This is a genomic window from Methylobacterium sp. 2A (assembly GCF_009806555.1).
In the GTDB taxonomy this organism is placed as follows: Bacteria; Pseudomonadota; Alphaproteobacteria; order Rhizobiales; family Beijerinckiaceae; genus Methylobacterium.
On sequence record NZ_VUOK01000005.1, the window covers coordinates 111,430 to 166,303 of the forward strand.

A 54,874-nucleotide genomic window follows, 5' to 3' on the forward strand; every position below is an offset into this window, starting at 1 on the left:
CCCGGATCGCGGGGATGAGCTCCTGCCCCAGGTCGGTCAGGGCGTAGTCCACGCTCGGCGGGGTCGTCGGCCGCACCGTCCGTGACAGCACGCCGCGCTCTTCCAGATCCTTCAGGCGCGCGCTCATCACCTTCGCCGAGACCGCCGGCGTCGCCCGACGCAGCTCGGAGAAGCGGCGCGGCCCCTCGCTCAGGTTCCAGATGATCTCCGGCGTCCAGATTCCGCCGAGCAGACTCATGCAGGCCGACATCGGACATCCGGGGGGCGGGGCGACCTTGCGCCTTTGCTTCAGCACCGTGACACGCTCCCGCTCTCTCCGCGGCGACTTGGTTTCCGGCAAGATACCAGAAAGCGTCGGTCACCGGAAGTTACCGGGTTTCTCAGGGTAACGATCCAGCCTACCAGGGCATCGCCTCACAACAGGAGACATCCCGTGAAGCTCTTCTACGCCGCCGGCGCCTGCTCGCTCTCCCCCCATATCGTCTTGCGTGAGTTGGGGCTGCCCTTCTCTCTCGAATCCGTCGATCTCAAGACCAGGACGACGGCCTCGGGTGCTGACTTTACCGCGATCAACCCCAAGGGTTACGTTCCCGCGCTCCAGCTTGACGATGGCGAAATCCTGACCGAGGGCGCGGCCATCGTCCAATACCTTGCGGATGCTCACGCGCCCGGGAGGCTGGCGCCGGCGGCCGGCACGACCGCACGAGCCCAGCTCGACGCGCATCTCACCTTCATCTCGGCCGAACTGCACAAGGGCTTCAGCCCGCTGTTCAACCCGGCGCTCGCCCCCGAGGCGCGCGCGGCAGCCGTCGCCAACCTCAACCGCAGGCTGGACGTCGTCGAGACGGCGCTCGCGGATGGCCGCACCTTCCTCACCGGCTCGGACTTTTCGATCGCCGACGCCTACCTGTTCGTCGTGCTGAGCTGGGCCAAACCCCTCGGCCTCGATCTGACCGAAAGGCCCGGCCTCGCCGCGTTCAGCGCGCGTGTCCGCGCCCGCGACGCCGTGCAGGCGGCTCTGGCCGCGGAAGGTCTGCCGATGGCGGCGTGAGACCGTCCGGGCGCCCCCGGATCGCGGCAGGGCCGCGGGGCGCACCGGGTCCCCCTCACTCCACCACCTGATCGTCCCCCGCGAAGGCCAGCCGGCGGAGCCGGCGCAGGGCCGCGGCCAGATCGTCGGGCGACGGCACCGCCAAAGCGAGGCGGACCGCGTTCGGCGCGTGGCCGGGCGCGACCGCGAAGGCCGGGGCCGGGATCAGCGCGATCCCCTGGCGCAGGGCCGCCGCCGCAAAAGCCTCCGCCCGCCACGTCTCGGGCAGTTCCAGCCACAGGTGATAGGCCTGTGGGTCGCCGACCACGCGCAGATCCGCGAGCGCCGCCCGGGCGATGACCTGCCGGGACGCGGCGTCCCGGCGCTTGGCCGCGGCGAGCGCGGAGGCCGCGTCCCCCGCCATCCAGTGCATGCCGGCCGCGAGCGGCAGGCCGAGCGCCGTCCAGGCGCCCTGGCGGATCGAGGCCGCGAGCCGGTCGGTCAGGGGCGGGGGCGCGGCCACGAGGCCGAGTGTCAGCGAGGGCATCACCCGCTTCGACAGGCTGTCCACCAGGATCACCCGGTCGGGCGCGAGGCAGGCGAGCGGCCGGGTCTCGGCCAGGAAGCTGTAGACGGCATCCTCGATCGCGATGAGCCCGGTCCGCTCCAGCACGGCGGCGAGGTCGGCGCGCCGGCCCGGCCCCATCGTGGCGCCGAGCGGGTTGTGCAGGGTCGGCTGGAGGTAGACGCCGCTCAGCGGGTTCGCCCGGTGGGCCTGGAGCAGCGCGTCGGGGCACATCCCCTCCGCGTCCATGGCGACCGGCACCAGCGTGATGCCGAGCCGGGCCGCGATGGCCTTCACCATCGGGTAGGTCAGGGGCTCGCAGGCGATCCGCTCCCCCGGCGCCGCCAGTGCGGCGAGCGCCGCCGCGAGCGCCTGCCGCCCGTTGCCGGTGAACAGGAGGTCGGCGGGGTCGGGCGCATGGCCGTCCCGGGCGAGGAACGCCGCCGCGACCGCCTGCACCTGCGGCGTGCCCAGGGGTCCGTACTGGCCGAACGCCATCTCGCCGCCGCTGCCGGCCAGCGCCGCGAGCGTCTCGGCCAGCAGGACCTCCTGCTCGGGCAGCCGCGAATGGGTCCGCTGGAGATCGATGGAGGCGGGCGGCGGCTCCGGCTGGAGCGGCTCGACCCGGCCCGGCTCGGACCGGACATAGGTGCCGCGCCCAACCTCGCCGGTCACGAGCCCCCGGCGGGCGAGTTCCGCATAGACCCGGCTCGCCGTCGAGACCGCGATGCCCCGCGCATAGGCGAAGTCGCGCTGCGGCGGCAGCTTCGCGCCCGGCGGGAGCCGTCCGGCCGCGATGTCCGCGGCGATCGCGTCGGCGACGGAGCGGAAATCCGCGGGCCGCATGATTGCTCCGAGGTCAATGTTTCGATTGCACCGAGACATGTATCGGATCAATGCTGCGCCCGCAATCCCGGCCGGACTGCCCAACCGCCACCGGAATGTCCCCGATGTCTGCCCTCACGCTCACCCGTTCCGCCGCCGACCGTCCCGCTTCCGGCCCCTCCCTGCCGCGCCTCTGGCTGGCCCGCATCCGCACGCGCCGGGCGCTCGCCGCCCTGCATCCCGACCAGATCCGCGAGGCCGGCCTCGATCCCTGGCTCTTGCGCGACGAGATCCGGAAACCGTTCTGGCGGGTGTGACGCGGTGCCCTGCACGCAGCGCGGGTGATCCCGCGCCGCCGCCCGCCTATATGCGGGGCTCACGACACCCGCCCCGCAGACCCCTTCATGACCGACGACACCGCGCCCCCGGCCGGGCCGAAGCTCCCGACCGAGCGCCCTTCCGAGCGCCCCGGCCTGATCGCCACCTATCGCCGGCTCTGGCCGCATCTCTGGCCCCACGGACGCCCCGACCTGCAGCGCCGGGTCTTCCTGGCCTTCGGCCTGCTGCTCGCCGCCAAGCTCGTGACCATGGTGACGCCGTTCACCTTCAAGTGGATCACCGACGCGCTGGTGGCGGCCATCGGCGGCCAGGATGCACCGACGCCCAAGGGCCTGCTCGCCGCGCCGATGCTGCTGATCGCGCTCTACGGCGTCTCGCGGATCGCCATGTCGGCGCTGACCCAGATCCGCGACGGGCTGTTCGCCAAGGTGGCGATGCACGCGGTGCGCCGCCTCGCGCTCCAGACCTTCGAGCACATGCACCGCCTGTCCCTGCGCTTCCACCTGGAGCGCAAGACCGGCGGCCTGACCCGGGTGCTGGAGCGCGGCCGCGCCGGCATCGAGGAATTGTCGCGCCTGATGGTGCTGACGCTCGTGCCGACCATCGTCGAGTTCGTGCTGGTGCTGGGCGTGCTGGCCTATGAGTTCAACTGGACCTACGCGGCGACCGCCTTCCTGACGGTCGCGGCCTATCTGGCCTTCACCTACAAGGCGACCGAGTGGCGGATCGCGATCCGCCGCCGGATGAACGCCTCCGACACCGACGCCAACACCAGGGCGGTCGATTCGCTGCTCAACTACGAAACGGTCAAATATTTCGGCGCGGAGCGCCGCGAGGCCGCCCGCTACGACGAATCGATGGCCAGGTACGAAAAGGCCTCGACGCAGACCTACGTGTCGCTGGCCGTGCTCAATGCCGGGCAGGCGGTGATCTTCACGCTCGGCATGACCGTGGTGATGTGGCTCGCGGCGCGCGACATCCTGGCCGGGCGCACCACGATCGGCGGCTTCGTGCTCGCCAACACGATGCTGGTGCAGCTCTCGATGCCCCTGAACTTCATGGGCATGATCTACCGGGAGATCAAACAGGCGCTGATCGACATCGACGACATGTTCCGCATCCTCGGGCAGAATCCCGAGATCGCCGACCGGCCGGGCGCGGCGCCGCTCAAGGTGGCGGGCGGCACGGTGCGGTTCGCGGATGTTCGCTTCGCCTACAATCCCGAGCGGCCGATCCTGCGCGGCGTGTCCTTCGAGATCCCGGCAGGCCAGACGGTGGCGGTGGTGGGGCCTTCGGGCGCCGGCAAGTCGACGCTCTCGCGCCTGCTGTTCCGGTTCTACGAGCCGCAAAGCGGCCGGATCAGCATCGACGGGCAGGACATCGCCGCGGTGACGCAGGCCTCGCTCCGCGCCGCGATCGGCATGGTCCCGCAGGACACGGTGCTGTTCAACGACACGATCGGCTACAACATCCGCTACGGCCGGGCCGACGCCACCGACGCCGAATTACGGGAGGCGGCCCGGCTCGCCCAGATCGACGGCTTCGTGTCGGGCCTGCCGGAGGGCTACGACACCCCGGTGGGCGAGCGCGGCCTGAAGCTGTCGGGCGGCGAGAAGCAGCGGGTCGCCATCGCCCGCACGATCCTGAAGGCGCCGCCGATCCTCGTGCTCGACGAGGCGACCTCGGCGCTCGATTCCTTCACCGAGGCCGAGATCCAGGCGGCGCTCGACCGGGTCAGCCGCGGCCGGACCACGCTGGTGATCGCCCACAGGCTCTCGACGGTGGTGAACGCCGACGCGATCCTGGTGCTCGACCACGGCCGCATCGTCGAGCGCGGCACCCATGCCGAGTTGCTGGAGGCCGGCGGCGTCTACGCGGCGCTCTGGGACCGCCAGCGGGAGGCCGACGCGGCGCTCGAGGTGCTGCAGCGGGCCGATGCGCCGGTGGTGCCGCGCCCCGGCCGGACGGCCGTGCCGGAGACCGAGGCCGCGGAGTAGGGGGCGGAGGCTCAGGCCTCTGTCCCGATCGGTTTCACGCTCAGCCGCAGACCGATGGCCTTGAGGACACCCATCAGCGTGTCGAGCTGCGGGTTCCCCCTCTCCGAGAGGGTTCGGTAGAGCTGCTCGCGGGAGCGGCCGGTTTCCTGCGCGATCTGGGCCATGCCCCGCGCACGCGCGACGACACCAATGGCATCGGCGACCAGGGCGGGATCGCCGTCCTCCAGCACAGCCTCGATGTAGAGGGCGATATCTTCGGGCGTCCTCAGGTGTTCCGCCGTAGCGTACGGTTGGGTCTCCACGGGCATTATGACAGATCCTTCGTCGGCCGTTTCGCCTCGCGGATGTCCCGGTCCTGCGAGGCCTTGTCGCCACCACACAGCAGAACCACGACCTCCTCACCCCGATCCACGTAATAGACCCGCTAACCAGGGCCGTAATCGATCCGCATCTCGCTGACGCCTTCGCCGACCGGTTTCACATCGCCGGGATTACCGAGGCCCAGACGCGCGACTCGGGCCAGTATCCGCGTGGCTGCCTTGCAATCCCGCAGACCGTCGATCCAAGCCAGATAAGAGCTCCTCACAAAACTCCCGAGCACCGGATATTTCCCTCCGGCCGCGACAGCGCAGCGGGAGTTTTGTGAGAGGCTCTAAACCGAGGTGCGACGAAGCACAGGCATGGCATATTGTAGTCAATAGACGACAAATTTGCAAGGGAGCCAGACGATCGCGGCATCACCGCGTGTCCGGTATCGCGGTTACATCTTCGCGCGTACCCGCACCCCCAGCAGATCCTCGAACGGCAGCACCATCGCGCCCTTGTCCTTGCCGGCGTGGCCCTGGCGGAGCGCCGTCTGGTAGGTGGCGGTGGCGGCCGCCGTGACGGGCATCGGAAAACCGTTCTCCGCCGCGATCGCCGCGGCGGCGACGAGGTCCTTGTAGGCCGCGCCCATCGGGTAGCCTTCGTCGAAGCGGCCCCGGAGGATGCGCGGCACGAAGTAGTCCGCGGCGTAGCTCCGGCTCGTGCCGGTGGTGACCACCGCGGCGACCTGCTCCGGATCGAGGCCCATCGCCACCGCCATGGGCAGCACCTCGGCGAGCGCCGCGATGTTGATGTCGTAGAGCACGTTGTTGATCGTCTTGGTGAGCTGCCCCGACCCGACCGGCCCCATGTGGAGGATGGTCGTGCCGATCCGCTCCAGCAGCGGGCGCACCCGCGCGACGGCCCCGGCCTCGCCGCCGCACATCACGGTGAGCGTTCCCGCCTTGGCCCCGGCCGGTGCGCCGGAGACCGGGGCATCGACGAAGGATCGCCCGGTCGCCGCCACGGCGCGGCCGATCGCCAGCGCCTTGGCGTGCGCGATGGTGCTGAGATCGACCACGATCGCCCCGGGGGCGAGGCGCTCGAGGAGCCCGTCCGCGCCGAACAGGGCCGCCTCGACCCCATCGCCGTTCGGCAGGCACAGGAACAGAACCTCCGCGCCGGCGGCCTGCCCGGGATCCGTCGCGGCGACGAGGCCCGGCGCATCGAGCCCGGCGAGGCGGGCCGGATCGGCATCCACCGCCACGATGGTCTCGGCCTCGGAGGCGCGCTTGGCCGCGAGGTTGCGGGCGATGGGATGGCCCATCGCGCCGAGGCCGAGGAGGGCGATGCGGATGGGCATGGTGGTATCTCCCTGACGTCAGAGTCCGGCTGCCGTCCCACCGTTACACCACGATGGTCGCACAGCGACGCGCTTGGCGGGCACAACCCGTCCCCTTCACGACACGGGTCTGCGGGTCCGGTTTTTTCGTTGGCGCATACACGCGAACGGCTCCGCGCGCCTCCCTCCCCCCTTTGCGGGGGAGGGGTCGTCGGCGGAGGTCGCCCTTGACAATGTTCCTATTTTGTGCTCATTAGCCGCCACCTGTCCGCGGCGGTGCCGGGGTGACCCTTCGGGGTGATCCGGCTCCGCTCTTCGGGGGTCCGCCCGGTGGCTGACCGGGCGGGCGTGCCGGACAGGGCGGTGCCCGCGTCGGTGGCTCTCAGCCGCCATCGCCCCGGGCGGCGTGACCGATACGGGGCGTGTCTCGGATTACGGGCGGAGCAACAACGGGTGAACCCGGCGGGGGAGGAAATGCCCCCGCGCCGACCCTCTGTCTGGGCCGACCCCAAGGGACCTGCGGACCCGTCCACGACGAGGCGGGCAAACGGCTGGAAGGCCACAGACCCTCGCGGGTTCCGGCGGTGCGTGTCACCGCGTCCGAGACCGTCTGCCGGGACGTCGCAGGATCGGGAGCGTCGAGCAGACACCGCGACGACAAGACGGCAGCGGTCGGGGACCACGCCCGGTCGATGCCGCGGGACGCCGCGGGGACCGGATCCCGCACGTCATGTCACCACCTGGGTTCCCGCGGCGTCCCGCGTCCCTCGTGTTCGTCTCTTGGGCCATGCCCCCGGCGCCGCAAGGCGGGTGGGGACGATGACGCATGTCCGACCTGATTGAGACGATCCACCGATGACTTCCGTCCGAACCGGCGATGTGTATCATCGCGCCATGACCGAGCTTCTGGAACGGGCCATCGCGCGCGTTCGCGCCCTCCCCGACGCCATGCAGGACGACGCCGCCCGCATGCTGCTGCTGTTCGCGGGCGAGGAGGACGGGCCCGTGTATCAGCTGACGCCGGAGGAGGAGGCGGATCTCGCGCGTTCTCTCGCCCAAGCGGAAAGCGGGCACTTCGCGACGGACGAGCAGATCCAGGCTGTGTGGGCGAAATACGGGCCTTGAAGCTGCGCTTCACGCCGGATGCCCTCGCGGACATCGATTCCGTCTTGAGCGGCATCGCGGACACATCGCCGTCTGGCGCGCTCAGCGTGCGGAATCGGCTCCAGGCCGTGTTCGACCGGCTTCTGGACCAACCGCGCAGCGGAACCCGGACGAATTCGCCGCGGCTGCGCCGGATCCTCGTGACACCCTACCCCTATTGGCTCTTCTACCAGATCGCGGAAGGCGCGATTGTCATCATCGCCCTGCGCCATGCCGCCCGCGATCCCCGCTCGATGCCCGATGCCGGACCAGACCGGTGTCCCGGTGAAAGTTGACGCCGGCCCGGCGGGCTGCCATCCGCGCGTCCGACCTGTCCGCCCGCAGGCGGCGCCGTTGAGCCCGAAATAATGACCGACCTGATCGAGACGATTCGACGGACGCTCGTGCCGATCCACAAGGAGGGCTATCCGTTCATCCTGATCGGCATCGTGCTCACGGTGCTGGCCGGCTATTTCTCGCAGTTCTTCGGCTGGATCTTCCTGATCCTCACCCTCTGGGTCTGCTACTTCTTCCGCGACCCCGAACGCGTCACCCCGGTGGCGGACGGGCTCGTGGTCTCCCCCGCGGACGGGCGCGTGAACCTGATCGCCACCGTGCTGCCGCCGCCGGAGCTCGACCTGCCGCAGGTGCCGACCTTGCGCGTCTCGGTGTTCATGAACGTGTTCGACTGCCACGTGAACCGCGTGCCGGTCTCGGGGCGGATCGGCCAGATCCACTACACGCCCGGCCTGTTCCTCAATGCCGAGCTCGACAAGGCCAGCGACGACAACGAGCGCAACGGCCTGGTCATCGAGACGACCCATGGTGGCCAGCCGAAGCGCGTCGGCGTGGTGCAGATCGCCGGCCTCGTGGCCCGGCGCATCGTCGGGTTCGTCTCGGCGGGCGACGTGCTCGGCGTCGGCGAGCGGTTCGGGCTGATCCGCTTCGGCTCGCGGGTCGACGTCTACCTGCCGGCGGGCGCGACCGTGCTGGTCGGGCTCGGCCAGAAGGCGGTGGCCGGCGAGACGGTGCTGGCCGATCTCGGCGGCGGCCCGGACCGGGTGTTCAAGCGGATCTAGAGCCCGACCATGGACGATCTGTTCCCGCCCTTCGCGCCCGATCCGAACGAGCCGCGTCCGCGCCGGTTCAAGCCGGTGCCGTTCCGGATGATCGCGCCCAACATGATCACCCTGATGGCGCTCTGCCTCGGGCTGACCGCGATCCGCCTCGCCTTCGAGGGCAAGTTCGAGCCTGCCGTCATCGCCGTGGTGGTGGCGGGCGTGCTCGACGGCATCGACGGCCGGGTGGCGCGGCTGCTCAAGGGCACCTCGCGCTTCGGGGCCGAGCTCGATTCGCTCGCCGATTTCGTCAATTTCGGCTGCGCCCCTGCGCTGATCCTCTACGGCTTCGTGCTGTTTCACCTGAAGTCGGCAGGCTGGATCATCGCGCTGATCTTCGCGATCGCGATGGCGCTGCGGCTCGCCCGCTTCAACGCCATGCTGGACGATCCGAACCGCCCGGAATGGAAGAAGGATTTCTTCGTCGGCATGCCGGCGCCGGCCGGGGCGCTGACCGCGATGCTGCCGCTCTACCTGCACTTCCTCGGCTTCGGCCTGGAGCGCTGGGCGGCACCGGCGATCCTGATCTACGTGCTGTGCATCGCCCTGCTGGTCGTCTCCACGGTGCCGACCTACTCGGGCAAGACCATGGGCAAGCGGGTGCCGCGGAGCCTCGTGCTGCCGATCTTCCTGTTCGGGGTCGCGGCCTTCGGCATCCTGATCAGCTATCCGTTCGAGGCCCTGGTGGTGGTGAGCGCGGGCTACCTCCTGACCATCCCCGTGGTCGCCGCGCAGTACCGCCGCCGGCTGAAGGCCGAGCAGGCTGCGGGCGCCGAGGAGCGGGCCACCCTGGCCGCAACGGAGGAACGGCCTGCAGGCATCGGGCCGGATTGAACGCTGGCCATGGCGGGATCCTCCCCTACCTTGGCAGCATCCGGCGAGGGGGGGATTCGGGGATGCTCGAGGAGTTCAAGAAATTCGCGCTGCGCGGGAACGTGGTCGATCTCGCAGTCGGCGTGATCATCGGCGCCGCCTTCGGGGCGATCGTCAACTCGGCGGTGCAGGACATCTTCATGCCGGTGATCGGCGCGGTCACCGGGGGGCTCGACTTCTCGAACTACTACATCCCGCTCTCGTCCAAGGTTCAGGCCGGGCTGCCCTACGCGGACGCGAAGAAGCAGGGCGCGGTCCTCGGCTACGGCCAGTTCCTGACCCTGACGCTGAACTTCCTGATCGTGGCCTTCGTGCTGTTCCTCGTGATCCGGGCGATGAACCGTCTGCAGCACGCCCAGCCCAAGGAGCCGGCGGCCGTGCCGGCCGACGTGAAGCTGCTCACGGAGATCCGCGACCTTCTGGCGGAAAAGCCCCGGGTCTGATCCCTCAGCCCTCGCGCCGGCCCGGCTCCCCGGGCTTGACGCCCAGCGCGTCGAGGATCTGGTCGAGGGCCTGGCCGACCGCCCCGGTACCCTCCTCATGGGTCTTCAGCCGGGTCTCGAGCCGGCGGATCTGCGGCTCGAACACCTCGGGCACGGGATCGTCGCCGAGGAAGCGGGGCTTGTCGGCCTCCACCGGCAGGACGCCGCGCAGCTGCTGGCCGAGATGGTCACGCACCGGCTCGGGGAGCACGGCGCCGGGCTCAGGGGATTCGTCGCTCATGGTCGCCTCACGGGTCGAACCGGTTATCAACGGCCGGTCGGATGAAGCGTTGCGCCGACGGCCAGTCCAACGAGGCGGACCCCGGAGCCGGGCTCCGGGGTCCCAGGGACCGATACGGGATCGGTCCGCGGGCTCAGTCGATGACCTCGACGATGCGGTGGCTGCGGTCGACCAGAACCGGGCGGTCGTTCACCACGGTGTAGCGGTAGCCCGGCTGCACGTGGTACTCGCTCGGCACGTCGTAATAGGTCACGCCCGAGGCCGGCAGGGTCGAGCCGACGGCGACGCGGCCGTCGTAATCGTAGGAGCGGACGTTGCGCTCGCGGACGTAGCTGCGGAAGCGCGGCGCCATGTCGACGCCGAGGATGCCGCCCACCGTGCCGGTGGCCGCACCGACCGCGCCGCCGACGATGCCGCCGATCGGGCCGGCCGCGTTGGCACCGGCGGCCGCGCCGCGCTCGGCCCCCGGGATGGTGCCCTGGGCCTGGGCGGCCAGCGGCAGCGACAGCACGAGGGCCGAGGCGGCGATGAGGGTCTTGAAGGTCATACGGGACATCTCCGTTCCGTGGCGTTCCGCCGCGGACACGCGGCGAAGCTCGGGCCGGTAACGTCCGATACCCGGAATCGGATGCATCGCTTTTTTCGCGAAGGGCCGCCGAGGGCGAACGCCAGGTTTCCGACGACTGGCCTGACCCGGAAGCCCGGGTTTCCAAAGGGCTTTGCCCTTCGGTGGGTGCTCAGGGCAAAGCCCTGAGAGAGCCACCAGGGCTCTGCCCTGGACCCGCGAAAGGGCACGCCCTTTCGAAACCATGACTTGCCGGGCAGCCAGAACCTCACGCGCCCGTCAAACGCGCTCTCACGCCTCCTTGGGCATCGCCGACTGGATGAACCGGTCGGAGCCGAGATCCTCCTCGTCGTACCCCAGGAGTTCCGCGAGGCGGCCGCGGGCGCGGCTGACGCGGCTCTTCACCGTGCCGACCTTGCAGCCCATGATGGTGGCGGCCTCCTCGTAGGACACACCCTCCGCGCCCACCAGCACCAGGGCCTCGCGCTGGTCCGGCGGAAGCTTCGCCAGCGCCGATTGCAGATCCTCGACGTCGAGCCGGTCGCCCTGGTGCGGGGCGGTGGCGAGGCGAGCGGCATAGGACCCGTCCTGATCCTCGACCTCGCGGACCCGCTTGCGGTGATCCGAGTAGAAGATGTTGCGCAGGATCGTGAACAGCCACGCATTGAGGTTGGTGCCCGGCTGGAACCGGGCGCGGTGCTGCCAGCCCTTCAGCAGGGTGTCCTGCACGAGGTCGTCGGACCGGGCCGGGTTCGAGGTCAGCGACAGCGCGAAGGCGCGCAGCGACGGCACGGCGGCCAGCAGGCCGTTGCGGAATTCCGGCTCGATCGCCTCGCCCCGGGCGCGGAGCGCCGCCTCAAGCTTCTCGATCAGCTCGGCGAAGCGGGACGGCAACGTCTCCTCGCCGAGCCGCTCGTAGACGGTGCGCAGGTGCTCGCCGAGGTGGGTGCGGATGCCGGGCGCCAAATTCGGGCGGCCATCCCGAGTCGCGTCCTCCTGGGACAGGACGGTATCGGTGTCGTCGCGGGTCATGCGGTTCGCACTCGTCAGCTCATCGTGGCTCGACCGTGGTCCCGTGAGGGTCGAGGCGGATCGCTTTCCGGCCCGAAATCAGGACGATGTCGGGCCGATGCGCTCCTGTTACAGGGGTTCTAGCGCATTGGGGGCGTGCGTGCACCCTCGCGCCACTGACTTATGATAAGGCCGCAGCCCTCAAGAGACGGACGGTCCCGTCCCGCAGGGTCAGGACATCGCCGCGGGCGAGGTCGGTCCAGCTCTCGTCCCGGGTCAGCGCCTTCGTGGCGATCACCGTGACGATATCGTGCTCGGTGGTCTCCCGGGCGAAATCGACCTGCCAGTCCTCGTCGATCAGGGTGGCCTTGCCGAAGGGCGCCCGCCGGGTGAGGTAGCAGAGGCGCTTGCCGCAATGGGCGTAGAGGGTGCGGCTGTCGGTCAGCAGCATGTTGAACACGCCGAGCCCGTGCAGCTCGCCCGCGAGGTCGGCCACCGCCCGGTCGAGGGTCTCGGGGCGGGGCAGGGCCTTGTAGCGCTCCTGGAGCCGGCCGAGCATCCAGCAGAAGGCGTGCTCGCTGTCGGTGGAGCCGATCGGCATGAAGCCGCCGAGCGGCAGCTTCTTCACGCCCTTGAGCTGACCGTTATGCGCGAAGGTCCACCGGCGGCCCCACAATTCCCGCGAGAACGGATGGGTGTTCTCCAGGCTGACCCGCCCGCGATTGGCCTTGCGGACATGGGCGACGACGATCCGGCTCTTGATCGGCATGTCGCGCAAGAGCCGGGCGAGCTGCGAGCGGGCGCTCGGCTCCGGCTCGTGGAAGCTGCGGCAGGTCCGGCCGTCGTAGAAGCTGATGCCCCAGCCGTCGGCATGCGGCCCGGTCTCGCCGCCGCGCCGGGCGAGGCCCGCGAAGGAGAAGCGGATGTCGGTCGGCACGTTGGCGCTCATGCCGAGCAGTTCGCACATGTCCTGACTTCCGCCCCCACCGCGTCCGCGGGACAGCGGATTTAGAGACGATCGACGCGTGCAACAACCGAGGTTTCGGATCCGCAATCCGGAAATCGGCGTCCTGTGACGGCCACGACCCTCGATGCGGCCCCTTCTTCGCCGGATGCGGGCGACGGAGCGTCGGGGTTGCCCTATCCGGCCGCCCGGGCCCGTTCGAGAGCCCGCAGCACCGCGCCGGATTCGTGCCGGATCACGGTGAGGTAGGCCTGCGTCGTGGCATCCGGCTGGACACGGCCTTGCTCGAGATCGCGGAGCGTCCGGATCGCGAAGCCGAAGCGGTCCGCGAACTCCGCCTGTGTGAGGCCGAGTTCCTGGCGTACAGCTTTCACGGCGTTCGTCTGCGGGCTGTGTACGCGATACGTCTGCGGATCGGCTTCTCCGCGCGCGATGGCGAGGGCCTGCTGCGCAGCCTCGACCAATCCCTCTCCGAATGCAGTCATCTCTCACCTCTCGGTGCGGGTGGCCATCCATGCCCAGGTCAGAGGCGTCTTGGCAAACCGGCGCGGTACGCGTCGACCAAGCGGGTCAATGCGTCCCTGACGGCATGCCGCTCGGCGCGGCTGATATCGGCGCGCTGCCCTTTCGAGACCAGACGCAGCAGGAAAACGGTCAGATCATCGACGACGAAGAAGGTGATGACCCTGTAGCCGCCCGATTTCCCCCGACCGCGTCCAGCAATGCGAACTTTTCGCGCTCCGCCCGTCTCCGGAATCAGATCGCCCGCGCTGGGATCGGCCGCGATCGTGTCGATGATCGTCTGCATCTCGTCTTCGGAGACGCCGGAAGCCTTCGCGTCGGCGAGAAACTTCGGCGTCAGGACGACCGTATGCATGAGCGTGACGGTACTTGCCGTCCGCTTAAAAGCAGGGACCGAAGCGCGCGCGTCATCGTCCCAGATAGTCGGTCAGCGTCATCCCGACCATGATGGCGACCCAGAAGAAGCCGAGTCCCGAAAAAAGCCGGATCAGCGGCGGCTCGTGGATCACCTCCATGGAGACGAGGAGGATCAGCGCCACCATCACGGCGACGACGAGAAGCTCGACGATCCAGACCTGCGCGAAGGGCAGGGTGGCGCCGAGCGTCACGTTGACGGCGAGCAGGGCGAGCAGCGCCAGGAAGGTCAGCACCGGCGTGCGCAGGCGCTTGCGGAGCAGGGCGCGGTCGTCGGCGCTCAAGGTCGCGAGGGGGTTCCGCATCCTACCGGTTGACCACGTAGAGAATCGGGAAGGCGAGGATCCAGACCAGATCGATGAAGTGCCAGTAGAGGCCGTAGACCTCGATCCAGTTCTGGTGGCGCGACAGGAAGCCGGCCTTGGCGGCCATCCAGGTCATGCCGAGCAGGAGCGCGATGCCGGTGAACAGGTGCAGCGCGTGGAGCAGGGTCGCCACGTAGTAGAGGTTCACGAACAGCCGCGATGCCGGCGTCTCGGCCAGCGCGAAGGGGCGATGGCTGAGGAACGGCATCATGTGCTCGTCCCAGTCGGCGTAGTACTCGTAGCCCTTGAGCACGAGGAACAGGGCGCCCAGAGCCGCGGTCGCCAGCATCGCCCGCACCATGGCGCGCTGCCAGCCCATCCGCGAGAATTCGATCGCCATCGACATGGTGAGCGAGGAGCAGATCAGCACCACGGTGTTGGTGGCGCCGATCCAGAACTTGAGGTGCTTGGCGGCCGCCACCGTCGCCTCGGGGTGCTGGATCCGGGTGATCAGCGCCACCAGGAACAGGGCCGAGAACAGCAGCAGCTCGGTGATCAGCCACGCCCAGATGCCGAGCGTCGCCGCCTCGCGCTGCTGCGCCACGCTCTCGAAATGCCCGGCGCGGGCGACCCCGACGCCGTCGGCCAGGGGCTCGCTCATCCGTGCTGATCCCGGGATTCCTGGGCCTGGATCGGATAGTCGTAGGGGATGCGCGGCACCTCGGGCGGGGACAGGAAATTGTGCGTCGGCGGCGGGGACGCGGTCTCCCATTCGAGCCCCTTCGCGTTCCACGGGTTGGCGGGGGCCTTGCGCCCGAACCACAGGGAATAGACGAGGTAGAGCATCGGGAAGATGTAGCCCGCCGCCAGGATCGTGGCGCCGGCCGAGGACAGCACGTTGAGGAGCTGGAACTCGGCCGGGTAGGTCGCGTAGCGCCGCGGCATCCCGAGATAGCCCAGGATGAATTGCGGGAAGAAGGTCACGTTGAAGCCGATGAAGATCAGCAGCGCCGAGACCCGGCCCCAGGGCTCGCTGTACATCCGGCCGGTGAATTTGGGCCACCAGAAGTGCAGGCCGCCCAGGAACGCCAGCACCGTGCCGCCGACCATGATGTAGTGGAAGTGGGCGACCACGAAGTAGGTCGCGTGGATGTGCTGGTTGATCGCGAGCGTCGCGAGGTAGAGGCCGGTGAGCCCCCCGAGCACGAACAGGCCGATATAGCCCATCGCGTAGAGCATCGGCGTGTCGAGGCGCAGGCTGCCCTTATGGATCGTGGCGGTCCAGTTGTAGACCTTCACGGCCGAGGGCACCGCCACCGCGAAGGAGAGCGCGGAGAAGACCAGCGAGGCCAGGTCGCTCTGGCCATTGATGAACATGTGGTGGCCCCAGACGAAGAAGGTCACCGAGGCGAGCCCGATCGACGCGTAGGCGACGAAGCGGTAGCCGAACAGCTTCTTCTGCGCGAAGGCCGGGACGATCTCGGAGATCACCCCCATGCCGGGCAGGACCATGATGTACACGGCCGGGTGCGAGTAGAACCAGAACAGGTGCTGGAACAGCACCGGATCGCCGCCATAGGCGGGGTCGAACACGCCGATATGGAAGGCGCGCTCCATGATCAGGAGGATGAGCGCCGTCGTGATCACCGGGGTCGCGAGCAGGAAGATCAGGCTCGTGGCGTAGTGGGTCCAGACGAAGATCGGCAGCTTGAACCACGTCATGCCGGGGGCCCGCATGGTGTGGATCGTGACCACGAAGTTGAGCCCGGTCAGGATCGACGAGAAGCCCACGATGGTCACGCCGATCAGCGCCGGCAGGACCCAGGTGTTCGAGAAGGCCGTGGAGAGCGGGGCGTAGAAGGTCCAGCCGGTATCGACCCCGCCCAGCACCACCGAGACCAGGGTGAACAGGGCGCCCGCCATGAACACGTACCAGCTCGTCAGGTTGAGTTTCGGGAAGGCGAGGTCCTTGGCCCCGATCATGAGGGGGATCAGGAAATTGCCGAAGGTCGCCGGGATCGACGGGATCAGGAAGAACCAGACCATCACCACGCCGTGGATGGTGAAGGCCTTGTTGTAGGTGTCGTTGGTCATGATCGCGCCGTCCGGCACGATCAGCGCGAGGCGGACCACGCCCGCCGCCAGGGCACCGATCACGAAGAAGCCGGTGATCGAGGCGAGGTAGAGGATCGCGATCCGCTTGTGGTCGGTGGTGAGGAACCACGAGCGCAGGGTCGATTCCGCGTGCAGGTAGTCGGTCTTGCGCCCGATCGTGGATTCCGGGGCGTGGGGTTCGCGGCGGGCTGTGCCGCCGATGCTGCCCGATGCGCTCATCGTGTCGCCCGCGATGGAAGGGTATGAAGGCCGAGCGTTGGGACGCTCGCGCGGATCTTCCTCCCCCCGTTGCGGGGGAGGGCGGGCCCTGCGTCGGCAGGGGTCGGGAGAGGGGAGCGACGGTGCAGGGGGAGGTTGTGCCCCGCATGAAGGCTGCGCCCCGTCCGGAAGCCGGGTTCCCCCCTTGCGGGACTTCGTCCCGACCCGCCCCCCTTCGGGGGCCGCCCTCCCCCGCACAGGGGGGAGGGAGACCGGCGCGCGCTACGATCCGCCGACCGAGTCTCCGAGGTGACGCCGTTCATCATCGTGTCGCGTCCGCGGCCTTGGAGGTCGGATAGGCTTTCAGAAAGTCGATCAGCGTCCCGAGTTCGTCCTCGGGAATCCGGCCGGCGAAGCTCGGCATGACCTGCTTGTACCCCCCGGCGAGGCGGTCGCCGTTCGGGTTCAGGATCTTGTCACGCAGCCAGCCCGCGTCGGCCGTGACGGTGCGGCCGTCGGCGAGCTTCACGTGGCTCCCGTAGAGCCCCGCGAGGCTCGGCGCCTTCACGGCAGAGCCGGGCTCATGGCAGCCGGCGCAGCCATAGGCTTCGTAGAGCGCGCGGCCCGCCGCGACCTTGCCCTGCTGCGCACCGGCATGGGTCAGCCAGTCCTGGTAGTCGCCGGGATTCATGAAGGTCACCTCGCCGCCCATCACGGAATGGTCGGTGCCGCAATATTCGGAGCAGTAGAGGTGGTAGGTGCCGACCTTGTCGGCCTTGAACCACAGGTCGGTGTAGCGGTCGGGCAGGGCCGCGACCTGCAGGCGCACCGCCGGCAGGTAGAGGGCGTGGATCACGTCCTGGCTGATGATGTGCAGGCGGATCGGCTGGCCGATCGGCAGGTGCAGGTTGTTGATCTCGGACTGGCCTGTCGGGTGCTGGAACTTCCACATCCACTGCCGGCCGACCACCTCGACCACCATGGCGTCGGGGGGCGGGTTCCGCGACTGGATGAACAGCCGCGCGCCCCAGACGAAGAAGATCAGCGTCAGCAGGAACGGGATCAGCATCCAGCTGATCTCGATGAGGTTCGAGCGGATGCCGGAGGGCTGCCGGTCGGCCTCCGAGCCCTCCCGGTAGCGCAGGGCGAAATAGGTGATCGCCACGAAGACCGGCACGGTGAGCAGCAAAGTCAGCACCGTGAAGGCCAGGATCAGCAGGTCGGTCTCGCTCGCGGTGGCCGAGACCGCGGCGGGCCAGAGCTGGAGGGAATCGTGGCTCGGCGTCATCGCGCAGCGGGCTCCGTCGGTTCGAGGGAGCGGCCGACGATCAATTCCATGGCGCGGTCGATCGGGATGCGGGCGCGGGTATGGGCCTCGTCCCGGTAGCCATAGCCGGCGATCCGCGCTTCGGTGGCCGCCCGCTCCCGGTCGATATCGGCATAGGGGTTGGCCTGGAGGTTCGGGGGCGGCGGCGCGAGGCGGGCCGTCTGCTGAGGCGTGAGCGCCGGCAGGGACCGGCGCTGGCTCGCCGCGAAGGTATGCATCAGCCAGATCATGGTGCCGATCACCGCCAGCGCCGTGACGGCGAGGCCGGCCATCACCAGGGCGGTGTTGCGGACGTTGACGTCGCGGGTCTCGTGCCCGGGATCGTTCGGATCGCGCTGCGTGTTGGCGGCCGGGCGCGGCGGGCGTCCGTTCAGGAACCCGCTGCCGCGCAGGGTGAGCCCGGCCAGGATCGCCGGGATCAGCCCGGCGGGACCATCGGAGCGTCCGCCCCCGCTCATGCCGGCCTCCCGGAACGGCGGGCCGCGGAGGCCGCCCGGTCGGCCCGCGGCCGCAGGAACGGCCGGAGTGCGGCGGCGAGGCAGGCCACGGCGCCGGCGGCGAGGGCGTCGCTCGGGCGCAGTACGAACCGGTCGCGGATCGCCGGGGTGATCAGCCAGACCATCTCCAGGGCATGCACGGCAAGCGCCGCGCCGGCCAGGATCCGGGTCGTCGGGCGGCCCGGCCGCAGGGTCGCGAGGCCGGCCAGCACCACGACGGCGCCCGCCACGATCGAGAGCGCGCGCCCCAGCCAGCCGCCGCGGGCGAAGTACCACGCCACCTCCGGCGGCAGGTTCGCCGACCAGACGATCAGGAATTGCACGAAGTGCAGATAGGCCCACAGACCCAGCAGCACCACGAGGGGCACGAGCCGCCCGCGGCCCGGCGCGGTGCGGCCGCGGCCCACGGGCTCGGGCTCCTCCCAGGCGAGCAGGATCGCGGCCGCGAAGGCCAGCCCGCTCCAGGCGGTCATGACCAGGAGGCCCAGCAGGGTCGAGTCGAGGCGCGGGTCGAGGGAGGCGATCACGTCGGTGACGAACAGGGTGCCGATGACCGCGTGGAGCCCCACCGCCGGCACGGTCCGGCCCTCGCCGGGGGCTTCGAAGGGCCGGGCGAAGCGGAAGGACAGCCAGGTCCAGGCGGCGAGATCGGCGATCACCCGGGCCACGAAGAACGGCACCGTGAACCAGAGCGCGGCGAGCGGCGTGTGCGCCGGCTTGCCGGCCCAGGGATAGAGCAGGGGCGCGGCGGCGAGCACGGGCAGCGACAGGAGCGCGGCCACCGGCATCAGCGCCATCAGCCGGCGCAGGCCCGCCAGCATCTCGACGCCGCCGCGCGCCTTCACGCGCTCGCCGAAGCGCTCGGCCACGATGACGACCGGCAGGGCGCCGACCGGCAGGGCGAGGAGGACGAGCCACGCGGCGAGATACGAGGCCATCGCCCCGCGCCAGCCCCCCGCGAGCAGGCAGAGGGCCAGGAGGACGAGGCCGGCAAGGCCCAGAAGGGTGGGCCGGCTCATCGCGTCGCCTCCAGGCGGGTGCGATCCTCGGGCGGCAGGCTCGCCACCGGAGCGTCCTGGCTGAGCTGGAGGGCGCGCACATACGCGATGATCGCCCAGCGGTCGGCGGAGGGGATCATCTGCGCCATGCCGAACATCGCCTTCCGGCCATTCGAGATCGCGTCGTAGATCTCGGCCGCGGAGGCCTTGCGCAGGTCCTCGCCCGTGAGATTGCCGGCCTGCGGGAAGCCGCGGGCCACGATCATGCCCTGGCCGCGCCCGTCCTGGCCGTGGCAGGGGGTGCAGAACACCGCGTAGCGCTGCCGCCCCCGGTCCAGCAGGTCGCGGCTGATCGTCGGCGGCTGCGGCGCGGGCATCGCGGGATCGCGGCGCGGCACCGTGCCGGCGACCGGCTGGCGCATGGTGATCTCCCGGGGGAAGAACGGGTTCTTGTCCCAGGTCTTGGCCCGGGCCTGATCGGCCATGTCGGCCTCGCCGCAGGCGGCGAGCGGCGCCAGCAGGAGGAGCGCCAAGGGGAGGGTGATGGGGAGGGTGTTGAGGAGGACGGTCCTCATCGCGGGATCCGCCGGATCTCGAGGGGCCGCCCGGCCTCGGCCGGCAGACCCGCGAGCCGCCGCTCGATGCGCGCCGCGTCGAAGCGGTCGTCCCGCGCCTCCGCGGTCAGGAAGAAGCGGTCGTCCGAGGCGCGCAGGAAGCCCGGGATGTTGAAGGCCGGATGGTTCAGCCGCGGCAGGCGGTTGAGCACGAGCAGCGCGAGGTGGATCGCGATGCAGCCCGCCATCATCGCGAAGGAGATGCTCGGCACCACGAAGGAGGGCCAGGACAGGCGCGGGCGCCCGCCGATCAGGAACACGTAATCGTAGGCCGTGGCGTAGAGGCACATTCCGAAGAACCCGGCCCCACCCAGCAGCGCCCCGGCGAGGGCGTAGGGGAGGATCGAGCGGCCTTCGAGGCCGAGCGGCCGCAGGGTGCGGGGCATCGGCACGGGCCCGTGCCCGTCGAGATGGACGTGGTCCGGATTGATCCCCGACACGGCCTGGAGCGCGGCGGCGAGGTCCCCCTGGCTGGCGAAGCTCGCCGACACGCCCCAGAGCGGCGCGGAGGCCGGGTTCTCCTCGGGACGTGCGGCGGCCCGCGATGCGGCTTGGCGTGCGGCCTCCTGAACGGCCGGGGCCTCCGCCAGGGCGAGGCGGCGGCTCTCGACGATCGAGACCGCCGGCAGATAGCGCAGGAACAGGAGCAGCAGGGTCAGGAACAGGCCGACCGAGCCCGCGAAGGTGGCGATCCCCCAGATGTCCACCCCGTAGGGCAGCCGCGAGGAGGGCAAAAAGTCCTGCGTCAGGGTCACCACGAGGACCATGACGTGGTCGGCATAGGCGCCGATGGCGACGAGGAGCCCGACCGCCGCCAGCGCCAGCGGCGCCGTCCGGGCGCGCGCCGACCACAGGATCTGCGCCGGCAGGACGAGGCAGAGGATCGCCGTCCACGACACCAGGGCGTGGTCGCCGGTCAGGCGCCGGGCCAGAACGCCGCGCGCCTGCGCGTCGCCGTTGAGGAACGTGTCGAAATATTCGGCCGCGTAGCAATAGGCGCTGGCGCAGCCGAGGCACAGGAGCAGGCGGCCGAGCACGTCGAGGTGACGGCGCGTCACCAGGGCGTCGAGGCCGTAGACGAGGCGGATCAGCATCACGATCACCGCCGTGACGCCGACGCCGGAATAAACGGCGTTCACCAGGAAGCTCACCGGCACGAGCGTGCTGTGCCAGCCCGGCATCAGCGAGCCCGCCAGCATCACCGAGGCGCCGGTCTGGACCGAGACCACCAGCAGCACGCCGAGCAGAGCCACCGTCCGGTAGGCCTGGACCCAGATCTGCCAATGGGCCGCCGAGCCGCGCCAGCCCGAGGCGACGATGCCGTAGATCTGGGCGCGCAGCAGGGCCACTTTGCGGGTCGGCGCCTTGGCATCCAGCTGGCGCATCGCCTCGACATGCGCCCGGTCGCGCAGGGTGGCGAGGTCCGGCAGCAGGCCGATGAACCAGAGGCTCACGCAGATCACCAGGAAGGACACGATGTCGATCGCGTCCCACAGGAGCGGCGAGCGGAATTGCGGCCAGAGGTCGTAGGTGTTGGGGTAGGGCAGGTTCCAGAAGAAGAACCACGGCCGCCCGAGATGGATGATCGGGTAGAGGCCGGCCGCCGCGGTGGCCAGCAGCGCCAGGGTCTCGGCGACCCGGTTGACCGCCCCGCGCCATTCCGCGCCGAGCAGGAGCAGGATCCCGGAGACCAGCAGGCTGCCCGAGGCCACGCCGATCCACCAATCGTAGCTCGCGATGTCGAGCGCCCAGACGACGGCGTTGTTGTTGCCCCAGATCCCGGGGCCGGCGGCGAGCAGATAGCCGAGGGTGAGGAGGAACAGGCCGAGGAGCAGCGCCGCCCCCGCGAAGGCGACCCACCAGCGCCGGTTGCCCGGATGGGTCAGCGGGATCGCCGTGACCGTGCCGCCGATGCCCTGGAGGGTCTCGTCCGGCCGGATCAGGGGGCCGCCCGTGACAGAACCGGCCATGCTCAGCCCTCCCGTCCGCCGGGGTCCGCGGCGGGGGCAAGCCCGGCGAGGTAGGTGGTGCGCGGCCGCGTGTTGAGATGGCCGAGCAGCGCGTATTCGCGCGGGTCCCGGCGGGCGGCCGAGACCTGGCTGCCGGGATCGGCGACGTTGCCGAAGGTGATCGCCCGGGTCGGACAGGCGCCCTGGCAGGCGGTCTCGACGGCGCCGTCCGGGATCGGCGCGTGGGCGTCCTTGGCCGAGGTGATCCGCGCCGCCGTGATCCGCTGGATGCAGTAGGTGCACTTCTCCATCACGCCGCGGGACCGGACCGTGACCTCGGGGTTGCGCTGCTGCTGCTCCACCGGGGTCATGCCGCCGGTATAGTCGAGGTAGTTGAACCGCCGGACCTTGTAGGGGCAGTAGCTCTGGCAGGTCCGGGTCCCGACGCAGCGGTTGTAGACCTGGAGGTTCAGCCCCTCGCTGTCGTGGAGCGTCGCCTCCACGGGGCAGCCGAGCTCGCACGGCGCCTGCTCGCAATGCATGCAGGGCACCGGCTGGAAATGCGTGCTCGGCGCGTCGAGCTCGCCCGCGTAGTAGCGGTCGACCCGCAGCCAGCCCATCCAGCGCCCCAGCGCGACCTCCTCGCGGCCGACCACCGGGATGTTGTTCTCCGCCTGGCAGGCGGTGACGCAGGCGTTGCAGCCGATGCAGGCGTCGAGGTCGATCGCCATGCCCCATTGCGCCGCGACCCAGCGGTCCTGGCTCTCCGGGGGCGGGTAGAACGAGGCCGGGCTCGGCGCGCCCTTCGGGTCGCCCACCGGGGCTGCGCCGAGCGCCTGCACGCGGACGAGATCCTGGCCCTCCATCGTGCCGAGGTGCTGGGTGGTGACCGGCTGACGCTGCGCGCCGGTCTTCGTCAGCCGCGCCCCCGCGAGCCGCCAGGACGCGTCGACCGGCCGGAGCGGCCCGGCATCGTAGCCGAGGCCGCGGGACAGGTGGTCCGGCACGTCCCGTCCGTAGCCCAGCGTCAGGGTCACGGTGTCGTCGGCCTGCCCCGGCAGGATCCAGGCCGGCCCCTCGACCGCGCGGCCCGCCGCCTCGATCCGCAGGACGTCCCCCGTGGTGATGCCCTCACGCTCGGCAAGCCGCGGGCTCACCGCCACCACGTTCTCCCAGACCACCTTGGTCAGGGGCTTGGGCAGTTCCTGGAGCCACGCGAGGTCGGCATGGGTCCCGTCCCAGACCGTCGGGTCGGGGCGGAACAGCACCTCGATCCCGCTGGCGGGGTGGGTGGGGGCAGGGGATGCATTTTGCGTCAGCGCCACGGTCTCGGCCGGCGGCGCGCTGTCCGCCCAGAAGCCCCGGCGCAGGGCCTCCGAGAACCGGGCCTCGAAGGCGGCTTCGTCCTCGCCATCGTTGCGCCAGCGGGCCTTGACGAGGGCCAGCGCGTCCTCGTCATCGCCGCCGCCCGCCAGGAAGGCCAGCATCTGCGGCAGGGTGCGGCCGTTGTAGAGCGGCGCGACGGTCGGCTGGATCAGCCCCACGGTCCCGTCGAGGGAGCGGACATCGCCCCAGGATTCCAGCGGATGCGCGATCGGCAGGTGCCAGTCGGCACGGGCGCCGGTCTCGTCGTCATAGAGGCCGGCATGGATCTTGAGCGGCACGCGCGCCATCCGGGCGGCGAAGTCGAGGGCGCCGGGCGCCTCGTAGACCGGGTTGGCGCCGAGCACGATCAACGCCTTGACGGTGCCACGCTCCATCGCCTCCGCGAGTTCGGCCAGCGTGCCGGCGCCCTGTTCGGCGGCGGGCTCCGCGTGCCGCAGGGTCGCGCCGGTATTGCCGAGCGCGCCGTTCAGGCGGTGGACTAGGTCGTGCAGGTCCGGGCCCGCGGTCAGGCCGGCCGTGACGATCCCGGCGCCGCGCGCCCCGGTGAGCGCCGTGCCGGCGCCGCGCGCCCAGCGGGCGACCGGGTCGTCGCCCCCCGGCGCCGCACCGCCGCCGGCCATGGCCAGGAGATCGCGGGCGAGGTCTTCGAGGCGGCCCGCCGGGACCACGACGCCGTGATCGGCCTTGGCGCTGGTGAGCGTCGGGGTCGGGGCGGCGGCGTGGAGCGCGAGGAGGCGGCCTTCCGCGTAGGCGGCCCGCCGCGCGTCGATCCAGCGCCGGGACAGGCCGACCTGCCCCGGGCCGAGATCCAAAAAGTCGCCGTCGAGCGACACGATGGTGCGCGCCCGGCCGAAATCGGGGATCGTCTCCAGCGGCCTTCCATAGGCCCGGCGGGCGCCCTCGTAGAGCCCGTCGCGCGCCGCGCCCGCGCCGACATGCCAGCGGAGCGCCGGATAGGCGGCCCGCAGCCGGGCGATCTGCGCGGCAAGCGTGGGCGAGGTCACCGGGCCGGTGAGCAGGGCGAGCCCCTCGCCCCGGTTCTCGCGCCAGGCCGGCATCTGCGCCTGCAGGTCCGCCCGGAACGCCGCCCAGGAACTCGGCCGGCCGAGATGCTGCACCGCCTGCGAACGGAACGGGTCGTAGAGCCCGAGCACCGAGGCCTGGGCCAGCACGTCGGTGCCGCCGCGGCTCCAGGGATGGTCGGGATTGCCCTCGATCTTCAGCGGCCGTCCGTTGCGGGTCGTGACCAGAACGCCGTTGCCGAACCCGTCGAACACGGAAGAGGAGGCGTAGGACAGATCCGTCCCCGGCACGATCCGCTCGGGCTGGCGGACGTAGGGCACCTCGTAGTCGCGCCCGCCGCCCGCGCCGCAGGCGGTGAGGCCGCCGAGCGCGAAGGAGGCCGCCATCAGCTTCAGGAAGCCGCGCCGCTCCGGGGCGGCGGCGAGACGGGCCGCGGAGGGGAACTCGGCCGCGAGATAGTCCCGGAATTCCGGGCTGTCGGCCACGGCGTCGAGGCTGCGCCAGAAGCGCGGCCCGTCGCCGCCAGCGAGTTTTTCGCGGAGCGCCGCGAGGTCGGGGGTGCGGGTCATCGGTGGCAGATCCCGCACTCGGTGAGCCGCGCGCCGCCGCGGATATGGTACTGCGCGACGAGCTTCGGCCCCAGGCTCGCCTGATCGGCGGGCGGCTTCCAGGTCATGTTCCAGACCTGATCGGGCGTGCGCACGTACTTCTCGGGCGCCCGGTGGCAATCGAGGCAGAACTGCATCTCGAAGGCGTTGGCGCGGTAGGTCATCTGCATCGAGGTCACGTCGCCGTGGCAGGTCGAGCAGCCGATCCCCTTCGTCACGTGGACGGAGTGGTTGTAGTAGACGTATTGCGGCAGCTTGTTCAGCCGCTTCCATTCGAGCGGCTTGTCCTGCGCGAAGCTGTCGCGCACCGGCTTGAGCATGTCCGAACCGGTCCAGATCTGCGAGTGGCAGGTCATGCAGGTATGGGTCGGCGGGATGCCGGCGGTGGCCTCCTTCTCGACCGTGGTGTGGCAGTAGCGGCAATCGACGCCGAGCTCGCCGGCATGGTGCTTATGGCTGAACGGCAGGGGCTGGGCCGGGGCCACGCCGACGCCGGTGACGTAGTTCGAGCGCACGACCCCCGCGGCCAGCACCGGCAGCCCGACGAGGCAGGCGACGCCGGTCATCAGCGCGAGCCGGTAGAGCGCGTCGGCGCCGGGGGTGAAGAGCTGCGCCATCAGGCGCGCCCGCGCCGGATAGCGGCCGGAATCTCGTGCTCGCTCTGCTCAAGCCGTCGCCGCAAGCCTCGCCCCACTCGTCAGATCCCGGTCGCAAGCGGGCCGCACACCGCACTGCACCACGCACCCTAACCTAGAGCGCTTCCAGACCGGGGCTAGAACTTGGATCATGCGGGCCGACATGTCGCACGGGTCCGAGCGCTGCTCATGAAACGCCCGATCACGGGCAGCCTTCCGTCGGGTCGCGGCAGTGCCGCGGACGTTGTGTGAGAGGCTCCGAAACCCTTCCCGCGGCCGGCGCGAAGGCCTATGCCCGATGCCTTCGCGATTGGACGCCGGGGACGGCCACCCGTTCCCCTCCGGAGACGCATGGAATCCGATCCCCTCCTCCTGACCTGGCGTGCCGCGCGGCGTCTGCACGGGGCCGCGGTGGCCCTCACGGTCGGGATCGGCGCGCCACTCTGCGCGCTGGCTCTGCTGTGCCTGCGCGACCTCGTCGCGGTGCTGCCCCGCGACGAGGCGCCGGTGCTCGCCTTCCTGCGCCTCGCCGTGCCCCTGCAGGGCCGAGAGCTCGTCCTGGCGCCGGGCCTGCCGATGCGGCCGGCCGGGCTCGAACTCGCGGCCTTCCTGTGCATCGCCGCCTGCGCGGTGATCCTGGCGGGGCTCGGCTGGTGGGTGGCGCGCCTGTGCTTCAAGGCCCAGACCCGCGCCGCCGATACGGTGCGGGAGGGGGTCCTGCGGGCGATCCTCGACGCCCCGGCGGGCGCCCGGGACGAGGCGCGCAGCCTCGCCCGCCTCGTCGGCGAGGTGCTGGCGCGGGCCGACCGGCTGCTCGCCGCCGGCATCGTGCTGCCGGCGATGACGCTGGCCGCGCTGATCCTGGCGCTGGGCTTCGCCGCCCTGGCGGCGCCCCGGCTGATCCCGGCCGCCATGGTCGGCCTCGGGGCGGTCGGCCTCGCCTACGGGCTGGTGCTGGAGCGCGCCCGGGACCGGCAGGAGCTGCGCCTGCGCACCAGCGCCCGCGCCGAGGAGAATCTGAACGACCTCGTGCGCCGCCTGCCGGCCGTGCGCAACCACGGGGCGGCGGCCCTGGAACGGTCGCGCATCGCAGCCCGCGTGGTCGCGATGCGCGGCACCGTGGCGCGCGCCGAGGCGCGGCTGGCCTATGCAAGGGCGCCGGCGCTCGCCCTGGCGGTGATCCTGCCGGCGATCGCGGTGGGCACCGCCCTGTGGCGCACGACGGGACCCGGAGCGCCCCCGGCGCCGCCGGTCGATCCGGCGGCGCTCGTGGCCGCGGTCGGCGCCTTCGGCCTCGCGGGCTGGCTCGCCGCCATCTGCGCGCGGCTCTGGACGGTGCGCCGCGCCGTGCGCCCGCGCTTCCGCGACCTCGCCCGCATCATCGCCGCCCTCGAAGGCCGCCGGGCGCGGACCGGCGCGCCGGTGCCGCTGCCCCGCTCAGGCTGCCTGGCGACCCAGGGGGTCGGCGCCTTCGACCCGGTCACGGGCGAGCGGCTGACCGGGGTCGATGTCGCGGTGTCCATGCCGGGTCACGTGGCGATCACCGGCAGCCGCGGCAGCGGCGCCCGGGCGCTGGCGGCGGTGCTCGCCGGGCAGGTCGAGCCGACCGCCGGGACCGTCACCTACGGGGGCACGGACCTGCGCGCCTTCGACACCGCCGAACGCGCCCGCCGCATCGCCTTCGGGGCCGGCGAGGCGATCCTGATGGCGGGGTCGCTGCGCCAGAACCTGCTCTACGGGACCGACCCGGACCACGCCCCCGACGACATCGCCCTGGTCGGGCTCTGCCGCCTGACCGGGCTCGACGGCTTCGTGTACGCCCGCGGCCTGACCGGGCGGCTCGATCCCGCATCCCGGCCGAGCCTCGCGGCGGCGATCGTGTCGGCCCGCCGGACCATGCGCCAGGCGCTGGCCGCCGAGGAGGCCGAGCGCCTCGTCGAACCGTTCGATCCCGACCGCTACAACCATCAGGCGAGCATCGGCGAGAACATCCTGTTCGGCGAGCCGGTGGGGGGCGCCTTCGCGCCGCTGCGCTTCGCCCGCCATCCCTACCTGCGGGCGGTGCTGGAGGCGGAGGGTCTGGTGCGGCCGCTGACCGAGATCGGCCTGTCGGTCGCCCGCAGCACCGTGGAGATCTTCGCCGATCTGCCGAACGATCACCCCCTGTTCGACGCCTACTCGCTGTTCCAGGCCGCGGAGCGGGGCTATTTCGAGGATCTCGTGGTGCGCCTGCCCGATGCCGCTGCCTTGCGCCGGGGGCCGGCGGGCCAGCGCGACCGGATGCGGCTGATCGGGCTCGCCCTGCGCTACAGCGAATCGCGCCACCGCTTCGGCCTGATCGACGCCGCCTTCGAGGAACGGCTGGTCCAGGCCCGGCGCTCCTTCGCGCGGATGCTGCCGCCCCATCTCGCCGGCGCGGTGGTGTTTCACGATCCCCGCCGGGTCAACCCGGCCGCCAGCCTGGAGGAGAACCTGCTGTTCGGCCGGATCAGCCTGGGCGAGGCCAATGCCGAGCCGCGGGTGCGGGCGCTGGTGCGGCGCGTGCTCGCCGAGGAGGGGCTGGAGGCCGCGGTCTACGAACTCGGCTTCGACAGCAAGGTCGAGATCCAGCCCAGCACCGGCGCGCTGGCGGACGGCGCGATCAACGCCCGGGAACGGATGGCGATCGAGCTGGTCCGCTGCCTCGCCCGGGACCCCGACATCCTGGTGGTCGCGATCTCCACCGAAGAGCGCAGGGAGGGCCTGCGCGACCGCCTCGCCGGCTTGAGGCAGGTGCGGGCCGGGCGCGGGCTGATCGTCTGCCTGCCCGGGGCCGGCGCGCTGGACGAGGCTGCCCCGTTCGACGCCGTGATCGCGGTGGAGAACAGCGCGGTGGTGGCGGCCGAGCCGGTGCGCGCGGAGGCGGAGCCCGTCGCGGTGGCGTGAGGCGCGGATAGGCGCCGACCGCCCGCCGGACGGCCCGGGTCGGAACCCGACATCCTGATCGTGGTGGTCGGTTGCGGAGGCCGAACCCCTGTCGGCTTCGACGGAGCGCGTTCTAAGCCTTGGTGGCGAAGAGCATGTTGCCGCAGGCCAGTTCGGCGAAGCCCTCCGGCGACAATGCGTTGAGGAACTTCCACCAGAGCGGATCCTGCTGCGACATCGAGACGAGATCGCTCACTCGCATCTGAGCGAATTCATGAAGCAGCTCGACATCGCCGGTGAGGCGGAGGTGATGGGCGAACCTGCCGAGCAGCCACTGAACGCTGTAGGCAGCCGTCTGATGGGCGCCGGTGAACGCGTGATCGACCGTGAAGCCCTCATCCTCGAAGATTGAGGTGAGCCCCTCGCGGGTCGCGTTGAAGAAGTGCGACGGGTAGCCGTGAACCGGTTGAAGGAAGGGCCAGTCGATGAAGACTTGTCCGCCGGGCTTCAGCATCCGACGCATCTCTTGCACGACAATCCAGGGCTGTCTGGTGTGCTCAAGGACAGCGAAGCAGCCGATGCCGCGCAGGGATTCGTCGCGGATCGGGTAACGGCAGTCCGGCGCAACGATCAGATCCGCGGAAACCGATGGATAGACCTCAACATACAGAACATTATCCAGGGTGACGCTGCGCCTGCCGCAGCCTAGATCCATAAACAGATCGTCAGGCAAAGCCTTTGCCAGATTGTCGAAACTGTCCACCGAGTGATTTGCACTCTCGGACGCATAATCATCCAGATTGAAATGCTTGTCCGTCGTAAATATTGGAAATGATGCCGAGTCATCAGCGTCGTATGGCGGCTTCAGAATATGACGGAAACGCTGAAATTTTTGTCGTCTGTCGATCGACATAGACGCTTAACCTTCACGACACTGACGCATGAGCTTAAACGATCCTTGGCTACACGGGATCGTGAGGCCTGTCGACGCGTTTTTCCCAACCTTCTGCTTGGAACGACACCCTGCGCGCCATAACGCCAGGCAGACGTCTGGGAACCGTTCACACGCGACGGGCTGGAAAGCCTTCCGGCGGTTGTTGCCCATGACCGATGCCGAGGGCGCCCGTCGGGCCGCAGCACGCCGCTCACCCAAGCGCCTCTCGCGTCCCGCACATCGTCCTTCAGCAAGCCGCGAGACCTCCCGGAACACCCGGGGATGGCGATCCATGCGCGAGACCAGCAGGGGCAGAGCGCGCGATCGCAGCGGCGCCCCAGGGCTGGCAGCCTCACGGATGCCGCATTACCGCGTCACGTCAGGCCGCCGCGCCCGTCCGGCGCCTTCCCGGCCGCGTCAGCCCGGACGGTTCATGCCTCGAACGCTCCCGATCACCTTCGCCGCCGGCCTCGCCCTCCTGACGCTCTCGGACCCCGCCGCCGCGCAGGCCGGCAAGGCCGAGGCGCCGATCCCGGCCGCGACGCTCGCGCTGATGGCCCAGAAGGGCGTCACGGCCGCGTCCCCGGTGCTGTTCCGAGCCTACAAGAAGGAATCGGAGATCGAGGTCTGGAAGAAGGGCCCGGCGGGCTACGTCTTCCTCAAGTCCTTCCCGATCTGCCGCTGGTCCGGCCAGCTCGGCCCCAAGCGCAGGAGCGGCGACCGGCAGACCCCGGAGGGATTCTACACGGTGCCGAAGCGCCAGATGAACCCGAACTCGCACTATTACCTGTCCTTCGACGTCGGCTACCCGAACGCCTACGACCGGGCGCATGGCGGCACCGGCTCGGCCGTGATGGTCCACGGCATCTGCTCGTCGATGGGCTGCTTCGCCATGACCAACGGCACGGTCGGCGAGATCTACGCCATCGCCCGCGACGCCCTGAAGGGCGGCCAGGCGGCGTTCCAGTTCCAATCCTACCCGTTCCGGATGACCGCCGAGAACATGGCCCGGCACCGGACCGATCCGAACATCGCCTTCTGGCGCGAACTGAAGGCCGGATCCGACCGGTTCGAGGCGAGCCGCGAGGAGCTTCAGGTCTCGGTGGCGGCCGGCCGCTACGCCTTCGCGCCGTCCAAGAACCCCGCGGTCGAGGCGGCCGTGGCGACCCGCCAGGCCGTCGAGGAGGCCCGGATCGCGGCGCTCGCCGAGGCGGGGGAGCCGGCCGTGCGCACCACCTATTCCGACGGGGGCCAGAACGCCTTCTGGGCGGCCTACACGGCCCGGGGCGGCGCGGTCGGCGACATCAGCCGGCCCGAGGCCCTGGCCTTCGCCGGGCAGGAGGTGGTGGTCGTGCCGGGTCACCGCGCCACGCGTCCGGTGCCGGAATCGGTCTGGAGCGCCTGGGTGGCGGAGTCCGCCCTGTCGCCCCGGCGGATGGTCGGCTTCGTCCCGGTCTACGCGCGCGCCGCGGATCCGTTCGGGGCGCTCAGTGGCCCGATCCCGACGCGTTACGGCGACGGCCTGCCCTCCTGGCTGACCGCCGGCCTCGGCGGACTCACCCTCGGCCACGCGAATCTCTCCGGTCCGATGACCGGTCTCATCGCGTCGGCAGAGACCCCGTGACGCGTGCAGGAGCCGGTCGCGCGGTCCCATTCGTGTGCGCAGACGCACATCACGGCGGCACGCGGCTCACCAATTCATGGTACGGCAGGGGACATGCGGTACTCATGAACCGTCGGCCTGCCGTAATCGTTGCACTCTTCCCGGAACGGCGACGGGGTTTCGATCGTAACCGATCGAGATCGACGTCCGCAGATTCGTGATCGCCATGTCCAAATCGTGCGGGCCGACCGTTCAGGCGGCCAATCAGGACCTCGTACTGCGCTTCTGGGGCGTCCGCGGCTCGACTCCGGTCAGCGGCCCGCAATACGCCGAGTTCGGCGGCAGCACCCCCTGCCTCGAAGTGCGCTGCGGGGAGCGCCTGTTCATCGTGGATGCGGGCTCGGGGATCTACAACCTCGGCCAGGGCCACCGGACCGACCTGCCCCGGGAAGTCGACCTGCTGTTCAGCCACCTCCATCTCGACCACACGGCGGGTCTGCCGTTCTTCAAGCCCGCGGTGCACGACTGCGACCGGGTGATCAACACCTATTGCGGCAACCTCGGCGGCGAATCGGCCGGCCCGACGCTCGATCGCCTGTTCGCGCCGCCGCTCTTCCCGGTTACGCTCGACAAGCTGTGCTGCACCTTCAACCACCACGGCTTCGAGGCCGGCCAGCCCCTGACCTTCCCGGACGGCACGCGGGTCGACACGATCGCGCTGAACCACCCGCAGGGCTCGGTGGGCTACCGGTTCGAGCATGGCGGCCGGCGCCTGTGCCTGATCAGCGACATCGAGCACAGCGATCCCTGGCCCGACCCGGCGCTCGCCGAGTTCGTCGCCGGGGCCGACCTGATGGTCTATGACGGCATGTTCACCGACGGCGAGTATCCGACCTGCCAGGGCTGGGGCCATTCCACATGGCAGAAGGGCGTCGAGCTGGCGCAGATCGCGGGCGTGAAGGCCCTGGCCATCATCCACCTGCACCCGGCCCATTCCGACACGGCCCTGCGCGACATGGAGGCCGATCTCCAGGCCGAGATGCCGACCGCCTTCATCGCCCGTGAATGCCAGAGCATCACGGTCGGCGCCCCCCGGACCGTGAGCCGCCGGGCCAATGGCCGGCCCGCCGTGGCCCGCGAGGTGCGCCGCCGGGTCCGGGTCGCCTGATCGCGCCTCAGGCGGAGTGCCCCAGGGAGCGCGCCTTGCGGGCCTGGTTGTACCGGCCGAAGCCGAACAGCACGAACAGGGCGACGCCGATGGTCAGGATGCTCCAGCCGTAGTTGCTGACGAGCTGCGCGTCGATCGGGTGGCCGATCCAGCCGAGGGCGACGAGCAGTCCGAAGACGGCGATCGCCGCAGAGACGAGCATCCCGACAATCATCGCACCCACTCCGGTGAACCGCGCCCGTACCATCCGATGCGACGCGGAAGACCGGGGAAATGCGCGGAACCGGCAGCCGTTCCGTGCCGCCGGCGGAGCCATTCGCCATCAGGAAGCGGCCAAACCGCGATCTTCGCGCGGCGCCTGATTGCAACGCCCTCGGCCCCCGCTCTAAGTAGGCCCCGTTACGGCGCCCCGGGGCGCGTGCGGAGCCCGAGACCACGGCGATGACCGGCCCAGACATCACGAACACGACCGCGAACGCGAACACGCCCCGGGACAGCAGTGCCGCTGCCCCGGTGACGCCGGGCCCGCTGCGCCCGCAGGATCAGCTCGTGACGATCTACGGCGGATCCGGCTTCCTGGGCCGGCACGTGGTCCGGGCGCTGGCCAAGCGCGGCTACCGGATCCGCGTCGCGGTGCGGCGGCCGGACCTCGCCCTGTTCCTGCAGCCCCTGGGACAGGTCAACCAGATCGTGGCCGTGCAGGCGAACCTGCGCTACCCCGACTCGGTGAACCGCGCCGCCGAACGCGCGGACGTGCTGATCAACCTCGTCGGCATCCTGCAGGAGACCGGATCCCAGAGCTTCGCGCGGCTGCAGGTCGACGGGGCCGAGACGATCGCCCGCGCGGCGGCCCGGCAGGGCGCCCGGATGATCCATGTCTCGGCGATCGGGGCGGACCCGGCCTCGCCGTCGCTCTATGCCCGCACCAAGGCCGAGGGCGAGGCGAAGGTCTTCGCCGCCTGCCCGGACGCGGTGGTGTTCCGGCCCTCGCTGCTCTTCGGGCCGGGCGACGGCTTCTTCAACCGCTTCGCGGGGCTCGCCCGGGCGCTCCCGGTCCTGCCGCTGGCCGGCGGCCAGTCGCGCTTCCAGCCGGCCTTCGTGGGGGACGTCGCCGAGGCGATCGCCCGCGCGGTCGACGGCACCGTGCCGGGTGGGAAGGTCTACGAGCTCGGCGGCCCGGAGGTCGGTACGCTGGAGCATTTCGTGCGCTACATGCTCAAGACCATCCGGCGCAAACGCGTCGTGGTCGATCTGCCCCTGCCGGCCGCCAAGCTCCAGGCCCGGCTTCTCGAAATCGCCGACACCCTGACCTTCGGCCTCCTGCCCGACACGCTCAAGCTCACCCGCGATCAGGTGATCCTGCTCCAGAACGACAATGTCGTCTCGGACAGCGCGAAGGCCGAGGGCCGCACCTTCGAGGGGCTCGGGATCATCCCGACCGCCGCCGAGGCGGTGGTGCCGGGCTACCTCTGGACCTACCGCAAGGCCGGCCAGTTCGCCACCGAGCGGGACCAGGAGCCCCTGTCCGAGGTGCCCGACACGATGGCACCGCGGACGCTGGCGTCGAGCTCCCAGCATCGGCCTCAGACCGCCTCGGGTCCCGCGATCGGTGCCGATGCCGGCAGCTCGCCGGGCGGCCGCCAGGGGGGCATGGGGGTGCGCTGGGGCACCAGGAACCCGGCCTAGATGGTGAGCCGCATCGCGCCCGCGCCCCGCGCCGCCACGGCCAAGACGTGAGGCGCATCCTCGTCACCGGGGCTGCCGGCTTCGTCGGCGGGCACGTCCTGCCGCTCCTGACGGCGGCGGGCGATCGCGTGGCGGGGATCGGCCGGGGCCGCGCGCCCCGGCTGCCGGCAGGCGTGACCTACGAGACCGTCGACCTCCTCGACGAGGCGGCGCTCGGCGGCTTCGTGGCCCGCTTCCGGCCGACCGAGATCCTGCATCTGGCGGGCCTCGCCTCGGTGGCGGATTCCGCGAGCGGCCCCGGGCAGACGTGGCGGGTGAACGTCAACGGCCTGATGAACCTCGTCGCCGCCGTCGAGGCGGTGCCGGGCTGCACGTTCTTCGATGTCAGCTCGGGGGAGGTCTACGGCAGCGCCTTCCTGGCCGGCCACGCCCTCACGGAGGCGGCCGAGCCGCTGCCGCGCAACACCTACGCCCGGTCGAAATGGGTCGGCGAGCAGCTTCTGCGCGATCTCCTGCCCCGGATCGGCGTGAAGCTCGTGGTGCTGCGGCCGTTCAACCATATCGGCCCGGGCCAGGACGAGCGCTTCGTGGTGGCCTCCTTCGCGGGCCAGATCGCCCGGATCGAGGCCGGGCTGGTGCCGCCCTGCCTGGAGGTCGGCAACCTCTCCTCCCATCGCGACTTCCTCGACGTGGCCGACGTGGCGCAGGCCTATGCCGACCTGATCGGCCAGTCGGACTCGCTGATGGACGGCAGCGTGTTCAACATCAGTTCCGGGCAGCCGCGCACGATCGCCAGCGTGCTCGAAGATCTGCGGGAACGGGCCCGCGTGCCCTTCGAGATCCGGGTCGCCCCGGAGCGGGTGCGCCCGGCCGAGATCCCGATCGCGGCCGGCGATGCCGGGCTTTTGCGCGCCATGACGGGCTGGCGGCCGCGGGTCGCCTGGGACGCGGCCGTGAACCGGGTGCTGGACGATGCCCGGGCGCGGCTGGCGGCCGCGCGCGACGATGGATGAGGCGCGCCGTCCCTACCGCACCACCCCCTTGGCCTTGAGCGCGTCCCGTGCCTCAGCCGGATAATCCAGCTCCTCCGCCAGGATCTCCGCGCCCGAATCCCCGAGCGCGGGCGGCATCCGGCGCACCGGCAGGCGCCGCCCGTCGAGCCGGTAGGGCGGGGCGATCACGTGGGCGTTGTCGGTGCCGCCGATCACGAGGCCGGCCTCCCGGGCGCGGTCGCAGGTCAGGGCCTCGCGCAGACCCATCACCTCGCCGCAGGGGATGCCGGCCGCCCGCAGCCGGGCGATCAGCGGGCCGCGTTGCCACTGCGCCAGCGCGGCCTCCAGCACCGGGATGAAGGCCGCGCGGTTCTTCGAGCGGTCGAGGTTGGTGGCAAAGCGCGGATCCGCGATCAGGTCCGGCCGCTCCAGCACCTGCTCGCAGAAGCGGCGGTACTGGCCGTTGTTACCCACCGTGATCACCACGGGCCCGTCCGCGGCCTCGAACACCCCGTAGGGCACGATCGAGGGATGGGCGTTGCCGTAGCGCGGCGGGTCGATGCCCCGGGCCAGCGCCTCCAGGCCGTAATAGGAGGTCAGCGCGACGCCGCAATCGAACAGGGCGAGGTCGATCGCCTTGCCGCGCCCGGTGCGCTCGCGCTGGTAGAGCGCCGCCAGCACGGCCTGCGCGGCGAACTGGCCGGTGAACAGGTCCACCGCCGCGACGCCGAACTTCAGGGGTGGCCCCCCGGCCTCGCCGTTCAGCGCCATCACGCCGGATTCGCCCTGCACCACGAGATCGTAGCCGGGCCGTCCGGCCTCCGATCCGTCGGAACTGTAGCCGGCGATCGAACAGTAGATCAGCCCGGAATTCTCCGCCGACAGGTCCGCGTAGCCGAGGCCGAGCCTCTCGGCCCCGCCGGTCTTGAAGTTCTGGACCAGCACGTCGCTCTCGCGGGCCAACGCCTTCACGATCGCCAACCCCTCCGGCGTGGCGAGATCGACGCCGATCGAGCGCTTGTTGCGGTTCACACTGTCGAAATACGAGGTGTTGCCGGGGCTGGTCGGAACGCCCCAGTCGCGGGTGTCGTCGCCGCGTTCGGGGTGCTCGACCTTGATCACGTCGGCGCCGAGGTCGCCCAGCACCTGCGCGCACCAGGGACCCGCGAGCACCCGGGACAGGTCGAGCACCCGGATCCCGGCGAGCGGCAGATCGTGAGCCGGATCAGCATCCATCGGGAAGGTCCTCGGCACGGGGGTCTTGGCTCGAGAAAGTCCTGGTTTCAAAAGGTCTTCGACCTTTTGCGGGTCCAGGGCAGAGCCCTGGTGGCTGGCTTTGCCCGACATCGGGGCTCCGCCCCGATACCCCGCCAAAGGGCTCGCCCTTTGCAAACCCCGTCTTCACGGCTCAAGCTCCCATGACACCGTCGAGGCTGCGCACGGCCTCGATCAGCTTCGGGCGCGCCACGTCCAGGAGGAAGCGCGCGTCGGTGATGACGGTGGGGGCGCCGCAATTGACCGACATGGGCGGCAGGCCGCCGCCGGGATAAAACCCCACCGCGATGGCGCAGACCGTCTCCTGCCACTCGCCGAACGAGGTGCAGCAGCCGATCTCCCGGTGCTCGGCCACCGCCCGGTCGAGGCTGGCCCGCAGGGCCGGCCACGCCACGGGATCCAGCGCCTCCAGGTCCTCGTAGATGCCCGCCCGCTCCCGGTCGGGGCAGACCGCCACGTAGGCCCGGCCCATGGCGCTGCGGGCGAGCGAGATGCGCGAGCCGGTATCGAGATTGAGCGAGATCGCCGCCGGGCCGCGCTGGCAGTCGACGTAGCGCATGCTGAGCCGGTCGCGCACGCCGAGCCCCACCGAGGCGTTGGCCGCCTCCGCCACCGCCCGCAGGACCGGCCGGGCGATGGCCCGCACGTCGAGCCCACCGAGCGCCGCGGAGCTCAGCGCGATCGTCGCGGTGCCGAGCCGGTAGCGGCCGAGCACGGGTTCGTGCTGCAGGTAGCCGAGCTTGGTCAGCGTGTAGGTGAGCCGCGACACGGTGGAGCGCGGCAGGCCGCAGGCCTCGGCGATGTCGTGATTGGCCAGACTCGTCCGGCCCGGGCCGAAGCAGGCGAGCACGGAGAGCCCCCGGGCCAAAGCCGTGACGAAGTGGCGGTCCTCCTTGGGGCCCGACCCGGCGGCATCGGGCTCGGCCAGCCGGGTCTCTCCGGCCGTCATCGGCGCAGGAAGGCCGCGAAGGCCGCCTGCGCCTCGGGACCGCGGCGCAGAGCGTGGAACACCTCCGTCTCCTCGGCGAGGGCGCGGGCGACGGCCTCGTCCTGGCCCCGGCGCAGGGCCCGCTTGGTGGCGGCGACCGCGGCCCGGGGCAGGGCGGCGAGCGACCGGGCCTTGGCGAGGGCCACCTCCAGCGCCGTCCCCTCCGGCACGGCGGCGTTGACGAGGCCGGCCGACACCGCGTCCGCGGCCGTGAACGGCTCGCCGAGCATCAGCAGCTCGGCGGCGCGCTTCGATCCGGCCGTCAGCGGCAGCAGGTAGCTCGACCCGCCCTCGGGGCTGAGGCCCAGAGCCGTGAAGGGCAGGCGGAACCGGGCGCCGACCCCGGCATAGGCGAGGTCGCAGTGCAGGAGGAGCGTCGTGCCGATGCCGACCGCGTGGCCCTCCACCGCCGCCACGACCGGCTTCGGGCAGGCCCGCAGGGCCTTGAGGAAGGTCAGGCCGGGGCTGTCACCCCCGGTCTCGACATCCTGGAAATCCCTGAGGTCGTTGCCGGCCGTGAAGCAGCCGCCCGCGCCGGTGAGCACCACGGCCGCGACGCCCTCGTCCCCGGCGGCTGCCCGGAAGGCGTCGGTCAGCCCCGCATAGGCGGCGCGGTCGAGGGCGTTGCGCCGCTCCGGCCGGTCGATGGTGACGAGCCGGATCCCGGGCTCCGGATCGGCGAGGCGGATGGTCGAGGGGGCGGATTCAGGCATCGGTCGGGCCGACGGCTTTCTGCAGCGGAACGCCTCTCCGCTTCCCCGTGCGGGGTCCGATGCTCACCCGACCGGATCGGAACGAGGGATACGAGCGGGCTGCGCGGGTCTCCCTCCCCCCGCAGAGGGGGGAGGGAGAGATGCGAAGCTGTTTGCGCCTGTTCGCCGAACAAGATGTGCGAATCCGCAACCGCAAGGGGGAGAAAGGAGCGACCCGAACGCTCACGGAGCGGCCTCCCCCGCATACTCCGCCGATACCCCACCCATCCGCGCCCGCGCCGCCGCGTATTCCCGGGCGAGCCGCGCGACGAGGTCGGCGGTGGCCGGCGCGTCCGCGATGGTGCCGACCCCCTGGCCGGCCCCCCAGACATCCCGCCACGCCTTCACGCTGCCGCTGCCGAAATTCATCGCAGTCTTGTCGCGCACGGGCAGCGCGTCGGGATCGAGCCCGGCGGCGCGGATGCTCGGCGTCAGGTAATTGCCCGGCACGCCCGTGAAGTAAGGGGTGTAGACGATGTCGGACGCCGCACTGCCGGCGATCATGTCCTTGTAGGCGGGAACCGCGTTCGCCTCCCGGGTGGCGATGAACCGGGTGCCCATATAGGCGAGGTCGGCCCCCATCGCCTGGGCCGCCAGGATCGCCGCGCCGCTCGTGATCGCCCCCGACAGGATCAGCGGCCCGTCATAGAACCGCCGGATCTCGCCCACCAGGGCGAACGGGCTCAGCGTGCCGGCGTGGCCGCCCGCCCCGGCGCAGACCAGGATCAGCCCGTCGACCCCCGCCTCCAGCGCCTTCTCGGCGTGCCGGACATTGGTGACGTCGTGGAACACCACGCCGCCATAGGCGTGGACCGGGCGGATCACCGCGTCCGGCGCCCGCAGCGAGGTGATGATGATCGGCACCCGGTGCCGGACGCAGGTCTCGACATCCTGCGCCAGCCGGTCGTTCGAGGCGTGGACGATCTGGTTCACCGCGAAGGGCGCGATTTTTTTCGCAGGATCCGCTGCCCGGGCCTGCGCGAGTGCCTGCGCGATCTGCGTGAGCCACACGTCCAGCAGCTCGGCCGGCCGGGCGTTCAGCGCCGGGAAGGAGCCGACCACCCCCGACAGGCACTGGGCGATCACCAGCTCCGGCCCGGAGACGATGAACATCGGCGCGCAGATCACCGGCAGGGCGAGCCGGCCGCGCAGGATTTCGGGCAGGCGCCCGCTGGAGGGCTGCTCAGAGGCCTGCTCGGGACCGTCGCTCACCGCCCGCTCCCCGCCCGAGCCTGACGGGCGCTCACGCTCCGATCGATGCCACGCACGGTGCCTCTCCCCCCTGGTTCCGAGCCCGGCCCGCGATCGCCCGACGGCACACGCAACCGAGTCTTGTTCAACGCGGTTTTGATGGCATGGCGCCCGGGCCGTGGTCAAACCTGTCGGCACGAGCTGTTCTGCATTGCAGAATAACTCGGCCGGCCCCTCGATTGTCATCGCGTCACCTTGACGTGATCGGCGCCACCGACCAACATCGGACCAACAAGCAGACCGTAGTTCTGCATTGCAGAATACGAGAGGGAGTCCAGGGTGGTTCGTCAGGAGGTCGATGGCGGCGTGGCCGTGCTCACGCTCGCCAACCCGCCGGTCAACGCGCTCGGCGCTGCGCTGCGGGCGGCCCTCGACGGGGCCCTGGAACAGGCCATCGCGGACGCGTCGGTCCGTGCCATCGTGCTGGCCGCCGAGGGCAGGGTCTTCGTGGGCGGGGCCGACATCACCGAGTTCGGCAAGCCGCAGCAGCCGCCGAGCCTGCCCGACATCCTGGACCGCCTCGATGCGAGCCCGAAGCCCGTCGTGGCGGCGATCGGCGGCGCGGCATTGGGCGGCGGCCTGGAGCTGGCGATGGCCTGCCACGGCCGCGTCGCGGCGCCCGCCGCCAAGCTCGGCCTGCCGGAGATCAAGCTCGGGATCATCCCGGGGGCGGGGGGCACACAGCGCCTGCCGCGCCTGATCGGGCCCGACGCGGCCTTCTCGATGATGCTCACCGGCGAGCCGGTCTCGGCCGAGAAGGCGGCTTCGCTCGGGATCGTCGATGCGGTGGTGCTCGGCGACCTCGTGGCGGCCGCCCGCACCCGCGCCCTGGAGATCGCCGATTCGGGCACCCTGCCGCGGGTGCGGGACCGGTCGGATAAGCTCACATCGGAGACGCGCGCGGCATTCGAGGCCCTGGCCGCCGCGGCCACGATGCGCGACCCCGACGCCACCAACGTCCACGCCCTCGTGCGGGCCGTGCGCGCCGGCCTGGACCCGAAAAGTTTCGACGCCGCCGTGGCGGTCGAGCGGGCCGAGTTCCGCACCCTGGTGGAGGATCCGCGCTCGAAGGCCCTGCGCTACGCCTTCTTCGCCGAGCGCGAGGCCGCCCGGGTTCCGGGCCTGCCGAAGGACACGCCGCGGCGCCCCATCCACACGGCCGCGGTGATCGGCGCGGGCACGATGGGCGGCGGCATCGCCATGTGCTTCGCCAATGCCGGCATCCCGGTGACGGTGATCGAGACGGAGGAGGGGGCGCTTACCCGCGGCCTCGACCGTGTGAGGGGACTCTATGCCGGTTCGGCCAAGCGCGGCTCGATCACCGAGGCGCAGCGCGACGAGCGGATCGGCCGGATCAGCGGGGCGATCGGCCTGGAGCACGCAAAGGACGCCGACATCGTCATCGAAGCAGCCTTCGAGGACATGGGCGTCAAGCGCGAGATCTTTTCGCGGCTCGACGCCGTCGCCAAGCCCGGCGCGATCCTGGCCACCAACACCTCCTATCTCGACGTGAACGCCATCGCGGCGGTGACGAACCGGCCGCAGGACGTGCTCGGCCTGCACTTCTTCAGCCCCGCCAACGTCATGCGCCTCGTCGAGGTGGTCCGTGCGGAAAAAACCGCGCCGGACGTGCTCGCCACCGCCCTGGACCTGGCTAAGCGCCTCAACAAGCTGCCGGTGACGGTGGGGGTCTGCTTCGGCTTCGTCGGCAACCGCATGCTGGAGCGTCGCAGCCGGGCCGGGGAGCGCCTGCTGCTCGAAGGGGCGCTGCCGCACGAGGTTGATGCGGCGGTGACCCGTTTCGGCTTCCGGATGGGCCCCTTCGCCATGGGCGACCTCGCAGGGCTCGATATCGGCTGGCGCTCGCGCAAGGATTTCGGCGGCCGGGCGCCGGTCGCCGATTCGCTCGCCGAGATGGGACGCTACGGCCAGAAGACCGGCCGCGGCTTCTATCTCTACCCGGACGGCGCCCGCGCCGGCACCCGCGACCCGGAGGTCGAGGCGCTGATCGCGCGGGTCGCCGCGGAGCACGGCATCGCGCGCCGCAGCTTCACTCCAGAAGAAATCGTGGCGCGGCTGATGTACCCGATGGTCAACGAGGGCGCGCGGATCCTGGAGGAGGGCATCGCCGCCCGTCCGAGCGACATCGATACGATCTGGATCAACGGCTACAACTGGCCCGCGTGGCGCGGCGGCCCGATGCACTGGGCCGATACGGTCGGGCTGAAGACCATCGCGGAGGCGCTGACGCGCTTCGCGGCCGAGACCGGTGACGACAGCCAGGAGCCGGCGCCGCTGCTGAAGCGCCTCGCCGCCGAGGGCGGCCGCTTCGCCGACTGGAAGGCGGCCTGATGCCGGGCCGGTTGGCGGCCGAGGTCGCATTCGTCAGGGCTCCGCCCCGACACCCCACCAAAGGGCGTGACGCCCTTTGGAAACCCCGGAGGAACCCGTCATGACCGATGCGGTGATCGTCGCGACCGCCCGCACGCCCATCGGCAAGGCGCATCGCGGTGCGCTGAACCTCACCTCCGGTGCCGACCTCGCCGCCCACGCGATCCGCGGGGCCCTCGACCGGGCGCGCCTGGAGCCGGAGGCGGTCGAGGAGGTGGTGCTCGGCTGCGGCTATCCCGAGAACGCCACCGGCGGCAACGTCGCCCGGCACGCCGCCCTCGTGGCGGGTATCCCGGTCGCGTCGGCGGGCGTCACCGTCTCGCGCTTCTGCGCCTCGGGCCTGGAAGCGATCGCCAGCGCGGCCCGGCGGATCGTCCTCGACGGCGTGCCGGTGGCTTTGGCGGGCGGCGTCGAGTCGATCAGCCTCGTCCAGCCGAAGGTCCAGCGGGAACTGACCCGCAACGCATGGCTGGAGGCCCACCTGCCGGCGATCTACATGCCGATGATCGAGACCGCCGACATCGTGGCGGAGCGCTACCGCATCTCCCGCGAGGCGCAGGACCAATTCGCCCTGGAGAGCCAGCGCCGCACCGCGGCAGCGCAGGAACGCGGGCTGTTCGACGACGAGATCGTCCCGATGAGCGCCGTGATGGCGGTGACCGACAAGGCCACCGGCGAGACCCGGGAGGTCGAGACCCGGCTCGCCAAGGACGAGGGCAACCGGCCGGACACGACCCTGGAGGGCCTTGCCAAGCTCAAGCCGGTGCGCGGGGAGGGGGCCTTCATCACGGCCGGCAATGCCAGCCAGCTCTCGGACGGGGCCTCGGCCAGCGTGCTGATGTCGGCCGAAGAGGCGGCGCGGCGGGGCCTCGAACCGCTCGGGATCTTCCGGGGCTTCGCCTCGGCGGGCTGCGGGCCGGACGAGATGGGCATCGGCCCGGTCTTCGCGGTGCCGCGGCTGCTGGAGCGGCAGGGCCTGCGGGTCTCCGACATCGACCTTTGGGAGCTGAACGAGGCCTTCGCGTCGCAATCGGTCTATTGCCGCGACCGGCTCGGGATCGACCCCGAGAAGGTCAACGTCAACGGCGGCGCCATCTCGGTCGGCCACCCGTTCGGCATGTCGGGGGCGCGGCTCGTGGGCCACGCCCTGCTGGAGGGCCGCCGCCGCGGGGCGCGCTACGCCGTCGTGACCATGTGCGTCGCCGGCGGCCAGGGCTGCGCCGGCCTGTTCGAGATCGGGGGCTGACGATGGATCTCCGCTTCACGCCGGAAGAGATCGCGTTCCGCGACGAGGTCCGGACCTTCTGTCGCGAACAAATCCCGGCCGAGATCCGGAAGAAGGTCTCGGAGGGGCGCAGCCTCTCGAAGGCGGATTACGTCACGAGCCAGCGGATCCTCAACGCCAAGGGCTGGGCGGTGCCGCATTGGCCGAAGGAATGGGGCGGCCGGGATTGGAGCTCGATCCAGCGCTACATCTATACGGAAGAACTGTTCCAGGCGGCCGTGCCGCTGCCGCAGCAGTTCAACTGCTACATGTTCGGCCCAGTGCTGGCGACCTTCGGGCGGCAGGACCAGAAGGAACGCTTCCTGCCGCGCGCCGCCAATCTCGACGATTGGTGGTGCCAGGGCTTCTCGGAGCCCGGCGCCGGCTCCGACCTCGCCTCGCTCAAGACCAAGGCGGTACGCGACGGCGACCATTACGTCGTCGACGGCCAGAAGACCTGGACGACGCTCGGCCAGCACGCCGACTGGATTTTCTGCCTCGTCCGCACCGACTTCGAGGCCAAGAAGCAGCGGGGCATCTCCTTCCTGCTGATTGACATGAAGAGCCCGGGCATCACCGTGCGGCCGATCCTCACCCTGGAGGGCCGGCACGAGGTCAACGAGGTCTTTTTCGACGCCGTCCGGGTGCCGGTCGAAAACCTCGTCGGCGAGGAGAACAGGGGCTGGGACTACGCGAAATTCCTGCTCGCCAACGAGCGCACCGGCATCGCCCGGATCGGGCTGACCAAGGAGCGGATCGCGCGGATCAAGCGGCTGGCCCGGGAGATGCCGGCGGGGCCCGGCACGATGTGGGACGATCCCGCCTTCCGCGCCCGCGTCGCGGAGGTCGAGGTCGAGCTGAAGGCGCTGGAGATCACCCAGATGCGGGTGGCGGCCAAGCAGGGCAGGGCGGATTCGGTGGAGCCGGATCCGGCCTCCTCGCTCCTCAAGATCCGCGGCTCGCAGCTCCAGCAGGCGGCAACCGAATTGCTGGTGGAGCTCGCCGGCCCCTTCGCCCTCGCGGCGCCCACGCGTGGGGCCGGGGCCAACAACCTGCCCGGGGGCTTCGACTGGGTCGATGCGGCGGCGCCGAGCTATTTCAACAACCGCAAGGTCTCGATCTACGGCGGCTCGAACGAGATCCAGCACAACGTCATCGCCAAGGGCATTCTGGGGTTGTGAAGCCCGGGTCCATCCCATCCACATCCTCATCCTGAGGTGCCCGCGCCAGCGGGCCTCGAAGGAGCCCTCCAGCCGGCCGCACAATTCCTGGAGGGCTTCCTGGAGGGCTCCTTCGAGGCGGCTGCGCCGCACCTCAGGATGAGGGGGATTGGTGGGAGGAACGCTGCTGCCGCGATCATCCGCGAGGACACCACTATGGATTTCGACCTGAACGAGGATCAGTCGCTCCTGCGCGACAGCGTGGAGCGGCTCGCCGCCGACCTCTACCCGTCCCTGGAGAGCCGGCAGGCGCGGCTGAAGGCGCCGCTGGGCTTCCCCGCGGAGGGCTGGGCGGCGTTTTCCGAACTCGGCGTCACCGGCCTGCCGTTCTCGGAAGAGGAGGGCGGGCTCGGCGGCGGCCCGGTGGAGACCCTGCTGGTCATGGAGGCGGTCGGCCGCAACCTCGTGGTCGAGCCGCTGCTGGCGAGCCTCGTCCTCGGCTCGACCGCCCTGCGGCTCGGCGGCAGCGCGGCGCAGAAGGAACGCCTGGTTCCCGGCCTCGTCGCGGGCGATCTGCGCCTCACCCTCGCCCATACCGAGCGCCAGTCCCGCTACGACCTCGCCGACGTGGCGACGACCGCCCGGCGCAGCGGCGACGGTTTCGTGCTGAGTGGCGCCAAGAGCGTCGTGCCGAATGCCGACGCGGCCGGGCTGATGGTGGTCTCGGCCCGGGTCTCGGGCGAGCGGCGCGACCCGCACGGGATCGGCCTGTTCCTGGTCCCGACCGACGCCGCGGGCGTCGCCATCGAGGCCTATCCGACCCAGGATGGCGGCCGGGCCGCCGAGGTCTCGTTCTCGGATGTCGTGCTGCCGGCCGACGCGGCGCTCGGCGATCCGGAGGGCGGCCTGCCGCTGCTGGAGCGGGTGGTGGAGCACGGCATCGCGGCGCTCGCCGCCGAGGCGGTCGGCTCCATGGACGCGCTCCACAAGCTGACGGTCGAATACCTCAAGACCCGCAAGCAGTTCGGCGTCAGCGTCGGCTCGTTCCAGGCCCTGCAGCACCGGGCCGTCGATATGCTGATCCAGCTGGAACAGGCCCGCTCGATGGCGCTCTACGCCGCCATGATGGTGGACACGGCCGACGCCGGAGCGCGGGCCGCAGCGCTGTCAGCCGTGAAGGTCCAGATAAACAAGGCCTGCCGCTACGTCGGCCAGGAGGCGGTGCAGCTCCACGGCGGCATCGGCATGACGCTCGAATATATCGGCGCCCACCATTTCAAGCGGCTCGCCATGATCGAGTACCAGCTCGGCGACACCGCCCACCACCTGCGCCGGATCACGCAGGACGAGAACGGGCTGCTGGCGGCGTAACCCGGGCCGCCAGGGGTTTCCAAAGGGCTCAGCCCTGCACCCGCCAAAGGACTCGTCCTTTGGGATCCCTTTTTAAGACCGTCGCGCGGTCAGTTGAAGAGCGAGCCGACCCCGCCCTGCACCCGGCCGAGGCCGGCCCGGGCGACGGCATTGTTCGGGTCGATGGTCGCGGCGCGCTGGTAGTTCTCCATCGCCTCCTTGCGCTGGCCCTGCTTCTCGTAGGCGAGGCCGCGATACGCCCAGGAGGTGGCGTCCTTGTTGTTGACGTTGAGCGCCGCGTTGTAGTCCTCGATCGCCTTGCCGTACTGGTTGGTGGCGATCAGGCTCTGGCCGCGCGCCGCGTAGGGGGCCGCCACGAACGGGTTGCGGTCGATGGCGGCGTCGAAATCGGCGATCGCCTGGGTCTCCTGACCCTGCTTCTGCCGCACGAGGCCGCGTGCGTGGTAGGCCTCGGCCGATTCCGGGCTGAGCCGGATCGCGATGTTGAGGTCGTTCAGGGCCTGATCGAGGTTGCCCTGGGCACGCTCGACATTGGCACGGCCGATATAGGCCGGGCCGTAATTCGGATCGACGCTGATCGCCTTGGTGAAGTCCTGCAGCGCGGCGGCGTCGCGACCGATCTGCCGGCTGGCCAGCGCCCGGTTGTTGTAGGCCGAGGCCGAGTTCGGATCGAGCTGGATCGCCTTGGTGAAGTCCGCAATGGCGTCGTTGAACTGGCCGGCGCGGGCATAGGCGGCGCCGCGGGTGGTGTAGGCGGCCGCGTCGCTCGGGTTGCGCTGGATCACCTCGGTCAGCGAGGCGATGTTGACCGTGGTGGCGCCCGTCGTGTCGGTCTCCAGCACCGCGTATTGGCGCGGTCCGGCAGCGCTCCCGACGGTCTCGCAGCCCGCGAGGGCCGCGGCCGAGACCAGGGCCGCGCCGATCAGCGCCGTCTTCCGTGCCAGCCCATTGCGTACGATCATCGCCCCACTCTCCCCGAGGCGCGGCCCGCATCCCGCGCGCCCGCCCCGCCCCTCGCCGTTCCAGAGTCCGCGCCGCGCGCCGGGCACACCCGATCCGGGGCACCGTCGCACATCACGGTGAAGGCCGGCTTAAGACGCGCCCCTGGTGATTCACCCCGTCGCCCGTCCGGGCAGGATGGCGTGGGAATCGACCGGCAGCATGCGGCACCGACCACGCCGTGGTGGAAGCGGCGGGATGTGGCGAAGGTATGGCTCGCGCGCGTTCCGGCATCGCGTCAGGCGCCCAGGCCGGCACGCGACGGCACGGGTGTGCCTTTGAGGCCTCAGCCGACCGGTTCGGATCCCAGCCGGGTGACGTGCCCCATCTTCCGGCCGGGCCGGGCCTCGCCCTTGCCGTAGAGGTGGAGATGGGCGCCGGGCTCGGCCAGCAGCGCGTGCCAGCCATCGGCCTGGGCGCCGATCAGGTTGCGCATCTCCACCGGCAGGCCGCCGGTCCGGGCCGGGTCGCCGAGCGGCCAGCCGCAGACCGCCCGGACATGCTGGGCGAATTGCGAGGTCAGCGCGCCCTCGATGGTCCAGTGGCCGGAATTGTGGACCCGCGGCGCGATCTCGTTGACCACGAGCCGCTCGGCGCCGTCCTCCCGCACCAGGAACATCTCCACGGCGAGCACGCCGACATAGTCGAGCGCGTCGGCGATGCGCTTGGCGATGTCGAGGGCGGCGCGGCCGGTCTCAGGTGCCAGGCCGGGGGCGGGGACCCGGGTCAGGGCCAGGATGTGGTCGCGGTGCTCGTTCTCGCACAGATCGAAGGCCGCGAAGCTGCCGTCGCGGGCGCGGGCGCCCACCACCGAGACCTCGCGCTCGAACGGCACGAAGCCTTCGAGGATCAGCGGCGCGCCGCCGAACTCGGCGAACAGGGCGTTGCGGTCACCCTCGGCCCGTTCCCGCAGGATGCGCTGGCCCTTGCCGTCGTAGCCGAAGCGTCGCGTCTTGAGCACCGCCGGCAGGCCGATCGCCGCGATGGCCCGGTCGAGGTCGTCGGGTGTATCGACCGCCTGGAACGGCGCCGTCGGGATGCCGAGCCCGTTGATGAATTCCTTCTCGGACAGGCGGTCCTGCGTGGTCGAGAGCGCCCGGGCGTTCGGGTGCAGGGGGGCGTGCGCCGCCAGGATGTCGGCGGTGGCGTGGGGGATGTTCTCGAACTCGTAGGTGACGACATCGACGCTGCGCGCGAAAGCCGCCAGCGCTTGCGGATCGTCGTAGGCCGCGCAGGTGGTGCGTGCGGCGACGTCGAAGGCGGGGCTGTCGCGGTCGGGGGCGTAGACATGCACCTTCAGCCCGTAATTCGCCGCCGCGAGCGCGATCATGCGCCCGAGCTGCCCGCCGCCGACGATGCCGAGGGTGGAGCCGGGGCCGAGGGTCCTGTCCGTCACGATTGTGCTTCCGTCTCCGGCCGTTCGGCCACCGACGCGGTCTGGACCGCGCGCCACGCTTCGAGGCGCTCCGCCAGATCCGGATCGGAGAGCGCCAGCACCGATGCGGCGAGCAGAGCCGCGTTGACCGCCCCGGCCCGGCCGATCGCCAGGGTCCCGACCGGGATGCCGGCCGGCATCTGCACGATGGAGAGCAGGCTGTCCTGGCCGGACAGCGCCTTCGACTCGACCGGCACGCCGAAGACCGGCAGGCGGGTCATGGCGGCGGCCATGCCGGGCAGGTGCGCGGCGCCGCCCGCCCCCGCGATCACCACCTTGAACCCGGCCGCGACCGCGCCCTTGGCGAAGGCGACGAGCCGGTCGGGGGTGCGGTGGGCCGAGACGATCCGCGCGTCGTAGGGCACGGCCAGCGCGTCGAGCGTCTCGGCGGCGTGCCGCATGGTCGCCCAGTCGGACTGGCTGCCCATGATGATCGCGACCGGAGGCGACGCCATCGTTGATCCCGGCAAAAGAGGGCGCTTACAGGCGCGGCGGTCCTGCGGCAAGGCTGAGACCCGGGGGCGTCCACCGGTATCAGGCGATGATATCCGGCGTGATCGCGTCCTCGATGTGGAAGATCCGGTCGCGCAGGGTCAGCTTGCGCTTCTTCAGGCGCTGGATCTGGAGCTGATCCCCGGCGACGCTGCGCTCCAGCGCCTCGATCGCGCTGTCGAGATCCCGGTGCTCCTCGCGCAACCGGGCCAGCTCGGCCTGAAGGTCCGGCTGGGCGCTCTCACCCGTCTCGTCCGCCATCGTCACCTGCGGGCCAAAGGATCGCTCATCGCCGAAGAGCATGCGTCACGCCCTTCCCTGGGACAAGCCGGGCCGGCAAGCCTTCACCAAGCTTAGCCGGAGAAAACGCTTCAACTTATGCGGCATCCTGTGTCAGTCTTCGCGTGTCGAAACGATGACAGGAGATTCGACTCATGTCGCTGCAGACGCATCTGAGCCAACTCGCCCGGAAGCACGAAGCCCTCGAGCGCGAGATTCAGGAAGCGATCCACAGGCCTTCGGCGAACGACCTCCACATCGCCGAGCTGAAGCGACGGAAACTCCTCCTCAAGGACGAGATCAACCGGCTCCGGGGGGCCGGCGACACCCTCCACTGAACCGCCTTTCTCGATAGCGAACCCGTATGACAGCCGTCGCATCGGGGGCTCCGGTGCGGCGGTTATCCAATAGTTCATGCGGAACCGCTTCGCGGCGCTCCTTGTGCCGGATCCCGGATCAGGTTTCGCTGATGCTCCACCTGTCCGGGAAAGGGGCCGTGGACAACGGATCACGCGGCCCTTTCCCAAGCGCATGCAGCGAAAGCGGAATGCGCTCCCGGGATCCAGCACAAGGCGCGCCGCCACAGCGGCACCATCTTCCCGGTCCCTGTTAAGGGCGCGAACCCGCCTCCCCCTGGCACGAGAATGCGCTACTCTGGCCCCGCCGCCGGAGAGCGGCCCGAGGGGAAACGCCGAACCGATGACGAACGCCAGCCTGCCGGGCCGCTATCCGGAGATCTACGAATCCGCCCGCCGCGACAGGGAAGCGTTCTGGCTCGACGCGGCCCGGGCAATCGACTGGGCGCAGGCACCGGTCCAAGCCTTCGCGCCGGATTCCGGTCCCTACGGCCGCTGGTTCCCGGACGGGTCGCTCAATGCCTGCCACAACGCCGTCGACCGCCACGCCGCGGGCGCGCGGGCGGAGCAGGTGGCGATCCGCTACGATTCGCCCGTCACCGGCACGAAACTCAGCATCACCTACCGGGCGTTGCGCGATGAAGTCTCGACGCTGGCCGCGGTCCTGGCCGGGCTCGGCGTCGGCAAGGGCGACCGGGTGATCCTCTACATGCCGATGGTGCCCGAGGCCCTGTTCGGCATGCTGGCCTGCGCGCGGCTCGGGGCGGTCCATTCCGTGGTGTTCGGCGGCTTCGCGGCGAACGAGTTGGCGGTGCGGATCGAGGATGCGGCCCCGAAGGTGGTGCTGGCGGCCTCCTGTGGGATCGAGCCGAACCGAGTGGTCGCCTACAAGCCGCTGCTGGATGCGGCGATCGACGCCTCGCGCCACAAGCCGGATTCCTGCCTGATCCTTCAGCGCCCGCAAGGCCCCGCGACGCTCGTGCCGGGGCGGGACCGCGATTGGGCCGAGGCCGTGGCAGCCGCCAAAGCGGCGGGGGCGCGGACGGAGTGCGTCCCGGTCGCCGCCACCGACCCGCTCTACATCCTCTACACCTCCGGGACGACCGGGAAGCCGAAGGGCGTGATCCGCGACACGGGCGGTTACCTCGTGGCGCTCGCGTGGTCGATGCCCAATCTCTACGGGGTGCAGCCCGGCGAGACCTATTTCTGCGCCTCCGACATCGGCTGGGTCGTCGGGCATTCCTACATCGTCTATGCGCCGCTCCTGCACGGCTGCACCACGGTGCTGTACGAGGGCAAGCCTGTCGGCACCCCCGATGCCGGCGCCTTCTGGCGGGTGGTCTCCGAGTACGCGGTCGTGTGCCTGTTCACGGCGCCGACCGCGCTGCGGGCCATCAAGAAGGAGGATTCCGCCGGCGCCCGGATCGCCGATTACGACCTGTCGGCCTTCCGCAGCCTGTTCCTGGCCGGCGAGCGCGCGGATCCGGATTCGGTCGCCTGGGCCGAGCGGGTGCTGAACCGGCCGGTCATCGACCATTGGTGGCAGACCGAAACCGGCTGGCCGATCGCCGGCAACCCGATGGGGCTCGGCCTGCTCCCGGTGAAGCACGGCAGCACCTGCGTGCCGATGCCGGGCTACCGGGTCGAGGTCCTGGACGAGGGCGGCAAGCCCGTGCCGGCCGACACGATGGGCACCATCGCGATCCGCCTGCCCCTGCCGCCCGGCTGCCTGCCGACCCTCTGGGGGTCGGACGAGCGGATGCGGTCGAGCTACCTCGCCACCTTCCCAGGCTATTACGACACCTCGGATGCCGGGGTGATCGACGCGGACGGCTACATCACGGTGCTGGGGCGGACCGACGACATCATCAACGTCGCGGGCCATCGGCTCTCGACCGGCGGCATGGAGGCGGTGCTGGCCGGCCACCCGGATGTCGCCGAATGCGCGGTGATCGGCATCCGCGATGCCCTGAAGGGCGAGGTGCCGTGCGGCTTCGTGGTGCTGAAGGCCGGCGTCGACCGCCCGACCGAGGCGATCGAGAAGGAACTGGTCGCCAAGGTGCGGGACGAGATCGGTCCGGTCGCCGCCTTCAAGCTGGCGCTCACCGTGCCACGGCTGCCCAAGACCCGGTCAGGCAAGATCCTGCGGGCCACCATGAAGCGCATCGCCGACCACGAACCGTGGACGATGCCGGCAACGATCGACGACGCCGCGGCCCTCGACGAGATCGGCGACAGCCTGAAGGGGCGCGGCATCGGCGAAATCTAGGGATCCCAAAGGGCAAGCCCTTTGGTGGGGTGTCGGGGTGAAACCCCGACGCACGGGTTCGGTACCCCCTGATGGGGGCGCCGAACCCGTATGCAGGGCTCTGCCCTGCACCCGCGAAAGGGCTCGCCCTTTCGAAACCAGGACTTTTCGGAATGGCGCGCCTTGCGCTTCGCCAGCCCATAGCCATCTTCTGGCCATCCAACTGGATGGCCAGAAGATGGTGAGCCGATGAACGACCCCATACCCGAGCCCCGGCCGAAGGTGCCGGAGAGCGAGAAGATCACGGTCAATCTCGGCTTCGTCGATTTGGGCCGCGTCGACCTGATGGTCCGGGACGGCTTCTACGCCAACCGGGCCGACTTCATCCGCACCGCCGTGCGCAACCAGCTCGACCGGCACGACGAGGCGGTCCGCCAATCCGTGGCCCGGCGCCAGCTCCGCCTCGGGATCGCGCATTACGGGCGGGCCGAACTCGAAGCGGCCCGGGATGCCGGGCGCCCCCTGCACATCCAGGTCCTGGGCCTCGCCACCGTCGCGGGCGACGTCACGCCGGATCTCGCCCGCGCCGCCATCGCCTCCGTGGAGGTTCTCGGCAGCTTCCAGGCGAGCCCCGCCGTGAAGGCCGCCCTGGCCGACCGCATCGCCTGACGCCCCCAGCCGGTCGCAGAGGCGGGTGAACCGTCCGGCCCCATCCGAACTCCGTCCCGAAGGATCGGCCCATGTTCCGTTTTCCCAAATTCGATTTCTCCAAGTTCGACGCGTCCAAGTTCGATCGGCCCCCGCGCGGCGGTCCGGATCACGACGCCTCCGGCCCTGGCGCCGACCGGCTCGCGGAGCGGATGGCGCGGTTCCAGCGGGTGCAGACGGAAGCCTTGGCGAAATGGGCGCGGACCTATGGCCAGCCTGGCGCTTCCCAAGGGCCGGCGGGCAGCGACGGGACGACCCTCGACATGGAGGCGCCCGAAGCCCCCGGCGGCGCCTGGACGGCCCCCCGGTCAGGTCAGGAGAGGGCCAGGGCCGCGGAGCCGGAGCTCGATCTGTCGGGGCTGATGCGCACGCTGCGCGCGGGCCGCCCGGTCTCCCGGGGCCGGCCACCGGTTGCCGTGCCGCCCGGCGCGCGGTTCGAGGAGCGCGTGTTCACCGGTGCCGCCGGCAGCCGGCGCTACAAGGTCTACGTGCCGAGCGGCTATACCGGTCAGGCCCTGCCCCTCGTGGTGATGCTGCACGGCTGCACCCAGGATCCGGACGACTTCGCCGCCGGCACGCAGATGAACGCCGTCGCCGAGCAGCAGACATTCCTCGTCGCCTATCCGGCGCAGGCGCAGACGGCGAACCCGCAACGGTGCTGGAACTGGTACGCGGCCGGCGATCAGGCGCGCGAGGGCGGCGAACCGGAACTCATCGCCGGCATCGCCCGGGCCGTGCTGGCGGAGTTCTCGGCCGACCCGAGCCGGGTCTACGCGGCGGGGCTCTCGGCCGGCGGCGCCGCGGCGGCGATCCTGGCGGCGACCTATCCGGACCTGTTCGCCGCCGTCGGGATCCATTCCGGACTGGCCTGCGGGGCCGCCCGCGACCTGCCGGGCGCGCTCGCCGCGATGAAGGGGCAGGCCAAGCCCGCCCGGACGAACCGTCAGGGGGTGCCCACCATCGTATTCCACGGCGACGGCGACCGCACCGTGCATCCCGCCAACGGCGATCAGGTGATGGCTCAGGCCGGAACAGACCCGGGCCTCACCGAGACGGTCACGCGGGACACGAGCCCGGGGGGCATCGCCTATACCCGCACGATCCGCAGCGACGCGGGCGGTCGGCCGGTCCAGGAGCAGTGGCTCCTGCACGGCGCCGGGCATGCCTGGTCGGGGGGCAGTCCGGCCGGATCCTACACGGAGCCGCGGGGACCGGATGCGAGCCGCGCGATGCTGCGCTTCTTCTTGTCCCACGCGCTGGAACCGCGCGCCCGGACCTGAACCCAGGCGCGCGCGTTCCGCTCAGTCGGCGTCGCTGTCGTCGTCCGCGAGGCCGGCATCCGGGGTGCGCCCGGGCACGGTCGCGGTATAGAAGTCCGGCCCCGGCCGGGCGGTGAGCGAGGCCGGCACGCGCTGCGGGCCCGGCTCGGACGGGATCAGGGTCGCGGTCGCCGCGATCAGCCCGGCCATCGCACGCAGATCCTCGGGCTGGCGCGGATCGCGGGAGATCAGCGTCGCGTCCCGCTGCAGGCGCAGATTGCAGGCCTGCGTGGGCAGGCCGCCGTTCGGCGTGCAGGCATCGTGGCGGGCGCAGGCCGCGTCGAGGGCGTCGATCGGCGGGAGCGGGGCGTTGTTGCCCGGCCCGCAGTAATTGCCGTGGATCAGCATCTTGGGACCGCCGAAGGCGGCGGGCTGGGCCTGGGACGGCGCCGCGAAGGCGGCGTAGCCGGCAGCCAGGAGGAGCGGGGCGGCAAGTTTCGGAAGCATCGTCAGGACCTCAAGCGATCTCGCCCCCTCAGGCGGTTCGCGTCGGTTGCCGCGGTGCGGCGACTGGGCGAAAAACGGCCGGCGCCAGCGGCGGGTTCCCGCAACGGCGCAGCGCAGGGGTGCTCTGCCGCACCGCACTGGCTCCCGCGTCCATCCTGCGCCAGAGTGGGCGCGCCACCGGGAGTTGCCGATGACCGCTCGCCTGTTCGAACCGCTGACGCTCGACGCGCTCACCCTCGAGAACCGCATCCTGATCGCACCGATGTGCCAGTATTCGGCCCGCGACGGCGAGGCCACCGACTGGCACATGATGCATCTCGGCCAGCTCGCCATGTCGGGCGCCGGCCTGCTCACCCTGGAGGCCACCGCGGTCTCGCCGGAGGCGCGGATCACCGCCTGGGATCTCGGCCTCTACAACGACGGCTGTGAGCGGGCGCTCGGCCGCGTGCTCGACGCGGTGCGCGACTACGCGCCGATCCCGGTCTGCATCCAGATCGCCCATGCCGGGCGCAAGGCGTCGAGCGCGGCGCCCTGGGAGGGCGGGCAGCAGATCCCGCCGGAACATCCTTACGGCTGGCGCACCGAGGCGCCCTCTCCCCTGGCGCACGGTGAGGGCGAGCTGCCGCCCCACGCCCTCGACGCCGCCGACCTGAAGCGCGTCCGCGACCAGTTCGTGGCCACCGCCAGGCGCGCCGTGCGGCTCGGCATCGAGGCCGTGGAACTCCACGGCGCCCACGGCTACCTGCTGCACCAGTTCCTGTCGCCGATCGCCAACGCGCGCACCGACCAGTACGGCGGCAGCCTGGAGAACCGGATGCGCTTCCCGCTGGAGGTCTACGACGCGGTGCGCGACGTCGTGCCGGCCGGGAGCCCCGTCTGGCTGCGCGTCTCAGCCACCGATTGGGTGGAGGATGGCTGGGACATCGACGAGACCGTGGAACTGGCCAAAGCATTGAAGCGGGCGGGTTCGCCGGCGCTTCACGTCTCGACGGGGGGCGTCTCGCCCAAGCAGGCGATCAAGCTCGGGCCGGGCTATCAGGTGCCCTATGCCGAGCGGATCAAGGTCGAGACCGGGCTCACCACCATCGCGGTCGGCCTGATCACCGAGCCGGCCCAGGCCGAGGCGATCCTGCAGGAGGGCCGGGCGGACGCGATCTCGCTCGCCCGGGCGATGCTCTACGATCCGCGCTGGCCCTGGCACGCGGCGGCCGAACTCGGTGCCCGGGTTCGGGCCCCCAAGCAGTACTGGCGCTCGCAGCCGCGGGAGTACAAGGACCTGTTCAAGGACACGGCCTTCGGGCAGCGGTGACGCGGCCCCCGCACCGTGAGTCGACGCGCGCGTCTCGCGGGACCGGCGCGACTTCGGGTGAGCGAATCAAAGCTGAAACCCGGTGCGCTCGGCCGTGTGAGGGGACTGCTTTCGACCCAATGCAGTTGCACGGATTATTTCGGCGTCATCCCGT

Annotated in this window: 53 protein-coding genes and 1 pseudogene (1 of these 54 cut by a window edge); 22 read left to right on the forward strand and 32 right to left on the reverse strand. The window is 70.9% G+C overall.

The window, feature by feature from the left end; all coding sequences use genetic code 11:
- Window positions 1–238: the 5' portion of a helix-turn-helix domain-containing protein gene (locus FVE89_RS03800; RefSeq protein ID WP_246730483.1), read on the reverse strand. It extends 77 nt beyond the left edge of the window; 238 of the gene's 315 nt are visible here — the first part of the coding sequence; its start codon is at window positions 236–238; its stop codon lies off the left edge, out of view.
- Between the two features lie 195 nt (window positions 239–433).
- Here FVE89_RS03800 and gstA point away from each other — a divergent pair, with 195 nt between their 5' ends.
- Complete coding sequence (gene gstA, locus FVE89_RS03805) at window positions 434–1,051, forward strand: glutathione transferase GstA (protein ID WP_160532801.1); 618 nt, start codon at window positions 434–436, stop codon at window positions 1,049–1,051.
- Between the two features lie 55 nt (window positions 1,052–1,106).
- Here gstA and FVE89_RS03810 read toward each other — a convergent pair whose 3' ends face one another.
- Entirely contained in the window at window positions 1,107–2,441 is a 1,335-nt protein-coding gene (locus tag FVE89_RS03810; protein ID WP_160532802.1) for a PLP-dependent aminotransferase family protein, read from the reverse strand.
- A 104-nt stretch (window positions 2,442–2,545) separates the two neighbouring features.
- Here FVE89_RS03810 and FVE89_RS03815 point away from each other — a divergent pair, with 104 nt between their 5' ends.
- Window positions 2,546–2,737, forward strand: coding sequence for a translation initiation factor IF-2 (locus tag FVE89_RS03815; RefSeq protein ID WP_160532803.1), 192 nt, complete (start codon window positions 2,546–2,548; stop codon window positions 2,735–2,737).
- Between the two features lie 87 nt (window positions 2,738–2,824).
- Window positions 2,825–4,756, forward strand: coding sequence for an ABC transporter ATP-binding protein/permease (locus FVE89_RS03820; protein ID WP_160532804.1), 1,932 nt, complete (start codon window positions 2,825–2,827; stop codon window positions 4,754–4,756).
- An 11-nt stretch (window positions 4,757–4,767) separates the two neighbouring features.
- Here FVE89_RS03820 and FVE89_RS03825 read toward each other — a convergent pair whose 3' ends face one another.
- The 3 genes and pseudogenes from FVE89_RS03825 to FVE89_RS03830 all read right to left on the reverse strand — a co-directional run bounded on the left by FVE89_RS03825 (window position 4,768) and on the right by FVE89_RS03830 (window position 6,422).
- Window positions 4,768–5,064 carry an addiction module antidote protein gene (locus FVE89_RS03825; protein WP_160532805.1) on the reverse strand — a complete coding sequence of 99 codons (297 nt, stop codon included), beginning with the start codon at window positions 5,062–5,064 and terminating at the stop codon, window positions 4,768–4,770.
- A pseudogene (locus FVE89_RS30895) lies at window positions 5,064–5,357 on the reverse strand (type II toxin-antitoxin system RelE/ParE family toxin). Before FVE89_RS30895 ends, FVE89_RS03825 begins: the two are co-directional and overlap by 1 nt.
- A 159-nt stretch (window positions 5,358–5,516) precedes the next feature.
- Window positions 5,517–6,422: an NAD(P)-dependent oxidoreductase gene (locus FVE89_RS03830; RefSeq protein ID WP_160532806.1), complete on the reverse strand. Its 906-nt coding sequence runs from the start codon at window positions 6,420–6,422 to the stop codon at window positions 5,517–5,519.
- Between the two features lie 873 nt (window positions 6,423–7,295).
- Here FVE89_RS03830 and FVE89_RS03835 point away from each other — a divergent pair.
- The 5 genes from FVE89_RS03835 to mscL all read left to right on the forward strand — a co-directional run bounded on the left by FVE89_RS03835 (window position 7,296) and on the right by mscL (window position 9,978).
- The gene (locus FVE89_RS03835; protein ID WP_160532807.1) at window positions 7,296–7,526 is read left to right on the forward strand and encodes a hypothetical protein; all 231 of its coding nucleotides are present in this window, start codon (window positions 7,296–7,298) and stop codon (window positions 7,524–7,526) included.
- The gene (locus tag FVE89_RS03840; protein WP_160532808.1) at window positions 7,523–7,840 is read left to right on the forward strand and encodes a type II toxin-antitoxin system RelE/ParE family toxin; all 318 of its coding nucleotides are present in this window, start codon (window positions 7,523–7,525) and stop codon (window positions 7,838–7,840) included. Before FVE89_RS03835 ends, FVE89_RS03840 begins: the two co-directional genes overlap by 4 nt.
- Before the next feature lie 72 nt (window positions 7,841–7,912).
- Window positions 7,913–8,623: a phosphatidylserine decarboxylase gene (locus tag FVE89_RS03845; RefSeq protein ID WP_160532809.1), complete on the forward strand. Its 711-nt coding sequence runs from the start codon at window positions 7,913–7,915 to the stop codon at window positions 8,621–8,623.
- 9 nt (window positions 8,624–8,632) lie between these two features.
- A complete protein-coding gene (locus FVE89_RS03850) occupies window positions 8,633–9,496 on the forward strand; it encodes a phosphatidylcholine/phosphatidylserine synthase (RefSeq protein WP_160532810.1) in 864 nt (287 codons plus the stop codon).
- Window positions 9,497–9,558: 62 nt separating this feature from the next.
- Window positions 9,559–9,978, forward strand: a complete 420-nt coding sequence (gene mscL, locus FVE89_RS03855; RefSeq protein WP_160532811.1) for a large conductance mechanosensitive channel protein MscL — start codon at window positions 9,559–9,561, stop codon at window positions 9,976–9,978.
- Between the two features lie 4 nt (window positions 9,979–9,982).
- On the opposite strand, the gene FVE89_RS03860 is transcribed toward mscL, so the two are convergent.
- The 16 genes from FVE89_RS03860 to FVE89_RS03935 all read right to left on the reverse strand — a co-directional run bounded on the left by FVE89_RS03860 (window position 9,983) and on the right by FVE89_RS03935 (window position 25,371).
- Entirely contained in the window at window positions 9,983–10,258 is a 276-nt protein-coding gene (locus FVE89_RS03860) for a hypothetical protein (RefSeq protein WP_160532812.1), read from the reverse strand.
- A 133-nt stretch (window positions 10,259–10,391) separates the two neighbouring features.
- Complete coding sequence (locus FVE89_RS03865; protein WP_160532813.1) at window positions 10,392–10,805, reverse strand: DUF1236 domain-containing protein; 414 nt, start codon at window positions 10,803–10,805, stop codon at window positions 10,392–10,394.
- A 309-nt stretch (window positions 10,806–11,114) separates the two neighbouring features.
- Entirely contained in the window at window positions 11,115–11,855 is a 741-nt protein-coding gene (locus FVE89_RS03870) for a NepR family anti-sigma factor (RefSeq protein WP_160532814.1), read from the reverse strand.
- Window positions 11,856–12,015: 160 nt separating this feature from the next.
- Entirely contained in the window at window positions 12,016–12,801 is a 786-nt protein-coding gene (locus FVE89_RS03875) for a class II glutamine amidotransferase (protein ID WP_160532815.1), read from the reverse strand.
- Between the two features lie 173 nt (window positions 12,802–12,974).
- Window positions 12,975–13,283 carry a helix-turn-helix domain-containing protein gene (locus tag FVE89_RS03880; protein ID WP_160532816.1) on the reverse strand — a complete coding sequence of 103 codons (309 nt, stop codon included), beginning with the start codon at window positions 13,281–13,283 and terminating at the stop codon, window positions 12,975–12,977.
- 38 nt (window positions 13,284–13,321) lie between these two features.
- Window positions 13,322–13,675 (reverse strand): type II toxin-antitoxin system RelE/ParE family toxin, encoded by a 354-nt coding sequence (locus FVE89_RS03885; protein ID WP_160532817.1) that lies wholly within the window; start codon window positions 13,673–13,675, stop codon window positions 13,322–13,324.
- Between the two features lie 52 nt (window positions 13,676–13,727).
- Window positions 13,728–14,039, reverse strand: coding sequence for an oxidase (locus tag FVE89_RS03890; protein WP_160532818.1), 312 nt, complete (start codon window positions 14,037–14,039; stop codon window positions 13,728–13,730).
- Window position 14,040: 1 nt separating this feature from the next.
- A complete protein-coding gene (locus tag FVE89_RS03895; protein WP_160532819.1) occupies window positions 14,041–14,700 on the reverse strand; it encodes a cytochrome c oxidase subunit 3 in 660 nt (219 codons plus the stop codon).
- Window positions 14,697–16,373, reverse strand: a complete 1,677-nt coding sequence (locus FVE89_RS03900) for a cbb3-type cytochrome c oxidase subunit I (protein ID WP_160532820.1) — start codon at window positions 16,371–16,373, stop codon at window positions 14,697–14,699. Before FVE89_RS03900 ends, FVE89_RS03895 begins: the two co-directional genes overlap by 4 nt.
- A gap of 301 nt (window positions 16,374–16,674) precedes the next feature.
- The gene (coxB, locus tag FVE89_RS03905; protein ID WP_160532821.1) at window positions 16,675–17,640 is read right to left on the reverse strand and encodes a cytochrome c oxidase subunit II; all 966 of its coding nucleotides are present in this window, start codon (window positions 17,638–17,640) and stop codon (window positions 16,675–16,677) included.
- Window positions 17,637–18,137, reverse strand: a complete 501-nt coding sequence (locus FVE89_RS03910) for a hypothetical protein (protein ID WP_160532822.1) — start codon at window positions 18,135–18,137, stop codon at window positions 17,637–17,639. The genes coxB and FVE89_RS03910 overlap by 4 nt, the downstream gene beginning before the upstream one ends.
- Window positions 18,134–19,195 carry a hypothetical protein gene (locus FVE89_RS03915; RefSeq protein ID WP_160532823.1) on the reverse strand — a complete coding sequence of 354 codons (1,062 nt, stop codon included), beginning with the start codon at window positions 19,193–19,195 and terminating at the stop codon, window positions 18,134–18,136. Before FVE89_RS03915 ends, FVE89_RS03910 begins: the two co-directional genes overlap by 4 nt.
- Entirely contained in the window at window positions 19,192–19,749 is a 558-nt protein-coding gene (locus FVE89_RS03920) for a cytochrome c (RefSeq protein ID WP_160532824.1), read from the reverse strand. The genes FVE89_RS03915 and FVE89_RS03920 overlap by 4 nt, the downstream gene beginning before the upstream one ends.
- Window positions 19,746–21,758, reverse strand: a complete 2,013-nt coding sequence (locus FVE89_RS03925; protein WP_160532825.1) for a DUF3341 domain-containing protein — start codon at window positions 21,756–21,758, stop codon at window positions 19,746–19,748. The genes FVE89_RS03920 and FVE89_RS03925 overlap by 4 nt, the downstream gene beginning before the upstream one ends.
- A 2-nt stretch (window positions 21,759–21,760) precedes the next feature.
- Window positions 21,761–24,715, reverse strand: a complete 2,955-nt coding sequence (locus FVE89_RS03930) for a TAT-variant-translocated molybdopterin oxidoreductase (protein ID WP_160532826.1) — start codon at window positions 24,713–24,715, stop codon at window positions 21,761–21,763.
- On the reverse strand, window positions 24,712–25,371 hold the full coding sequence (locus FVE89_RS03935; RefSeq protein WP_160532827.1) for a cytochrome c3 family protein: 660 nt from the start codon (window positions 25,369–25,371) through the stop codon (window positions 24,712–24,714). The genes FVE89_RS03930 and FVE89_RS03935 overlap by 4 nt, the downstream gene beginning before the upstream one ends.
- 369 nt (window positions 25,372–25,740) lie before the next feature.
- Here FVE89_RS03935 and FVE89_RS03940 point away from each other — a divergent pair, with 369 nt between their 5' ends.
- Window positions 25,741–28,314: an ABC transporter ATP-binding protein gene (locus tag FVE89_RS03940; protein ID WP_160532828.1), complete on the forward strand. Its 2,574-nt coding sequence runs from the start codon at window positions 25,741–25,743 to the stop codon at window positions 28,312–28,314.
- Between the two features lie 112 nt (window positions 28,315–28,426).
- Here the strand turns inward: FVE89_RS03940 and FVE89_RS03945 are convergent, their stop codons facing one another.
- A complete protein-coding gene (locus FVE89_RS03945; RefSeq protein WP_160532829.1) occupies window positions 28,427–29,206 on the reverse strand; it encodes a methyltransferase domain-containing protein in 780 nt (259 codons plus the stop codon).
- 454 nt (window positions 29,207–29,660) lie between these two features.
- Here FVE89_RS03945 and FVE89_RS03950 point away from each other — a divergent pair, with 454 nt between their 5' ends.
- Entirely contained in the window at window positions 29,661–30,851 is a 1,191-nt protein-coding gene (locus tag FVE89_RS03950) for a murein L,D-transpeptidase family protein (RefSeq protein ID WP_160532830.1), read from the forward strand.
- A 205-nt stretch (window positions 30,852–31,056) separates the two neighbouring features.
- Window positions 31,057–31,998, forward strand: a complete 942-nt coding sequence (locus FVE89_RS03955; RefSeq protein ID WP_160532831.1) for an MBL fold metallo-hydrolase — start codon at window positions 31,057–31,059, stop codon at window positions 31,996–31,998.
- A 7-nt stretch (window positions 31,999–32,005) separates the two neighbouring features.
- Here FVE89_RS03955 and FVE89_RS03960 read toward each other — a convergent pair whose 3' ends face one another.
- On the reverse strand, window positions 32,006–32,212 hold the full coding sequence (locus FVE89_RS03960) for a hypothetical protein (protein ID WP_160532832.1): 207 nt from the start codon (window positions 32,210–32,212) through the stop codon (window positions 32,006–32,008).
- A 227-nt stretch (window positions 32,213–32,439) separates the two neighbouring features.
- Here FVE89_RS03960 and FVE89_RS03965 point away from each other — a divergent pair, with 227 nt between their 5' ends.
- Window positions 32,440–33,684, forward strand: coding sequence for a complex I NDUFA9 subunit family protein (locus FVE89_RS03965; protein WP_246730484.1), 1,245 nt, complete (start codon window positions 32,440–32,442; stop codon window positions 33,682–33,684).
- 47 nt (window positions 33,685–33,731) lie between these two features.
- The gene (locus FVE89_RS03970; RefSeq protein ID WP_160532833.1) at window positions 33,732–34,697 is read left to right on the forward strand and encodes a GDP-mannose 4,6-dehydratase; all 966 of its coding nucleotides are present in this window, start codon (window positions 33,732–33,734) and stop codon (window positions 34,695–34,697) included.
- Window positions 34,698–34,709: 12 nt separating this feature from the next.
- On the opposite strand, the gene FVE89_RS03975 is transcribed toward FVE89_RS03970, so the two are convergent.
- The 4 genes from FVE89_RS03975 to FVE89_RS03990 all read right to left on the reverse strand — a co-directional run bounded on the left by FVE89_RS03975 (window position 34,710) and on the right by FVE89_RS03990 (window position 38,903).
- Complete coding sequence (locus FVE89_RS03975) at window positions 34,710–35,912, reverse strand: CaiB/BaiF CoA-transferase family protein (protein ID WP_160532834.1); 1,203 nt, start codon at window positions 35,910–35,912, stop codon at window positions 34,710–34,712.
- 172 nt (window positions 35,913–36,084) lie between these two features.
- Window positions 36,085–36,900 (reverse strand): IclR family transcriptional regulator, encoded by an 816-nt coding sequence (locus tag FVE89_RS03980; RefSeq protein WP_160532835.1) that lies wholly within the window; start codon window positions 36,898–36,900, stop codon window positions 36,085–36,087.
- Entirely contained in the window at window positions 36,897–37,652 is a 756-nt protein-coding gene (locus tag FVE89_RS03985; protein ID WP_160532836.1) for an enoyl-CoA hydratase-related protein, read from the reverse strand. Before FVE89_RS03985 ends, FVE89_RS03980 begins: the two co-directional genes overlap by 4 nt.
- A 222-nt stretch (window positions 37,653–37,874) precedes the next feature.
- Window positions 37,875–38,903, reverse strand: a complete 1,029-nt coding sequence (locus FVE89_RS03990) for a nitronate monooxygenase family protein (protein ID WP_342389980.1) — start codon at window positions 38,901–38,903, stop codon at window positions 37,875–37,877.
- 318 nt (window positions 38,904–39,221) lie between these two features.
- Between FVE89_RS03990 and FVE89_RS03995 the strand changes: the two genes are divergently transcribed.
- From FVE89_RS03995 to FVE89_RS04010, 4 genes are all read left to right on the forward strand, one after another.
- Window positions 39,222–41,294 (forward strand): 3-hydroxyacyl-CoA dehydrogenase NAD-binding domain-containing protein, encoded by a 2,073-nt coding sequence (locus tag FVE89_RS03995; RefSeq protein WP_160532837.1) that lies wholly within the window; start codon window positions 39,222–39,224, stop codon window positions 41,292–41,294.
- A gap of 100 nt (window positions 41,295–41,394) precedes the next feature.
- Window positions 41,395–42,579 carry an acetyl-CoA C-acyltransferase gene (locus FVE89_RS04000; RefSeq protein ID WP_160532838.1) on the forward strand — a complete coding sequence of 395 codons (1,185 nt, stop codon included), beginning with the start codon at window positions 41,395–41,397 and terminating at the stop codon, window positions 42,577–42,579.
- A 2-nt stretch (window positions 42,580–42,581) separates the two neighbouring features.
- The gene (locus FVE89_RS04005; RefSeq protein ID WP_160532839.1) at window positions 42,582–43,778 is read left to right on the forward strand and encodes an acyl-CoA dehydrogenase family protein; all 1,197 of its coding nucleotides are present in this window, start codon (window positions 42,582–42,584) and stop codon (window positions 43,776–43,778) included.
- 195 nt (window positions 43,779–43,973) lie between these two features.
- Window positions 43,974–45,128, forward strand: a complete 1,155-nt coding sequence (locus FVE89_RS04010; RefSeq protein WP_160532870.1) for an acyl-CoA dehydrogenase — start codon at window positions 43,974–43,976, stop codon at window positions 45,126–45,128.
- Between the two features lie 89 nt (window positions 45,129–45,217).
- On the opposite strand, the gene FVE89_RS04015 is transcribed toward FVE89_RS04010, so the two are convergent.
- The 4 genes from FVE89_RS04015 to FVE89_RS04030 form a co-directional block, all read right to left on the reverse strand.
- Window positions 45,218–46,090: a tetratricopeptide repeat protein gene (locus FVE89_RS04015; RefSeq protein ID WP_160532840.1), complete on the reverse strand. Its 873-nt coding sequence runs from the start codon at window positions 46,088–46,090 to the stop codon at window positions 45,218–45,220.
- 323 nt (window positions 46,091–46,413) lie between these two features.
- Entirely contained in the window at window positions 46,414–47,523 is a 1,110-nt protein-coding gene (locus FVE89_RS04020; RefSeq protein WP_160532841.1) for a 5-(carboxyamino)imidazole ribonucleotide synthase, read from the reverse strand.
- A complete protein-coding gene (gene purE, locus FVE89_RS04025; protein ID WP_160532842.1) occupies window positions 47,520–48,017 on the reverse strand; it encodes a 5-(carboxyamino)imidazole ribonucleotide mutase in 498 nt (165 codons plus the stop codon). Before purE ends, FVE89_RS04020 begins: the two co-directional genes overlap by 4 nt.
- A gap of 79 nt (window positions 48,018–48,096) precedes the next feature.
- Complete coding sequence (locus FVE89_RS04030; protein WP_246730492.1) at window positions 48,097–48,315, reverse strand: DUF465 domain-containing protein; 219 nt, start codon at window positions 48,313–48,315, stop codon at window positions 48,097–48,099.
- A 173-nt stretch (window positions 48,316–48,488) separates the two neighbouring features.
- Here FVE89_RS04030 and FVE89_RS04035 point away from each other — a divergent pair, with 173 nt between their 5' ends.
- The 4 genes from FVE89_RS04035 to FVE89_RS04050 all read left to right on the forward strand — a co-directional run bounded on the left by FVE89_RS04035 (window position 48,489) and on the right by FVE89_RS04050 (window position 52,925).
- Window positions 48,489–48,671 (forward strand): DUF465 domain-containing protein, encoded by a 183-nt coding sequence (locus FVE89_RS04035; protein ID WP_091716938.1) that lies wholly within the window; start codon window positions 48,489–48,491, stop codon window positions 48,669–48,671.
- Window positions 48,672–49,032: 361 nt separating this feature from the next.
- A complete protein-coding gene (locus tag FVE89_RS04040) occupies window positions 49,033–50,958 on the forward strand; it encodes a propionyl-CoA synthetase (RefSeq protein WP_160532844.1) in 1,926 nt (641 codons plus the stop codon).
- 228 nt (window positions 50,959–51,186) lie between these two features.
- Window positions 51,187–51,606 (forward strand): CopG family transcriptional regulator, encoded by a 420-nt coding sequence (locus FVE89_RS04045; RefSeq protein ID WP_160532845.1) that lies wholly within the window; start codon window positions 51,187–51,189, stop codon window positions 51,604–51,606.
- 71 nt (window positions 51,607–51,677) lie between these two features.
- On the forward strand, window positions 51,678–52,925 hold the full coding sequence (locus FVE89_RS04050) for a PHB depolymerase family esterase (RefSeq protein ID WP_160532846.1): 1,248 nt from the start codon (window positions 51,678–51,680) through the stop codon (window positions 52,923–52,925).
- A 21-nt stretch (window positions 52,926–52,946) separates the two neighbouring features.
- On the opposite strand, the gene FVE89_RS04055 is transcribed toward FVE89_RS04050, so the two are convergent.
- Complete coding sequence (locus tag FVE89_RS04055) at window positions 52,947–53,411, reverse strand: hypothetical protein (RefSeq protein WP_160532847.1); 465 nt, start codon at window positions 53,409–53,411, stop codon at window positions 52,947–52,949.
- 190 nt (window positions 53,412–53,601) lie between these two features.
- Here FVE89_RS04055 and FVE89_RS04060 point away from each other — a divergent pair, with 190 nt between their 5' ends.
- Window positions 53,602–54,720, forward strand: coding sequence for an NADH:flavin oxidoreductase/NADH oxidase (locus tag FVE89_RS04060; RefSeq protein WP_160532848.1), 1,119 nt, complete (start codon window positions 53,602–53,604; stop codon window positions 54,718–54,720).
- Window positions 54,721–54,874: the final 154 nt, after the last annotated feature.

Excerpts from the sequence above, each read along its gene's own strand:
- FVE89_RS03810 (WP_160532802.1), bottom strand. The coding sequence starts at position 2,441 with ATGCGGCCCGCGGATTTCCGCTCCGTCGCCGACGCGATCGCCGCGGAC.
- FVE89_RS03815 (WP_160532803.1), top strand. The coding sequence starts at position 2,546 with ATGTCTGCCCTCACGCTCACCCGTTCCGCCGCCGACCGTCCCGCTTCC.
- FVE89_RS03820 (WP_160532804.1), top strand. The coding sequence starts at position 2,825 with ATGACCGACGACACCGCGCCCCCGGCCGGGCCGAAGCTCCCGACCGAG.
- FVE89_RS03825 (WP_160532805.1), bottom strand. The coding sequence starts at position 5,064 with ATGCCCGTGGAGACCCAACCGTACGCTACGGCGGAACACCTGAGGACG.
- FVE89_RS03830 (WP_160532806.1), bottom strand. The coding sequence starts at position 6,422 with ATGCCCATCCGCATCGCCCTCCTCGGCCTCGGCGCGATGGGCCATCCC.
- FVE89_RS03835 (WP_160532807.1), top strand. The coding sequence starts at position 7,296 with ATGACCGAGCTTCTGGAACGGGCCATCGCGCGCGTTCGCGCCCTCCCC.
- FVE89_RS03845 (WP_160532809.1), top strand. The coding sequence starts at position 7,913 with ATGACCGACCTGATCGAGACGATTCGACGGACGCTCGTGCCGATCCAC.
- FVE89_RS03850 (WP_160532810.1), top strand. The coding sequence starts at position 8,633 with ATGGACGATCTGTTCCCGCCCTTCGCGCCCGATCCGAACGAGCCGCGT.
- mscL (WP_160532811.1), top strand. The coding sequence starts at position 9,559 with ATGCTCGAGGAGTTCAAGAAATTCGCGCTGCGCGGGAACGTGGTCGAT.
- FVE89_RS03860 (WP_160532812.1), bottom strand. The coding sequence starts at position 10,258 with ATGAGCGACGAATCCCCTGAGCCCGGCGCCGTGCTCCCCGAGCCGGTG.
- FVE89_RS03865 (WP_160532813.1), bottom strand. The coding sequence starts at position 10,805 with ATGACCTTCAAGACCCTCATCGCCGCCTCGGCCCTCGTGCTGTCGCTG.
- FVE89_RS03870 (WP_160532814.1), bottom strand. The coding sequence starts at position 11,855 with ATGACCCGCGACGACACCGATACCGTCCTGTCCCAGGAGGACGCGACT.
- FVE89_RS03875 (WP_160532815.1), bottom strand. The coding sequence starts at position 12,801 with ATGTGCGAACTGCTCGGCATGAGCGCCAACGTGCCGACCGACATCCGC.
- FVE89_RS03880 (WP_160532816.1), bottom strand. The coding sequence starts at position 13,283 with ATGACTGCATTCGGAGAGGGATTGGTCGAGGCTGCGCAGCAGGCCCTC.
- FVE89_RS03885 (WP_160532817.1), bottom strand. The coding sequence starts at position 13,675 with ATGCATACGGTCGTCCTGACGCCGAAGTTTCTCGCCGACGCGAAGGCT.
- FVE89_RS03890 (WP_160532818.1), bottom strand. The coding sequence starts at position 14,039 with ATGCGGAACCCCCTCGCGACCTTGAGCGCCGACGACCGCGCCCTGCTC.
- FVE89_RS03895 (WP_160532819.1), bottom strand. The coding sequence starts at position 14,700 with ATGAGCGAGCCCCTGGCCGACGGCGTCGGGGTCGCCCGCGCCGGGCAT.
- FVE89_RS03900 (WP_160532820.1), bottom strand. The coding sequence starts at position 16,373 with ATGAGCGCATCGGGCAGCATCGGCGGCACAGCCCGCCGCGAACCCCAC.
- coxB (WP_160532821.1), bottom strand. The coding sequence starts at position 17,640 with ATGACGCCGAGCCACGATTCCCTCCAGCTCTGGCCCGCCGCGGTCTCG.
- FVE89_RS03910 (WP_160532822.1), bottom strand. The coding sequence starts at position 18,137 with ATGAGCGGGGGCGGACGCTCCGATGGTCCCGCCGGGCTGATCCCGGCG.
- FVE89_RS03915 (WP_160532823.1), bottom strand. The coding sequence starts at position 19,195 with ATGAGCCGGCCCACCCTTCTGGGCCTTGCCGGCCTCGTCCTCCTGGCC.
- FVE89_RS03920 (WP_160532824.1), bottom strand. The coding sequence starts at position 19,749 with ATGAGGACCGTCCTCCTCAACACCCTCCCCATCACCCTCCCCTTGGCG.
- FVE89_RS03925 (WP_160532825.1), bottom strand. The coding sequence starts at position 21,758 with ATGGCCGGTTCTGTCACGGGCGGCCCCCTGATCCGGCCGGACGAGACC.
- FVE89_RS03930 (WP_160532826.1), bottom strand. The coding sequence starts at position 24,715 with ATGACCCGCACCCCCGACCTCGCGGCGCTCCGCGAAAAACTCGCTGGC.
- FVE89_RS03935 (WP_160532827.1), bottom strand. The coding sequence starts at position 25,371 with ATGGCGCAGCTCTTCACCCCCGGCGCCGACGCGCTCTACCGGCTCGCG.
- FVE89_RS03940 (WP_160532828.1), top strand. The coding sequence starts at position 25,741 with ATGGAATCCGATCCCCTCCTCCTGACCTGGCGTGCCGCGCGGCGTCTG.
- FVE89_RS03945 (WP_160532829.1), bottom strand. The coding sequence starts at position 29,206 with ATGTCGATCGACAGACGACAAAAATTTCAGCGTTTCCGTCATATTCTG.
- FVE89_RS03950 (WP_160532830.1), top strand. The coding sequence starts at position 29,661 with ATGCCTCGAACGCTCCCGATCACCTTCGCCGCCGGCCTCGCCCTCCTG.
- FVE89_RS03955 (WP_160532831.1), top strand. The coding sequence starts at position 31,057 with ATGTCCAAATCGTGCGGGCCGACCGTTCAGGCGGCCAATCAGGACCTC.
- FVE89_RS03960 (WP_160532832.1), bottom strand. The coding sequence starts at position 32,212 with ATGATTGTCGGGATGCTCGTCTCTGCGGCGATCGCCGTCTTCGGACTG.
- FVE89_RS03965 (WP_246730484.1), top strand. The coding sequence starts at position 32,440 with ATGACCGGCCCAGACATCACGAACACGACCGCGAACGCGAACACGCCC.
- FVE89_RS03975 (WP_160532834.1), bottom strand. The coding sequence starts at position 35,912 with ATGGATGCTGATCCGGCTCACGATCTGCCGCTCGCCGGGATCCGGGTG.
- FVE89_RS03980 (WP_160532835.1), bottom strand. The coding sequence starts at position 36,900 with ATGACGGCCGGAGAGACCCGGCTGGCCGAGCCCGATGCCGCCGGGTCG.
- FVE89_RS03985 (WP_160532836.1), bottom strand. The coding sequence starts at position 37,652 with ATGCCTGAATCCGCCCCCTCGACCATCCGCCTCGCCGATCCGGAGCCC.
- FVE89_RS04000 (WP_160532838.1), top strand. The coding sequence starts at position 41,395 with ATGACCGATGCGGTGATCGTCGCGACCGCCCGCACGCCCATCGGCAAG.
- FVE89_RS04005 (WP_160532839.1), top strand. The coding sequence starts at position 42,582 with ATGGATCTCCGCTTCACGCCGGAAGAGATCGCGTTCCGCGACGAGGTC.
- FVE89_RS04010 (WP_160532870.1), top strand. The coding sequence starts at position 43,974 with ATGGATTTCGACCTGAACGAGGATCAGTCGCTCCTGCGCGACAGCGTG.
- FVE89_RS04015 (WP_160532840.1), bottom strand. The coding sequence starts at position 46,090 with ATGATCGTACGCAATGGGCTGGCACGGAAGACGGCGCTGATCGGCGCG.
- purE (WP_160532842.1), bottom strand. The coding sequence starts at position 48,017 with ATGGCGTCGCCTCCGGTCGCGATCATCATGGGCAGCCAGTCCGACTGG.
- FVE89_RS04030 (WP_246730492.1), bottom strand. The coding sequence starts at position 48,315 with ATGGCGGACGAGACGGGTGAGAGCGCCCAGCCGGACCTTCAGGCCGAG.
- FVE89_RS04035 (WP_091716938.1), top strand. The coding sequence starts at position 48,489 with ATGTCGCTGCAGACGCATCTGAGCCAACTCGCCCGGAAGCACGAAGCC.
- FVE89_RS04040 (WP_160532844.1), top strand. The coding sequence starts at position 49,033 with ATGACGAACGCCAGCCTGCCGGGCCGCTATCCGGAGATCTACGAATCC.
- FVE89_RS04045 (WP_160532845.1), top strand. The coding sequence starts at position 51,187 with ATGAACGACCCCATACCCGAGCCCCGGCCGAAGGTGCCGGAGAGCGAG.
- FVE89_RS04050 (WP_160532846.1), top strand. The coding sequence starts at position 51,678 with ATGTTCCGTTTTCCCAAATTCGATTTCTCCAAGTTCGACGCGTCCAAG.
- FVE89_RS04055 (WP_160532847.1), bottom strand. The coding sequence starts at position 53,411 with ATGCTTCCGAAACTTGCCGCCCCGCTCCTCCTGGCTGCCGGCTACGCC.
- FVE89_RS04060 (WP_160532848.1), top strand. The coding sequence starts at position 53,602 with ATGACCGCTCGCCTGTTCGAACCGCTGACGCTCGACGCGCTCACCCTC.